The organism is uncultured Flavobacterium sp., assembly GCF_963925185.1.
Taxonomy (GTDB): Bacteria; Bacteroidota; Bacteroidia; order Flavobacteriales; family Flavobacteriaceae; genus Flavobacterium.
In genome coordinates, this window is the sequence record NZ_CAWURC010000009.1 from 1 (window position 1) to 57,465 (window position 57,465).

At 33.7% G+C, this 57,465-nt stretch carries 56 protein-coding genes, 1 tRNA gene, 1 other RNA gene and 1 pseudogene; 22 read left to right on the forward strand and 37 right to left on the reverse strand.

Annotated features, from left to right (window positions below; genetic code table 11):
- The first annotated feature begins 156 nt into the window (after nucleotides 1-156).
- Together AABM59_RS02970 and AABM59_RS02975 are read left to right on the forward strand one after the other, a co-directional pair.
- Nucleotides 157-597 carry a hypothetical protein gene (locus AABM59_RS02970; RefSeq protein WP_338407489.1) on the forward strand — a complete coding sequence of 147 codons (441 nt, stop codon included), beginning with the start codon at nucleotides 157-159 and terminating at the stop codon, nucleotides 595-597.
- Between the two features lie 49 nt (nucleotides 598-646).
- The gene (locus AABM59_RS02975) at nucleotides 647-1,105 is read left to right on the forward strand and encodes a hypothetical protein (protein ID WP_338407490.1); all 459 of its coding nucleotides are present in this window, start codon (nucleotides 647-649) and stop codon (nucleotides 1,103-1,105) included.
- 236 nt (nucleotides 1,106-1,341) lie between these two features.
- Here the strand turns inward: AABM59_RS02975 and AABM59_RS02980 are convergent, their stop codons facing one another.
- The 3 genes from AABM59_RS02980 to AABM59_RS02990 all read right to left on the reverse strand — a co-directional run bounded on the left by AABM59_RS02980 (nucleotide 1,342) and on the right by AABM59_RS02990 (nucleotide 4,361).
- On the reverse strand, nucleotides 1,342-1,584 hold the full coding sequence (locus tag AABM59_RS02980) for a hypothetical protein (RefSeq protein WP_338407491.1): 243 nt from the start codon (nucleotides 1,582-1,584) through the stop codon (nucleotides 1,342-1,344).
- Between the two features lie 1,050 nt (nucleotides 1,585-2,634).
- Nucleotides 2,635-3,031, reverse strand: a transfer-messenger RNA (tmRNA) gene (gene ssrA / locus AABM59_RS02985).
- Between the two features lie 118 nt (nucleotides 3,032-3,149).
- Nucleotides 3,150-4,361, reverse strand: a complete 1,212-nt coding sequence (locus AABM59_RS02990; RefSeq protein ID WP_338407544.1) for a serine hydrolase domain-containing protein — start codon at nucleotides 4,359-4,361, stop codon at nucleotides 3,150-3,152.
- Between the two features lie 227 nt (nucleotides 4,362-4,588).
- Between AABM59_RS02990 and AABM59_RS02995 the strand changes: the two genes are divergently transcribed.
- Genes AABM59_RS02995 through AABM59_RS03005 form a run of 3 tightly spaced genes read left to right on the forward strand, consistent with a single transcriptional unit; the run spans nucleotide 4,589 to nucleotide 7,510 of the window.
- Entirely contained in the window at nucleotides 4,589-5,791 is a 1,203-nt protein-coding gene (locus tag AABM59_RS02995) for an NAD(P)-dependent oxidoreductase (RefSeq protein WP_338407492.1), read from the forward strand.
- The gene (locus AABM59_RS03000) at nucleotides 5,781-6,116 is read left to right on the forward strand and encodes a fibronectin type III domain-containing protein (RefSeq protein ID WP_338407493.1); all 336 of its coding nucleotides are present in this window, start codon (nucleotides 5,781-5,783) and stop codon (nucleotides 6,114-6,116) included. The genes AABM59_RS02995 and AABM59_RS03000 overlap by 11 nt, the downstream gene beginning before the upstream one ends.
- Before the next feature lie 17 nt (nucleotides 6,117-6,133).
- On the forward strand, nucleotides 6,134-7,510 hold the full coding sequence (locus AABM59_RS03005) for a M28 family peptidase (RefSeq protein WP_338407494.1): 1,377 nt from the start codon (nucleotides 6,134-6,136) through the stop codon (nucleotides 7,508-7,510).
- Nucleotides 7,511-7,952: 442 nt separating this feature from the next.
- On the opposite strand, the gene tpiA is transcribed toward AABM59_RS03005, so the two are convergent.
- The 4 genes from tpiA to AABM59_RS03025 all read right to left on the reverse strand — a co-directional run bounded on the left by tpiA (nucleotide 7,953) and on the right by AABM59_RS03025 (nucleotide 11,126).
- Nucleotides 7,953-8,705, reverse strand: a complete 753-nt coding sequence (gene tpiA / locus AABM59_RS03010) for a triose-phosphate isomerase (protein ID WP_338407495.1) — start codon at nucleotides 8,703-8,705, stop codon at nucleotides 7,953-7,955.
- 84 nt (nucleotides 8,706-8,789) lie between these two features.
- The gene (locus AABM59_RS03015) at nucleotides 8,790-9,293 is read right to left on the reverse strand and encodes a TlpA disulfide reductase family protein (protein ID WP_338407496.1); all 504 of its coding nucleotides are present in this window, start codon (nucleotides 9,291-9,293) and stop codon (nucleotides 8,790-8,792) included.
- A 103-nt stretch (nucleotides 9,294-9,396) separates the two neighbouring features.
- Nucleotides 9,397-10,497: a BT_3928 family protein gene (locus AABM59_RS03020; RefSeq protein ID WP_338407497.1), complete on the reverse strand. Its 1,101-nt coding sequence runs from the start codon at nucleotides 10,495-10,497 to the stop codon at nucleotides 9,397-9,399.
- A gap of 89 nt (nucleotides 10,498-10,586) precedes the next feature.
- On the reverse strand, nucleotides 10,587-11,126 hold the full coding sequence (locus AABM59_RS03025; protein WP_338407498.1) for a DUF1599 domain-containing protein: 540 nt from the start codon (nucleotides 11,124-11,126) through the stop codon (nucleotides 10,587-10,589).
- 93 nt (nucleotides 11,127-11,219) lie between these two features.
- On the opposite strand from AABM59_RS03025, the gene folP reads away from it, so the two are divergent.
- On the forward strand, nucleotides 11,220-12,059 hold the full coding sequence (gene folP / locus AABM59_RS03030; RefSeq protein WP_338407499.1) for a dihydropteroate synthase: 840 nt from the start codon (nucleotides 11,220-11,222) through the stop codon (nucleotides 12,057-12,059).
- Nucleotides 12,060-12,667: 608 nt separating this feature from the next.
- Here folP and rlmH read toward each other — a convergent pair.
- From rlmH to truA, 6 genes are all read right to left on the reverse strand, one after another.
- Entirely contained in the window at nucleotides 12,668-13,141 is a 474-nt protein-coding gene (rlmH, locus tag AABM59_RS03035) for a 23S rRNA (pseudouridine(1915)-N(3))-methyltransferase RlmH (RefSeq protein WP_338407500.1), read from the reverse strand.
- On the reverse strand, nucleotides 13,142-13,354 hold the full coding sequence (locus AABM59_RS03040; protein ID WP_338407501.1) for a gliding motility protein GldL: 213 nt from the start codon (nucleotides 13,352-13,354) through the stop codon (nucleotides 13,142-13,144). It lies immediately after the preceding gene.
- A gap of 35 nt (nucleotides 13,355-13,389) precedes the next feature.
- The gene (locus AABM59_RS03045; RefSeq protein WP_338407502.1) at nucleotides 13,390-14,541 is read right to left on the reverse strand and encodes a saccharopine dehydrogenase C-terminal domain-containing protein; all 1,152 of its coding nucleotides are present in this window, start codon (nucleotides 14,539-14,541) and stop codon (nucleotides 13,390-13,392) included.
- Between the two features lie 280 nt (nucleotides 14,542-14,821).
- Complete coding sequence (lpdA, locus tag AABM59_RS03050) at nucleotides 14,822-16,210, reverse strand: dihydrolipoyl dehydrogenase (RefSeq protein WP_338407503.1); 1,389 nt, start codon at nucleotides 16,208-16,210, stop codon at nucleotides 14,822-14,824.
- A 251-nt stretch (nucleotides 16,211-16,461) separates the two neighbouring features.
- Nucleotides 16,462-18,216, reverse strand: a complete 1,755-nt coding sequence (locus AABM59_RS03055; protein ID WP_338407504.1) for an ABC transporter ATP-binding protein — start codon at nucleotides 18,214-18,216, stop codon at nucleotides 16,462-16,464.
- A gap of 36 nt (nucleotides 18,217-18,252) precedes the next feature.
- A complete protein-coding gene (gene truA / locus AABM59_RS03060; protein ID WP_338407505.1) occupies nucleotides 18,253-19,017 on the reverse strand; it encodes a tRNA pseudouridine(38-40) synthase TruA in 765 nt (254 codons plus the stop codon).
- Nucleotides 19,018-19,231: 214 nt separating this feature from the next.
- Between truA and AABM59_RS03065 the strand changes: the two genes are divergently transcribed.
- Entirely contained in the window at nucleotides 19,232-19,726 is a 495-nt protein-coding gene (locus tag AABM59_RS03065) for a metallophosphoesterase family protein (RefSeq protein WP_338407506.1), read from the forward strand.
- 58 nt (nucleotides 19,727-19,784) lie between these two features.
- Here the strand turns inward: AABM59_RS03065 and AABM59_RS03070 are convergent, their stop codons facing one another.
- Nucleotides 19,785-20,198: a DUF4293 domain-containing protein gene (locus AABM59_RS03070; RefSeq protein WP_338407507.1), complete on the reverse strand. Its 414-nt coding sequence runs from the start codon at nucleotides 20,196-20,198 to the stop codon at nucleotides 19,785-19,787.
- Nucleotides 20,199-20,380: 182 nt separating this feature from the next.
- On the opposite strand from AABM59_RS03070, the gene rho reads away from it, so the two are divergent.
- Complete coding sequence (gene rho, locus AABM59_RS03075) at nucleotides 20,381-22,135, forward strand: transcription termination factor Rho (protein WP_338407508.1); 1,755 nt, start codon at nucleotides 20,381-20,383, stop codon at nucleotides 22,133-22,135.
- A 64-nt stretch (nucleotides 22,136-22,199) separates the two neighbouring features.
- On the opposite strand, the gene AABM59_RS03080 is transcribed toward rho, so the two are convergent.
- The gene (locus AABM59_RS03080; protein ID WP_338407509.1) at nucleotides 22,200-24,464 is read right to left on the reverse strand and encodes a M1 family metallopeptidase; all 2,265 of its coding nucleotides are present in this window, start codon (nucleotides 24,462-24,464) and stop codon (nucleotides 22,200-22,202) included.
- A 122-nt stretch (nucleotides 24,465-24,586) separates the two neighbouring features.
- Here AABM59_RS03080 and AABM59_RS03085 point away from each other — a divergent pair, with 122 nt between their 5' ends.
- The 3 genes from AABM59_RS03085 (at nucleotide 24,587) to AABM59_RS03095 (ending at nucleotide 26,731) form a co-directional block, all read left to right on the forward strand.
- Nucleotides 24,587-25,489: an aldose 1-epimerase family protein gene (locus tag AABM59_RS03085; RefSeq protein WP_338407510.1), complete on the forward strand. Its 903-nt coding sequence runs from the start codon at nucleotides 24,587-24,589 to the stop codon at nucleotides 25,487-25,489.
- Nucleotides 25,490-25,500: 11 nt separating this feature from the next.
- On the forward strand, nucleotides 25,501-26,052 hold the full coding sequence (locus AABM59_RS03090; RefSeq protein WP_338407511.1) for a GNAT family N-acetyltransferase: 552 nt from the start codon (nucleotides 25,501-25,503) through the stop codon (nucleotides 26,050-26,052).
- Nucleotides 26,053-26,173: 121 nt separating this feature from the next.
- Complete coding sequence (locus AABM59_RS03095; protein ID WP_338407512.1) at nucleotides 26,174-26,731, forward strand: DUF3575 domain-containing protein; 558 nt, start codon at nucleotides 26,174-26,176, stop codon at nucleotides 26,729-26,731.
- Here AABM59_RS03095 and AABM59_RS03100 read toward each other — a convergent pair.
- Nucleotides 26,728-26,958: a VF530 family protein gene (locus AABM59_RS03100; RefSeq protein WP_338407513.1), complete on the reverse strand. Its 231-nt coding sequence runs from the start codon at nucleotides 26,956-26,958 to the stop codon at nucleotides 26,728-26,730. The genes AABM59_RS03095 and AABM59_RS03100 overlap by 4 nt on opposite strands.
- 69 nt (nucleotides 26,959-27,027) lie before the next feature.
- On the opposite strand from AABM59_RS03100, the gene smpB reads away from it, so the two are divergent.
- Complete coding sequence (gene smpB, locus AABM59_RS03105) at nucleotides 27,028-27,480, forward strand: SsrA-binding protein SmpB (protein WP_338407514.1); 453 nt, start codon at nucleotides 27,028-27,030, stop codon at nucleotides 27,478-27,480.
- 14 nt (nucleotides 27,481-27,494) lie between these two features.
- Here smpB and argH read toward each other — a convergent pair whose 3' ends face one another.
- From argH to AABM59_RS03170, 13 genes and pseudogenes are all read right to left on the reverse strand, one after another.
- Nucleotides 27,495-28,775 (reverse strand): argininosuccinate lyase, encoded by a 1,281-nt coding sequence (gene argH / locus AABM59_RS03110; RefSeq protein WP_338407515.1) that lies wholly within the window; start codon nucleotides 28,773-28,775, stop codon nucleotides 27,495-27,497.
- Nucleotides 28,776-28,814: 39 nt separating this feature from the next.
- Entirely contained in the window at nucleotides 28,815-29,888 is a 1,074-nt protein-coding gene (locus tag AABM59_RS03115; RefSeq protein ID WP_338407516.1) for a M20 family metallo-hydrolase, read from the reverse strand.
- 44 nt (nucleotides 29,889-29,932) lie between these two features.
- Nucleotides 29,933-30,718, reverse strand: coding sequence for an acetylglutamate kinase (gene argB, locus AABM59_RS03120; RefSeq protein ID WP_338407517.1), 786 nt, complete (start codon nucleotides 30,716-30,718; stop codon nucleotides 29,933-29,935).
- A complete protein-coding gene (locus tag AABM59_RS03125; RefSeq protein WP_338407518.1) occupies nucleotides 30,708-31,655 on the reverse strand; it encodes an N-acetylornithine carbamoyltransferase in 948 nt (315 codons plus the stop codon). Before AABM59_RS03125 ends, argB begins: the two co-directional genes overlap by 11 nt.
- Nucleotides 31,656-32,426 carry a glutamate 5-kinase gene (gene proB / locus AABM59_RS03130; protein WP_338407519.1) on the reverse strand — a complete coding sequence of 257 codons (771 nt, stop codon included), beginning with the start codon at nucleotides 32,424-32,426 and terminating at the stop codon, nucleotides 31,656-31,658. It abuts the gene before it with no gap.
- Nucleotides 32,410-33,606, reverse strand: coding sequence for a glutamate-5-semialdehyde dehydrogenase (locus tag AABM59_RS03135; RefSeq protein ID WP_338407520.1), 1,197 nt, complete (start codon nucleotides 33,604-33,606; stop codon nucleotides 32,410-32,412). The genes proB and AABM59_RS03135 overlap by 17 nt, the downstream gene beginning before the upstream one ends.
- Before the next feature lie 2 nt (nucleotides 33,607-33,608).
- Nucleotides 33,609-34,748, reverse strand: coding sequence for an aminotransferase class III-fold pyridoxal phosphate-dependent enzyme (locus AABM59_RS03140; RefSeq protein WP_338407521.1), 1,140 nt, complete (start codon nucleotides 34,746-34,748; stop codon nucleotides 33,609-33,611).
- Nucleotides 34,749-34,774: 26 nt separating this feature from the next.
- Entirely contained in the window at nucleotides 34,775-35,203 is a 429-nt protein-coding gene (locus AABM59_RS03145; protein ID WP_338407522.1) for a GNAT family N-acetyltransferase, read from the reverse strand.
- 18 nt (nucleotides 35,204-35,221) lie between these two features.
- Entirely contained in the window at nucleotides 35,222-36,199 is a 978-nt protein-coding gene (gene argC, locus AABM59_RS03150; RefSeq protein WP_338407523.1) for an N-acetyl-gamma-glutamyl-phosphate reductase, read from the reverse strand.
- Entirely contained in the window at nucleotides 36,192-37,385 is a 1,194-nt protein-coding gene (locus AABM59_RS03155) for an argininosuccinate synthase domain-containing protein (protein ID WP_338407524.1), read from the reverse strand. Before AABM59_RS03155 ends, argC begins: the two co-directional genes overlap by 8 nt.
- A gap of 1 nt (nucleotide 37,386) precedes the next feature.
- Nucleotides 37,387-38,007: a GNAT family N-acetyltransferase gene (locus tag AABM59_RS03160; RefSeq protein WP_338407525.1), complete on the reverse strand. Its 621-nt coding sequence runs from the start codon at nucleotides 38,005-38,007 to the stop codon at nucleotides 37,387-37,389.
- A gap of 522 nt (nucleotides 38,008-38,529) precedes the next feature.
- Nucleotides 38,530-38,724 carry a hypothetical protein gene (locus AABM59_RS03165; protein ID WP_338407526.1) on the reverse strand — a complete coding sequence of 65 codons (195 nt, stop codon included), beginning with the start codon at nucleotides 38,722-38,724 and terminating at the stop codon, nucleotides 38,530-38,532.
- Nucleotides 38,725-39,426: 702 nt separating this feature from the next.
- A pseudogene (locus AABM59_RS03170) lies at nucleotides 39,427-39,796 on the reverse strand (fumarylacetoacetase); the annotation flags it as partial.
- Between the two features lie 108 nt (nucleotides 39,797-39,904).
- Here AABM59_RS03170 and glyA point away from each other — a divergent pair.
- Together glyA and AABM59_RS03180 are read left to right on the forward strand one after the other, a co-directional pair.
- Complete coding sequence (glyA, locus tag AABM59_RS03175; protein ID WP_338407527.1) at nucleotides 39,905-41,179, forward strand: serine hydroxymethyltransferase; 1,275 nt, start codon at nucleotides 39,905-39,907, stop codon at nucleotides 41,177-41,179.
- An 87-nt stretch (nucleotides 41,180-41,266) separates the two neighbouring features.
- Nucleotides 41,267-41,764: a GNAT family N-acetyltransferase gene (locus AABM59_RS03180; RefSeq protein WP_338407528.1), complete on the forward strand. Its 498-nt coding sequence runs from the start codon at nucleotides 41,267-41,269 to the stop codon at nucleotides 41,762-41,764.
- 1 nt (nucleotide 41,765) lies between these two features.
- Here the strand turns inward: AABM59_RS03180 and AABM59_RS03185 are convergent, their stop codons facing one another.
- The 4 genes from AABM59_RS03185 to AABM59_RS03200 form a co-directional block, all read right to left on the reverse strand.
- Nucleotides 41,766-42,335 carry a pentapeptide repeat-containing protein gene (locus AABM59_RS03185; RefSeq protein WP_338407529.1) on the reverse strand — a complete coding sequence of 190 codons (570 nt, stop codon included), beginning with the start codon at nucleotides 42,333-42,335 and terminating at the stop codon, nucleotides 41,766-41,768.
- Between the two features lie 224 nt (nucleotides 42,336-42,559).
- A tRNA-Arg gene (locus AABM59_RS03190) sits at nucleotides 42,560-42,633 on the reverse strand.
- Between the two features lie 108 nt (nucleotides 42,634-42,741).
- Complete coding sequence (locus AABM59_RS03195) at nucleotides 42,742-42,882, reverse strand: SsrA-binding protein (RefSeq protein ID WP_338407530.1); 141 nt, start codon at nucleotides 42,880-42,882, stop codon at nucleotides 42,742-42,744.
- Between the two features lie 32 nt (nucleotides 42,883-42,914).
- Complete coding sequence (locus tag AABM59_RS03200) at nucleotides 42,915-44,138, reverse strand: MFS transporter (protein ID WP_338407531.1); 1,224 nt, start codon at nucleotides 44,136-44,138, stop codon at nucleotides 42,915-42,917.
- Nucleotides 44,139-44,269: 131 nt separating this feature from the next.
- On the opposite strand from AABM59_RS03200, the gene AABM59_RS03205 reads away from it, so the two are divergent.
- From AABM59_RS03205 to AABM59_RS03235, 7 genes are all read left to right on the forward strand, one after another.
- Nucleotides 44,270-44,872, forward strand: coding sequence for a DUF1684 domain-containing protein (locus AABM59_RS03205; protein WP_338407532.1), 603 nt, complete (start codon nucleotides 44,270-44,272; stop codon nucleotides 44,870-44,872).
- Nucleotides 44,872-45,519 (forward strand): TatD family hydrolase, encoded by a 648-nt coding sequence (locus AABM59_RS03210; protein ID WP_338407533.1) that lies wholly within the window; start codon nucleotides 44,872-44,874, stop codon nucleotides 45,517-45,519. The genes AABM59_RS03205 and AABM59_RS03210 overlap by 1 nt, the downstream gene beginning before the upstream one ends.
- A gap of 26 nt (nucleotides 45,520-45,545) precedes the next feature.
- On the forward strand, nucleotides 45,546-46,265 hold the full coding sequence (locus AABM59_RS03215) for a tRNA threonylcarbamoyladenosine dehydratase (RefSeq protein ID WP_338407534.1): 720 nt from the start codon (nucleotides 45,546-45,548) through the stop codon (nucleotides 46,263-46,265).
- A 41-nt stretch (nucleotides 46,266-46,306) separates the two neighbouring features.
- Complete coding sequence (locus AABM59_RS03220; RefSeq protein WP_338407535.1) at nucleotides 46,307-47,233, forward strand: geranylgeranylglycerol-phosphate geranylgeranyltransferase; 927 nt, start codon at nucleotides 46,307-46,309, stop codon at nucleotides 47,231-47,233.
- Complete coding sequence (locus AABM59_RS03225; RefSeq protein WP_338407536.1) at nucleotides 47,226-47,810, forward strand: Maf-like protein; 585 nt, start codon at nucleotides 47,226-47,228, stop codon at nucleotides 47,808-47,810. Before AABM59_RS03220 ends, AABM59_RS03225 begins: the two co-directional genes overlap by 8 nt.
- Nucleotides 47,811-47,984: 174 nt before the next feature.
- A complete protein-coding gene (locus AABM59_RS03230) occupies nucleotides 47,985-50,516 on the forward strand; it encodes a PIG-L family deacetylase (RefSeq protein ID WP_338407537.1) in 2,532 nt (843 codons plus the stop codon).
- 122 nt (nucleotides 50,517-50,638) lie between these two features.
- Nucleotides 50,639-52,360: a sodium:solute symporter gene (locus tag AABM59_RS03235; protein WP_338407538.1), complete on the forward strand. Its 1,722-nt coding sequence runs from the start codon at nucleotides 50,639-50,641 to the stop codon at nucleotides 52,358-52,360.
- A 284-nt stretch (nucleotides 52,361-52,644) separates the two neighbouring features.
- Here the strand turns inward: AABM59_RS03235 and AABM59_RS03240 are convergent, their stop codons facing one another.
- From AABM59_RS03240 to AABM59_RS03255, 4 genes are all read right to left on the reverse strand, one after another.
- The gene (locus AABM59_RS03240) at nucleotides 52,645-53,487 is read right to left on the reverse strand and encodes a DUF2911 domain-containing protein (protein WP_338407539.1); all 843 of its coding nucleotides are present in this window, start codon (nucleotides 53,485-53,487) and stop codon (nucleotides 52,645-52,647) included.
- Between the two features lie 74 nt (nucleotides 53,488-53,561).
- Nucleotides 53,562-54,215: an HAD family hydrolase gene (locus AABM59_RS03245; protein WP_338407540.1), complete on the reverse strand. Its 654-nt coding sequence runs from the start codon at nucleotides 54,213-54,215 to the stop codon at nucleotides 53,562-53,564.
- Between the two features lie 58 nt (nucleotides 54,216-54,273).
- Nucleotides 54,274-54,801, reverse strand: a complete 528-nt coding sequence (locus AABM59_RS03250) for an HAD-IIIA family hydrolase (protein ID WP_338407541.1) — start codon at nucleotides 54,799-54,801, stop codon at nucleotides 54,274-54,276.
- Nucleotides 54,785-55,546 (reverse strand): Rossmann-like and DUF2520 domain-containing protein, encoded by a 762-nt coding sequence (locus tag AABM59_RS03255; RefSeq protein ID WP_338407542.1) that lies wholly within the window; start codon nucleotides 55,544-55,546, stop codon nucleotides 54,785-54,787. Before AABM59_RS03255 ends, AABM59_RS03250 begins: the two co-directional genes overlap by 17 nt.
- Nucleotides 55,547-55,734: 188 nt before the next feature.
- Here AABM59_RS03255 and AABM59_RS03260 point away from each other — a divergent pair.
- Nucleotides 55,735-57,465 (forward strand): cytochrome c biogenesis protein ResB (locus tag AABM59_RS03260; protein WP_338407543.1); only part of this gene is annotated, 1,731 nt, incomplete at its 3' end.

Here is a 57,465-nt window from a genome sequence, read left to right on the forward strand (position 1 = left end):
CCTTTGTTCAGCAAGAAAATGCACCAAAGGAATAACGAGAAAAAATATATTGTTTAGTTTTTTTTTAAACCCTGTTCCACGAAATGGGCAGGGTTTTTTTGCCTTTATTTTTAATAAAAAACTAAAAATTAACAACCAAAAAACACAATAACTCAAATGCTAACCCTACAGAAAATAAACCAAAACACGCTGTTTAACAATTTGACTTTCTCTGAAAATGGACTGACTTTAACACATAAAAACAAATCCAAAAGAGAAATTTCATTTGACGATGTAGAACAGATTTATATTAAAAAACACAAACTCCATCCTGTATTAGAATGTATGGGTATTGCCTCCCCATTTGTTTTAGTCTATATGGCAATACAATACGTTCCCTTTGCCTTTGAAATTCTTATAGCCTTAATAACCATTCTTTCATTTTACAAGAGTATTTTTAATTTTAAATGGTATCGGTTATGTGTTCGCCTTAAAGACGGTACTACTTATAGAAAAAAAATACCCTTGCATTTAAAAACGGAGAGTATAACTATCTTAGATAAGATACGAACAAATTACTTATACTATAAATCCAGACCATTTGCAGCTGCATCATAGTATTACAGAGCGTTGAATAGAATATCATACAATCGTTAAATAAAAAATCATGATCAATAGCAATCACACAATCGTAAGAGCTAGAAAAAGAACTAGCCCTACTAAATATGACAGCTTGACAATGGTCGAAAAGGGGCTAATCCTAAAAGATGGAAAAAAACAACTCGCCGAAATTCCGTTTTCGGAAGTGAGCAAAATTTATATCAAAGTGTATAAATTAAAACCCATCTATAGTTCAATAGTTGTTGCTGTTTCAATGGTACTCGCTTTCCTGTGTATTGAATCCATAAAACTTAACATTGAAATGTTTATGGCTTTCTTACCCGTTATACCCGCTTATGTAAAAACAAATCGCTTCAAAACCTATGGCTTGGTCATAATGCTAGAAGACGGTAGCGTTTTTACTAAAAAAGTGCCTTTGAAATTGAAATATGACACTGTCGAACTCATAAATGAGGTCAAGAGAAAATGTTTATTCTGTAAAACCGAAGGATTGGCATCGGCATAAAGTCAATTATAACACTGTAAAATTATATTGAAATCACATCCTTTTAAAGGGCTTCCTTTTAAAATTACAACTACTTATGTATTGATTTGTAAATAAAACTATTGATTTAATTTGATATAAATCGAAACATCCATTTTATAAATAAAAAAGCATCCGAAGGAGTAAAATAGGTATTTGACTCTTTTATAAAATGAACATTTTATAACGTATACCTGGGGAATACCTTAGGAATACGTTTAATTTCTTTGAAATAAAATAGCACCTAAAAATGCAACTAGTCCAATTGTATTAAAATGGTTGGCTGTTGATTTCAAATAGTCAAGTTCTTTACTAACTATTTTATTGGAATTATTTTTTTCTGTTGTTGTTTGTCTTTTTACATTCTGTATTATCAAGTAATTTATATTTTCTTTACTTTGTTGTCGATCTACTTCTAATTTTTTTATGTATTCCTTGTAATTATGATTAGATAATTTCAATCTAATGTTTTCTGTTGTTAAGCTGTTGATTTTCCCTTCGCTTTCAATATATATATCTAATGTGCTTCCTAGCCATTCTGAGAGGCTTATATTTTTTTGTGAAGCCTTTTCGATATAAATTTTTTTTGATTTGCACTAACTTTTGCGCAAACTGAGTAAAAATTAGCAGAAGTAATTTGTCTAAATTGTTAAGGAATCCATTTTATATGGGTAAAATTATTGTTCCAAAATATGAAGATGAGCCAATGCTAATTATAGAAGGAATTCACGAAGGGTTAATAGATGAGCGATTATTTTTTAAGGTTCAAGAAATTCTTTCTGATAACAATAAAGTTAGAAAATTGCCAGTGTACAAATCATTGAGAAATGAATTACCATTACGAGGAATGTTATCTTGTTACTCTTGTGGTGAAAAATTAACAGGAAGCCGCTCTAAGAGCAGTAATGGGAATCATTATTTTTATTACCATTGTAATTATTGTGGTCAGGAAAGATATCCTGTTACTGATGTAAATGAAACATTTGAAAATATTTTAGATGATTTAACTTTTACTAAAGAGTCAAAAGAAATATATAATCTTATGGTCAAAGATTTACTCTCAGTGGATGCAAAAGACTCTGAAAGATTAAAAGTAAAATTCCAGACTTCTTTAAATGATGTTTTAGAACGTATTGAGAAATTGCAAGATTTGTATGTTGACGGCAAGATTGAACAAAATCAATATAACGAAACTATGTCAAGATATAATAATCAAAAAAGAGGCTTAAATGATAATTTGAATAACATCAAACTGCAAAATAGCGAGTATTTAGGGTGGTTGAAAAATGGAGTAGACGCATTGTCAAATCTAAGGACACACTACAATAAATCAATGATTAGGGAAAAACAGCAAATAATTAGTTCGATATTCCCCGAGAAATTTGAATTTGATGGAATAAAATGTCGAACTACCAGAATCAATGATGTTTTAAGGCTTATGTTGCAGATTGACAAGGGTTTGCAAAATAAAAAAAGTGGACAATTATCGAAAAAAATCGAGTTGTCCACTCTAGTGGAGTCGCCGGGAATCGAACCCGGGTCCAAACAAGCAACTAAAAAACTTTCTACACGCTTATTTTCTGATTGAATTTTCGTTGTTGTGTTTGACCAGAAACAGTCGCACAACACTTAGCTTCTTAATTTCGAAAACCAGCCGAAGCTTCTGGAATTCTAGGTTTAAATTTACGATTCACCTGTATCGACCGCTATAAACCAAAGCTTTCGAGGTAAATCCTGCTCTCCTATCTGATAGGAGCGAGGCTAATCTTACTATGATTCAGATTATGCAGCAAGAGCGTAGTTTCCTTCGCCGTGTATGTGTTTTGAAACCTTTTATTAACGAGAATTGTCCCAGTTCTCGACGTGCTTACTTCTCAATTCGACTTGCTGTCAAAACCAGTCGACCCCATTTTTGCTATTGAATTATCAAAAACTATTCCAAAATTGAATTTGCAAATATAATCCTTTTAATCCAAATTTGCTCTCGAAACTTCTATCCGAAAAGACTGAAAACTAAATCCTTATTTTATTCCTCATTTTCGTTTTTATCCAATTTAAAAGGATAATCTCCAAATAATGCCGATAGTTTTCGAACATTATAAGGATTTCTAGAAAACTTGTTAGACAATGAAATAATGGTAACATTCTCTTTTCTCAAAGTTACGTAGGATGATGTATTGCCATGCCACCAGCCATTGTGGTAATATATACTTTGTCCTGTTTTCCATTGTGTCATTCGAATGCCAAGGCCATAATTTTTCAAACCTTTGTGCTCGTTACTAAATCCTGTATATACTTGGTTTAGCAATTCTGGTTCCAAGAAGTTAGAAGAAGTTCGAGCCCTGTCTAATTTTAATAAATCGCGCGGTGTTGAATATACATTTTTGTCTCCATAAACGGCATCTAAAAAGTCCATTCCAATCTCAACTCGATTTCCTTTGTATGATGGCACAACTGTTTTTCTGTCTTTGTCATAATCCATAACAAAGGTATTTTTCATTCCAAGAGGATCGAAAATCATTTGCTTCATTGCTTCTTTGAATGTCAAGCCAGTTATTTTTTCGATTATTAAAGCCAAAATGACATAATTGGTATTGCAGTAAGCAAATCGGGTGTCCGTTTTAGATTCTAACCCAATGTCTTTTGTTGCCATTAGTGTTAAAATATCTCGGTTAGTTAGTATGTTGTGTCTGTCCCAAATATCTTTTTTATCCGTGAAATAGGAATAACTTCTCATTCCGCTCCTATGATTTAATAATGTTTTAATAGTAACTTCTGGATAGGGAAATTCTTTTAAAACCGTATTTACTTTTTGGTTTAAACTGATGTTTTTTGCGTTTATTAATTTCAAAACAGCAGTAGCAGTGATTACTTTACTAACGGATGCTAAATGTAATGGCGTATCGGAAGTAATTAAAGTTTTAGTTTTAAAATTGGTGTAGCCTTCATATCTTTCATAAATTATTTGGCCATTTTTTGCCACAAGAAAACTTCCATTTAAGCTATTGTTTCTCCAATTTTTATTGTAAAATACTTCAATTGCCCTTTTTTTTGAATTAACATATTCAGCAGTTAGTCTCGGTACTTCATTTGTCAAAGGTTTCATTTTGGGTAATGTATCCTCTAGAAGTTCTTCATGTTTAACTTCTATTTTTTTCTGTTTGTTGCAAGAACTCAGGACTAAGATTAGGAAGAGTAATTGTAGTATATTTGTCTTTTTTATAAATTTCATTTTCATATAAAAGCAAATATATAGAATCAAACCCTTTTGAGTCAACATTTTTTTGAAAACCTTAAATTTTATTTTGAATTCTACCTTTACATTTAGTTCATTCTATTTGAAATCAGGATTTAATGTTTTTATTCAAAAACATTTTTTGTAAAAGAAATTATGACTTATTAAATGTGTTATATTTGTAACAAAAAATACCTATAAAGTTAAATTAAAACAAATACTCACAAAATATGAAATTCGGAATCATAAAAGAAAGAAAAAATCCACCTGACAGAAGAGTAGTATTTTCACCTGATGAATTGGCTCGAATTCAACAACTTTATCAAGGAGTTACCGTACAAGTAGAAAGTTCTGATATTCGGATTTTTACTGATGATCAATATAGCAATATGGGAATTGTAGTTACAAATGACATCTCTGATTGTGATGTTTTTTTTGGTGTAAAAGAGATTCCTATAGAAAATTTAATTCCGAACAAATCCTATTTATTTTTTTCTCATACCATAAAAAAACAACCGTACAACAGAAAATTGCTGCAAGCCTTACTGGAAAAAAACATAGATTTTTATGATCATGAAACACTAGTTGACTCCCATAACTTTAGATTAATTGGTTTTGGAAAATATGCTGGCATTGTTGGCGCATATAATAGCATTCGCGCTTTTGGAATAAAATTCGGATTGTTCAAACTTCCAAAAGCAGAAACGCTTTCTGGAAAAGAGGCATTAATTGCCCATTTAAAACGCTTGGTTTTACCCCCTTTAAAATTCGTTATTACAGGAACAGGAAAAGTGGGAAGTGGTGTAAAGGAAGTTCTTGATGCTATAAAAATCACAGAAGTCTCTATTGAAAATTATTTGACTAAGAACTACACCCAACCCGTTTATACACAAATTGATGTGTTGGATTATAACAAACGGAAAGATGGAAAAATAGTCGATTGTAATGATTTTTTCCAAAATCCGAAAGAGTATGTATCCGATTTTGAACGATTTACCAAAGTTTCTGATATATACCTAACGGGACATTTTCATGCCAATGAAGCCCCAAAAATCCTCACATGCGAAATGCTTCAAGCTAAGGATTGTAAAATAAAAGTGGTTGCTGATATTTCTTGTGATGTTAATGGACCAATTGCTTGCACCTTGCGGTCATCGACAATTGCCGAACCCATTTATGGTTATTTGCCAAGTGAAAACAAAGAGGTCGATATCTTTCATCCTGCTGCAATCGTGGTTATGGCAGTTGATAATTTGCCTTGCGAATTACCAAAAGATGCCAGCGAAGGTTTTGGCGAAATGTTTATGGAACATGTGATTCCCGCCTTTTTTAATGGAGATAAAGACGGTATTTTACAAAGAGCCAAAATAACCGAAAAAGAACAACTTACTCCGAGGTTTAGATATTTACAAGATTATGTTGATGGAAAATAAATATATCAACCATTTTAAATATAAATTAAGGGCTTCCAATTCAGGAAGCTCTTTTTTATGTCTTAATTTGAAAAAAGTGATTATATTTGAAAATAAATGGGAACGCCGCAATGTTTGGTTCAAGTGGCAGCAAGAACCTTTAGCGGATGGATATGTCATTTATTTTGGCAAATCGCCTGAAAAAATGTACGGTTCGATTATGGTATACGGAAAAAACGAATATTACTTCAATGGATTGGATAAATCAGAAGCTTATTTTTTCCAAATTGAAGCCTTTAACAATAACGGAATTGGTCCACGAACCGAAATAAAAAAATCAGAATAAAACGAATTTAGACTACAATGAAAAAATCACATTTTTTAACAACCTTGTTTTTTACCGGATTTACACTTTTTGCTCAAACAAACGACGAGCAAACTATAAAGGAAATCTACAAATCCTCGTTGACTAATTCTAAATGCTATTCTTGGTTGGATTACCTTTCCAATTCCATTGGAGCGCGATTATCAGGTTCTGCCAACGCCGAAAAAGCGGTTCAATATACAAAAACACAACTAGAAACCTTGGGTTTTGACCGTGTGTATCTTCAGGAAATGATGGTGCCAAAATGGGTTCGTGGAGAAAAAGAGACAGCCTATATTTTAGACAATAAAACCAAAATAAACATTCCTGTTTGTGCATTAGGAAGTTCTATTGCCACACCAAAAGGCGGAATTACAGCCGAAGTAATAGAAGTAAACGGCATCAAAGAATTAGAGTCTTTGGGCGATAAAATAAAAGGTAAAATTGTGTTTTTTAATCGTCCGATGGAACAAGAAAATATCGAAACATTCAAATCCTACGGAAGTTGTGTCGATCAAAGATTTGCCGGAGCAAAAGAAGCTTCGAAGTATGGTGCCGTTGCTACAATTGTACGTTCGATGAATTTAAGATTAGACGATTTCCCACATACAGGCAATCAAAGTTATGGCGATATTCCAAAATCGCAATATATTCCAGCTGCTGCAATTAGTACAAATGCGGCAGAATTGTTAAGTAAATCCTTGAAAAAAAATTCCCATTTACAGTTTTACTTAAAACAATCTTGCCAGCAATTAGAAGACGTTTTGTCTTATAATGTAATTGGCGAAATATTGGGAAGTGAGCATCCCGAAAACATTATGATTGTGGGAGGACATTTAGATTCTTGGGATCTTGCCGATGGTTCTCACGATGACGGTGCCGGAATCGTGCAAAGTATGGAAGTGGTAAATATCTTCAAAAACATTGGTTACAAGCCAAAAAACACCCTTCGTGTTGTGCTTTTTATGAATGAAGAAAATGGTGGAAGAGGCGGTAAGAAATACGAAGAACTGGCTCAGGCCAAAAATGAAAATCACATTTTTGCTTTGGAAAGTGATTCAGGAGGGTTTTCACCAAGAGGTTTTTCTTTCGAAAGTGATGATGCTAATTTTAATAAAATATTGGATTGGAAAAACCTATTTGAACCCTACTTAATTCATAGTTTTACAAAGGGACACAGCGGATCTGATATTGAGCCTTTAACTTCAAAAATAATTGTGAAAGCAGGTTTACGTCCTGATTCGCAACGTTATTTCGACTATCATCACGCTGCAAATGACAAATTTGACGCTATTAACAAAAGAGAGTTGGAACTAGGAGCCGCTACTATGGCTGCAATGATGTATTTGATAGATCAAAACGGGATTATTCAATAATTTAAATTAAAAGGATGTGATGCTGTAAAACACTATTTATTTCATTAAATAATTTTGCCCTGTCTGTAGCTATTTTTGTTTTATTAACTTTGAGTTCGTCAATCTCATTTTATTAAATTTTTCCCCTATATTATCTTTATTAATATATAAAATAGACTATAGAAGAGAGTAGTAGTTTTTTCTGTTTGCCAAAGCCAATACAGTTAAATTAATGAAATATTACTTAAATTCGCGCTAAAAGTATTGTTGTTTAGGTATTTTATTTTTATAAGTAGCTATTTAACAATACTTTAATAATTTAATTTGTTAGTTATTATGATATTGTAAACGATTAGTTTTGAGCATAAAAAATCCCCAACTATTTTTATAATTGAGGATTAATAATATATTTTTAAAGCTAAAAGATTTTTAAATTTCTAGCTTTTAGTAAAAATCAGTATTTTTAAATGGCTTTCACTATAGCTACAAAATCTTCTGCTTTTAAAGCAGCTCCACCAATAAGACCACCGTCAACATCTGCTTTAGAGAAAATTTCTTTTGCATTGTCTGGTTTCACGCTTCCTCCGTAAAGAATTGAAACATCTTCTGCAATGTCGCTTCCGAAGGATTTACGAACCGTTTCTCTGATGAATTCATGCATTTCCTGAGCTTGTTCCGGACTAGCAGTTTCTCCTGTTCCTATTGCCCAAACTGGCTCATAAGCTAAAACTATGTTTTCCCATTCCTTTGCCTCGATATGAAATAAACCATCACGCAATTGATTTTCGACAATGTTAAAATGATTCTTAGATTGACGGTCTTTCAACTCTTCACCAAAACAAAAGATAACAGTCATGTCATGTTTCAAAGCGGTATCCACTTTGTTTGCAATTAATGCATCAGATTCATGAAAAATCGCTCTTCGTTCTGAATGTCCAAGTATCACGGTATTTACGCCAACACTTTTTAACATATCTGCCGAAATTTCGCCGGTATAAGCGCCACTTTCTGCCTGATGCATATTTTGTGCAGCAACATTAATATTGGTAAATTCTAAATGATCTACTGCCGAAGCTAAGTTAACAAAAGTTGGCGCCACAATAACTTGAGCGGCAATATCAGTTGGGATTAGTGCTATTAATTCGTTCAATAAATCTTCGGTTTGCTCCGCGTTTTTATGCATTTTCCAGTTTCCTGCTACAATCTTCTTTCTCATTTTAGTTGTGTTTGTAATTTGATTTTTCTATTTTTAATTTCTATTTTTTTTCAATGTATGAAACCGTTGGAAATGGAGTTTTTTCTAATTTTTAACTTCTAACTCTTTAATGATGGCATTAATCTTTTCAAAGTCGGTTTCAATGGCTCTGTAAAGCACTATTTTTCCAGCTTTGTTAATAATGATATATCTTGGGATCCAGTCTAAATCGATAGCTTTCCCAAAAATACCTTTCATTTGGTCATTTGCCATAAATTGCTCACCATTGAGTTGGTGTTTTTCAATTCCAATTTTCCAATTTTCAATTGTTTTATCCATCGAAATAAAGACATAAGCAACGTTTGGATTATTAGCTTGGAGTTCTTTTATTCTTGGCATTGCTTTGACGCAATCGCCACACCAAGAAGCCCAAACTTCGATAACGAGGGTTTTTCCTTTATATTTTTTTAGAATATCCTGAAAGGCAATTTGACTTCCATCTGAAGCCAATAATGTTTGAGATAAAGCTTCTTTCGAAAATGATTTTTTTTGTGCTTGGGAACAAGAAAAGCTCGCAAAAACAATAAGCAAGGCAAGTATTTTTTTCATTTATTTTAATTTTGGCAAAGTTACATTTTAAAACTAAAAACCCAAATTTAGAGCTCGATAATCACTGTTCAATACAGATTTTAAAGAAAACTAAATACTCTTTTTATAGCTTTAATTTATCAATATCGTTATAGTGTACTTTTTGTGTTATCGTTCCTTTTTGAAGAATTACGAAACTTGGATTGGCTCTTTCAATGGTTTTTAACGCTGTTCCGTCACAAAAATAAAAGTCAAAATGAAGTCTAAATTGTTTTTGAAATTTTGCAATTTCTTCTGGATTTGAAGCTGTCATTCCAATTACTTTGTATCCATTTACTAAGGCTTTCTGATTTAGTTTTTCCAATTGAGACATTCCTTTTTCATTGGCTTTCGCCAAATCATAAGCTACAATCATCAGTAATTTTGGCTCTTGAAGGAATTCTTCTTTATAATCTGAACCGTCTTTTTCCATTGCAAAGTCGTGAATTGGCGGTACATAACCTTCTGTAATTACCTTGTCTTTTCGATCTACAAACTGGGCTCCTTCAGGAATAGCCATTAAATCTTTTTCTGTGAATTCCTTGTCGACTCCATTTACTTTATAAATAAATACCATTTCAACAACACTTTTGGGTGCGTCTTCAGGAATTTCCATTCCTTTTAAAATGTTGTTTCCCACTTTATAAGGCCTAAAATCGATTATTGGCAAATGATTAATAACCCAATATCCCATAAAAGCACACAAAGCCATGCCGGAAAAAGCTAGGATATTTTGTATCGTATTTGAAAACAACGGTTTTATTAATTTTTGGTTAAAAAATAAAACAAGAATCAAGAACAATAAAATTATGTCTTTCGAAAAAGATTGCCAAGGAGTTAAATGCAAGGCGTCACCAAAGCATCCACAGTCTTTTACCACGTCAAAATAAGCCGAGTAAAAGGTTAAAAAAGTAAACATGACTATCAAAAGCAACAAACTCCAAATCGTATATTTTGACTTGTAACCAAGGAGCAACATTACGCCCAAAACCACTTCTAAAATCACTAAGAACAGGGCTGTTGCCAATGAATAGGGCACAAAAAACGGTATATTAAATACAGGTTCACTGAAATATTCTTCTAGTTTATAGGAGAAACCCAAAGGATCATTTAGTTTAATCAATCCAGAAATAATGAATAAAATCCCAACGAATAGTCTGGAAAATTGGGTGATGAAGTTTTTCATAGCTTTTTTTATGTTTTTTAGGAACTAAATTGGAACAATTTTATCAAAATTCAAAACTTTGATAAAGCTTCTGAAAGCTGAAAATTAAATTAAAATTTCTTCATTAATATCAATGCAAAAACAGCATAATTAATCATATCCTGATAATTAGCGTCGATGCCTTCAGAAACCAAAGTTTTACCTTTATTGTCTTCAATTTGTTTTACACGAAGCAACTTCTGAAGAATCAAATCTGTCAAAGAACTTACTCGCATTTCGCGCCAAGCTTCGCCATAGTCATGGTTTTTGTTTTCCATTAATTCTTTGGTTAGGTAGATTTTCGCATCGTAAAATTCAGTTGCTTCTTTCACATTCAAATCTGGCTGGTCAGCAACGCCAAGCTCTAACTGGATTAAGGCCATAACGGAATAGTTGATTATTCCTATAAACTCTCCAGTTTCATCTTCGTCTACTTTACGAACTTCGTTTTCTTGTAAACTTCTTATTCTTTGTGCTTTTATAAAGATTTGATCTGTCAATGATGGCAATCTCAAGATGCGCCAAGCACTGCCGTAATCTTTCATTTTATTGACGAATAGCGCGCGGCAAATTGCGACCACCTTATCATATTCTTGTGAAGTTATGTTCATTTAATGCTGTATATTTGTGACAAAAATAAGAATAATTATTTAATTTTTAGTTCCGATTTTTTTGAGAGACTATTAACGACATTTGATTTGAAAATGACAATACACTGCAAAGGGCAACTTATCGATTTATCTACTCCCAAAGTTATGGGAATTTTGAACTTTACTCCAAATTCTTTTTATGATGGAGGTAAGTTTATTGGAGAAAATGAAATTTTGCTTCAAGTTAAAAAAATGTTGGATGAAGGGGCGACTTTTATAGATATTGGTGCTTATTCTAGTAAACCAAACGCCGAATTTGTTTCGGAAGAGGAAGAGTTAAGTCGAATTGTTCCCATTGTAAATTTGATTTTACAACGTTTTCCAGAAACCATAATTTCTATCGACACTTTTCGAAGTGAAGTTGCCAAAGTTTGTATCGAAAGCGGGGTGGCAATTATAAACGATATTTCGGCAGGCAATCTTGACGATAAAATGCTGGAAACCATTGCCAAATATAATGTTCCCTATATAATGATGCACATGCGAGGAACTCCGCAAACAATGCAATCGATGACGGATTATGAAAATATAGTTAAAGAAATGCTTTTCTATTTTTCGGATAGAGTTGCCAAAGCCAGAAGTTGTGGTATCAATGATTTGATTGTTGATCCAGGTTTTGGCTTTGCCAAAACATTAGAACAAAATTATGAAGTTTTACAAAATATTGGATTGTTAGAAATGTTAAAATTGCCCATCCTGGTTGGGTTTTCTAGAAAATCTATGATTTATAAGACGTTAAATTTGAATTCAGAAGAAGCTTTAAACGGAACCACTGTTTTAAACACCATAGCTTTGACCAATGGAGCTAAAATACTTCGTGTTCACGATGTAAAAGAAGCGATGGAATGTGTCACCTTATTTAATAAAACAATCAATTCAAATGAAATTTTTTAGTTTAATTTTTCTTTCCTTCTATTTTAATGTGGAAATAAGAAAGCTATTTTATTACTAAAATCTAATTTGACAGTTGTTTCTAATGTATTAGATCATTCGCCTATTTATATTTTTTTTAGGATTAATGGAAGAGACACTTGGCTGAAGTTAATAAGAAAAATGAGATTAATTCGACTCATTGTATTTTAATATTTACAAGCGATTGCTATTACGCTTAGTGATTCCAGAATTGATGAAATTGCAAAAAAAAAACGAAATTAAGTTGCCCATAAAAGTGAATCATCCCAAAATTATTATTCGTATGCGGATAGTATTGGCAAGAATATGGCTTTTTTACCTTTCACTAAAGTGGTTTATAAAATGGAAAAACCAATGTCTAGTTTTGTTGTGTTTTTTTGTCGACAATAACCCTAGTAATCGCGCAGAGTTAAGATATTTTTTAAACAATTTTCCAAAAGAATACCTTAAAATGATAAGATTCTGTTTTGATGAAAACATGAGTTATGGGACATACATTCAATATGAAATTTTCATTCAAAGTTTAAAAATTGAACATAAAGAAGAATTTATTTATTAAAAAGCGGAAATCCCTAATCGTAATTCGTAAATTATTGATGATGATACGGTTCATTTTTCAAAATCGTAAATCCACGATACAATTGTTCGATAAAAAACAAACGCACCATTTGGTGAGAAAAAGTCATTAGAGAAAGAGAAATTTTGCCGTTTGCTTTGTTGTAAACATTTTCAGAAATACCATAAGGACCGCCAATTACAAAAACTAAAGTTTTAACACCCGAATTCATTTTCTTTTGCAATTCCTCTGAAAAAGCCACGCTCGAAAAGGTTTTTCCGTTTTCGTCCAATAAAATAAGTTGGTCTGTTGGCGATATTTTAGCCAAAATCAATTCGCCTTCTTTTTCTTTTTGCTGACTTTCGGACAAGTTTTTTACGTTCTTGATATCGGGAATTATCTCTAGATCGAACTTGATGTAAAATGACAAACGTTTTTGATATTCGTCAATTAAGGATTGAAGATTTTTATTGTCGGTTTTACCGATAGCGATGAGTTTTATGTTCATTTAAAGAGGATTAACTATCCAGAAAAGTATCTGATTTTTTTTCTGGAATAATTTTATAAGTAACAATATTCCTGCAACACCATTAAAAGTCATACCAATAATTAGGAATAAACTTGACCAATCCTCAGGTTCGTGGGTAATTTTGAAATACGCTCCAATAACTGTTAGCACAGCGCCAATCAGGAATAAAACCAGGATTTGTGTGTTTTTCATAAAATGTATATTTTACAATTTCAAATATAAAAAAATTAGTTTTTTGTTTTTTGTATGGATTGTGTTTTAACATAATTTACGTTTCTCTCCTTCAAATAGTTCAAAATATACTCGTAACAAGTCGTGTGTTTTCCGATTAATTCTGGAGGAAAAATTCCTTTTTCGGCGAACAAGCCTTCTAGAAACATCGAAGCAACAGCAGTTGCAGTATATCCTGTAGTTCTTGCCATCGAAGAAGTTTGTGTTTTTGAACAATATTCATCGTATAAATTATAGACTATTTCTTCCGTTTCTCCTTTTTTATTTTCTCCTTTTAGGGTGACGCGCATAATGGTTAGTTCTTCTTCGGTTTCGCCCAATTTCCATTCTCCAAAAAGGATTTTGCTAGTAAAATCAAGTGGTGAAACTTCTGACCCATTTATCATTATTTTGTTTTCACTGAAGAATCCGCTGTCTTTCAAAACCCTAACGTATTCAACATGGCCAGGGTATCGGAGTGTTTTTTCCTTCATATTTTTGATGTGTGGCATCGTGAAAAGTATGGATCGTAATCCATCGGAATTGAAAGATTCTAAAGTTCCTACTTTGTCAAAATTCACGAATTCACAGTCGGTCAACGCTTCGCGAATGATGATGTTTCCGTTTTCGACATATCGCGCAGGACGGGTATATTCTTCGATTACGTCAATTGGTGAAAAGGGAGCTTTATAATTGAAAGGCCATTTTTTAACCTTTGGTAAACCACCTACCAAGGTTTCGAAATCTGTCAGTTTTAGTATCTCATTGTAATGTCCCAAGATGATATTGTGCAGTCCGGGTGCAACACCACAATCTACTATGGCGGTTACTCCTTTTGCCTTTGCTAATGTGTCTAATTCGAGGGCGTTTTCAGGGAAGAAGGAAATATCTACTACGTTTTTTCCAGCTTCGATTACGGTTTTTATTGTTTGGAAACCAAGAAATCCAGGAACGGCACACACAACAAAATCAAAATTAGTAAGTGTGTCCAGAAGATTAGTTTTGTCACAAACATCGATCTGCAATATGTTGATGTTTGAATATTTTTCTTTGATGTGGTTCAATCGATCAATGCTTAAATCTGCGATGGTAACACAGTGTTTATTTGATAAATCTCCCGCCATCGCGCTACCCACCATTCCGGCTCCTAAAACAATTATATTGGTCATATTTTTTTTAATTTTATGGGTTTACGAATATCTCTCAACAGTTTTGTGATATTGTGATATTTAATGTGCCTAAAGTATTGATTTATTATAGAATTGCCAAAGGAAATGTAATTTTAGTTCTTGAATAGATTTTAATTTGTATATCCAATTTTTATAACATCAAAAGTAATTTTTTATAAATAAATTCAATAAAAAATCCATTCTGCTTTCACAAAACGGATTGTTTAATTGTTAAAATAACGGTAAATTTTGATCGTTTCTTTACGCGTTCGAAATTTCATTAAATATGAATCACCTCGCCATAAGCTTCGGCAACGGCTTCCATAACTGCCTCACTCATAGTTGGGTGAGGGTGAATTGATTTTAGGATTTCGTGTCCTGTGGTTTCTAGTTTTCTGGCTACAACAGCTTCGGCAATCATATCTGTAACTCCTGCACCAATCATATGGCAACCCAACCATTCACCATATTTAGCATCGAAAATTACTTTTACGAAACCATCTGGAGTTCCAGCAGCTTTTGCTTTTCCTGAGGCAGAGAATGGGAATTTTCCTATTTTTAATTCGTATCCTTTTTCTATGGCTTGTTTTTCTGTTAAACCTACAGAAGCAATTTCAGGAGTGGCATAGGTACAACCCGGAATATTACCATAATCTACTGGGTCCGCGTGCAATCCTGCGATTTTTTCAACACAAGTAATTCCTTCGGCAGAAGCTACGTGAGCTAATGCTGGTCCCGGAACTACATCGCCAATGGCATAATAACCAGGAATGTTAGTTTGGTAAAAATCGTTTACCAGAATTTTATCTCTGTCAGTGGCGATTCCCACTTCTTCTAATCCAATGTTTTCGATGTTGGTTTTAATTCCAACAGCCGAAAGTAAAATGTCGGCTTCCAGAATTATTTCTCCTTTTGCCGTTTTCACAAATGCTTTAACGCCCGAACCCGAAATATCAATTTTTTCTACTGAAGAGTTGGTCATAATTTTAACGCCCGATTTTTTCATAGAGCGTTCCATTTGTTTCGAAATATCTTCGTCTTCCAGTGGCACTATGTTTGGCAAGAATTCAACTATGGTTACTTCAGTTCCCATTGAATTATAAAAATGCGCAAATTCAACTCCTATGGCCCCGGAACCTACTACAATCATTGATTTTGGTTGGGTTGACATTGTCATCGCTTGTCGGTATCCAATTACTTTTACGCCATCTTGCGGCAAGTTTGGTAATTCGCGTGAACGTGCACCAGTTGCGATAATGATGTGGTCTGCAGTATATTCGGTTACTTTTCCATCAGCAGCGGTAACATCGATTTTCTTACCTGGTTTCAGTTTTCCAAAACCATCAATCACGTCTATTTTATTTTTTTTCATCAGGAATTGAACTCCTTTGCTCATATCTCCAGCCACGTTTCTGCTGCGGTTTACAACAGCCGAAAAGTCTTTGTCAAATTTTGAAATAGTCAACCCATAATCGGAAGCGTGTTTTAAGTAATCAAAAACCTGCGCCGATTTTAGTAATGCTTTTGTTGGGATACAACCCCAGTTCAAGCAAACTCCACCTAAGTTTTCTTTTTCGATTATGGCAACTTTAAAGCCTAATTGTGATGCTCTAATGGCAGTTACATAACCGCCTGGGCCACTTCCTAAAACTATAATATCGTATTTCATTTTTTTTGTATTTATTTTAATTTGGTAAAAATGCAGTCGCAAAAGCTCTTGTCATATTTGTATAATTTCTTAATTAATTTCTTCCTGAAATGTATTTAAATTTTGGTAGTCAGGAACCCACTTTTTCGTATTATCGGAAGAAAAATATTTTTTTATGTTGGTCTCAGCTGGTAAAATTAAGGGATTTATTTGATTAAAGAAAAAGTTTACCGTTTAAAGTTTTAAACTGGTATTGTTTGAAAACCGTACTGCTAATCTTCTGTAATAAACTGTGAGTCATACAGGTTTTTGTAATAACCTCCAGTTTTTCCCAATAATTCTTGATGGGTCCCTTGCTCGACAATCAAACCTTTGTCCATAACAACAATTTTGTCAGCATTTATTATGGTTGCCAGACGATGCGCAATCACAATTGAAGTTCTTCCTTTGGTGATTGTTTCAGTAGCTTTTTGAATTAGTTCTTCGGAATACGTATCGATAGATGAAGTCGCTTCATCAAGAATCAAAATACTTGGATTACTAACATAGGCACGAAGAAAAGCAATCAATTGGCGTTGTCCAGAAGAAAGCATTACACCACGCTCTTTAACATCGAAATCATAATTATCGGGTAAACTCATGATGAATTTATGAACACCAATCTTTTTGGCAGCAGCCAAAACCTGCTCGCGAGATATTTCGGGATTGTTTAGGGTAATATTGTTAAATATGGTATCTGCAAAAAGGAAAACGTCCTGTAAAACTACAGCAATTTGTTTGCGCAGAGTACTTAGGGTGTAGTTTTCTATGTTTTGATCATCAATAAAAATTGTGCCGCTATTGATTTCGTAAAAACGATTCAGTAAGTTAATAATCGTTGATTTTCCTGCCCCTGTCGAGCCTACAATGGCGATTGTTTTTCCGGCAGAAACTGATAAATCAATTCCTTTAATTACATATTCTTCGGCAATATATCCAAAATGAACGTCCTTGAATTCGATGTTTCCGCTGAAAACAGGAGCTTTGATTGTACCTTTATCTTGAATTTGATCTTTGGTATCCAGAATATCAAAAACCCTGTTAGCGGCAATCATTCCTAGTTGCATTTCGTTGAATTTATCTGCGATTTGGCGTAACGGATTAAAAAGCATTCCTATGAACATTGTATAAGCGGTCATTTGTCCTAAGGTCGTAAACGGATTTCCGTTTATAATTTGAAGTCCACCATACAACACGATAAATCCTAGGGTTAATGAAGAAATAATATCGGCAATAGGGAAGAAGATGGAGTTGTATAAAATTGTTTTTATCCAAGCCGTTTTATGCTTGTTATTGATGTTTTTAAATTTTTCGAATTCAACATCTTCGCGATTGAAGAGCTGAACAATTTTCATTCCAGTAACTCTTTCTTGAACAAAGGAATTCATATTAGCAATTTGAGCTCTTACTTCTTCAAAAGCTACTTGCATTTTTCTTTGAAAAATTCGGGTAATATAGAGCAGTATTGGCATAGCAAGTACTACAATTAAAGAGAGATGCCAGTTCATCCAGAACATAATAATTAGACAAATGGCCATTTTCATCAAATCACTGGCAATCATAAACAAACCTTGGCTAAAAATCCGTGCAATTTGTTCGATATCCGAAACGGAACGGGTCACTAATTGACCAACAGGAGCATTGTCAAAATATTTCATTCGGAAACTCAGCATATGTTCGAAGAGCTTGGTTCTAATGTCCTTCACGATGTCTTGTCCGAGCCAGTTTGCCCAATAAACAAAGAAAAACTGGAATATTACTTCTAATAATAAAGTGACTCCCATTAAGGTTATATACATCAACAAACCATAATCGTCTTTGGGTTTAATATAAGTATCGACGGTTCCTTGTAAAATTAGAGGACGAATCGCCGCAAAAACAGACAAACAAATCGCGAAAATAATCACGCCATTAAATCGCCATTGGTAGGGTTTAATGTATTTTAATAGTCGTTTAAAAACTTTGGTATCGAATGCTTTTGCTTTCATAATTTTGTCATTGCGAGCTTGTGGAGCAATTCGCCGTTATAAATAATTGTAATCAATTTTTGTCAAATATAATCCATGTGCTGGAACTGAAAAACCTGCATTATCACGATTTTTACTTAAAATTATTTCGTTGAAATCCTCTAAGGTGATTTTGTGTAATCCCACGTTTATTAGTGTTCCCACAATGGCACGAACCATATTTCGAAGAAAACGATTTGCCGAAATTGTAAAAATAAGTTTTTCTTTTTCTTGTTTGTCTGTGCCTAGTTTTGCCATACCTCGAGTCCACTGCGCTTCAAAAATAGTGCAATCGAAAGTGTTTACATCGGTATTTACTTTTGAAAAACATTGAAAATCGGTATGTTTGAATAATATTTTTGAGGCTTCATTCATCAAATCGAGGTCTAATTCTTGATTAAAACACCAACTTCCTTCTTGCAAAAAGGGATCTTTGAAGGTATTGATGTGATATTCATAGGTTCTTTTTGAGGCGTCAAAACGAGCGTGGGCTTCATCTGGAACAGGGATAATCTCATAAACCACAATATCTTTTGGTAAATAGGAGTTGAGTTTGTGGACTAAACTTTGTGTATCGAAAGCAGTTTCAAAATCGAAATGCGCAAACATTTCCTTTGCGTGAACTCCAGTATCAGTTCTACCTGCTCCCATAAGATTAATCTCTGAATTTAGCACAACCGAAAACGCCTTGTTCAGTGTTTCCTGCACAGAAGTGGCATTGGGTTGGTATTGCCATCCGTGATAATTAGTTCCGTTGTATGCCAGTTTTATAAAATACCTCAAGTGATTTCTTTTGAAGCTGCAAAGATACTTAATTAATGCAATTTTTTTTTGCTGCGAATTTCACTAATTTTCATTAATTTTTTATTTGGAAACGAAAAGGTTAATTTTGCTACAAAATCATAGCCCTGATAGTAGTAAAAATCCTTCTTCTCTATTTTTTAATAGAGAAGAAGATTGTAACGAATAGCAGGAAATGGCTCCAAATTAAACAATTTTGAAAAAAATTCTTCTTCTTTCCGATACGCACAGTCATATTGACGACACGATTCTAAAATATGTTTTGGAGGCTGATGAAGTATGGCATGCTGGCGATATTGGGGATTTAATTGTTACGGACAGGATTAAAAAAGTCAAGCCTTTGCGTGGTGTTTACGGAAACATTGATAACGACAAAGCTAGAATGGAATTTCCGTTGCACTATAGATTTATGTGTGAAGGAGTTGCTGTTTGGATTACCCACATAGGAGGTTATCCAGGCAAATACAACCCAAATATTAAGGCCGAGATGGCTTCAAATCCTCCAAAATTGTTTATTTGTGGACACTCTCACATTCTAAAAGTGATGTTTGACAAGAAGTACAATCTCCTGTATATGAATCCTGGTGCTGCTGGAAAAAGTGGTTTTCATCAAGTTAAGACAATGTTGCGTTTCGTGATTGATGGTGACAAGATTAAAGACTTGGAAATTATCGAAATCGGAAAGAAATAAAAAAAACCGAACTTTTACATTCGGTTTTCCTTCGCACTAATAAACTAAGATTATAGGATTACCTCAATCTATCCACAGATTTTACAAGATCTTCGTCCTTTTTGATGGCTTTATTAGCTAAGGCTAATAATACGATAGCAACAATAGGTAGAAACATCCCAATACCTTTCTCAGAAACGGCTAGTGTTTCTCCAGATACATTTAGTGAACGATATACAAACAAGCCTAATAAAATTAAATTTAAAATTATATTCAATCTGCCAATAACAAATTGTGTTTGTCTTTTTTTAAAGGAAATAACGCCCAACAAAGATAGTGTTGTACTTAAACCAAAAGCGACAACATAGATTTGGTTTTGCATAAATAGATAAGCTGTACCATCGGTCATTGTCCATAGCGGAACAAGAAACGGTAAAACTCCAGTTGTTACGAAGGCAAGAAGTAAATATATGGTTTGAATTCTTTGTAGCATTTTCTTAATTTCTTCTACAAAAATATATTTTCTTTTTAATAAAAACTATTGTAGATTAAAATTTATTCGTATTATTGCATAACAAATCCGTAAGTACTTCATTCTTCGGTCAATTCAAAAATAAAAATTCACTACACACTTTTTAAAGTATTCCCACAATAAATTAAACTCATAGAACATTTATGTTTGACCTTTCTGCATTAAAAGAAATGAAGCTTTCTGAGCTTCAAGAAATAGCTAAAGCAGCTAAAATAATAAAATTTAACGGTGTAAAAAAAGAGGCATTAATTAGCCAAATTTTAGACAGTCAGTCAGCAAGCACTGATTCTGCTCCTGAAAAAAACGCAGTTGAAAATAAAGCCGAAGATGATAAGCCAAAAAGAGCCAGAATTCTAGCTCCCAAAAAAGTTGCTATTCAAAAAAACGCAACTACTTCTCTTTTTGCCGATGAAGAAATTCCAGTTGAGACAAGTGCTCCAGAGGTAGAAAATCAGATTCCAACCGAAATAGCAGCTGAGAAGAAAGTCGGTAAAGTTATTAAATTCAACAAATCGGCTTACGAAAAAAAGGTTGCACTACAAAAAGAAAAAGTAGAAGTAAAAGAATCAGCTGGAGAAAACGAATCTGATTCTGATGCTGAAAATGCTGAAACTTCTGAGAGCGCTGAAGTTGGTGTTCCTTCCAAAAAAATAAATCCCAACCAACTAAACAAACAAAATCAAAACCAAAATCCGAATCAAAACGGAAATGGAAACAGCAACGGAAACGTAAATCCAAATTTCAAAAGCAAGAAAAACAATTTTAGGGATTCTGATTTTGAATTCGATGGAATCATAGAAAGTGAAGGTGTTCTTGAAATGATGCCTGACGGTTATGGTTTCCTTCGTTCTTCGGATTATAATTATTTAGCTTCGCCAGATGATATTTATTTATCGACTTCGCAAATTAGATTATTCGGACTTAAAACCGGAGATACAGTTAAAGGAGTAGTTCGTCCTCCAAAAGAAGGCGAGAAATTCTTCCCATTAGTTCGCGTTTTAAAAATCAATGGACACGATCCGCAAGTAGTTCGTGATAGAGTTTCATTCGAGCATTTGACACCAGTTTTTCCATCCGAAAAATTCAAATTAGCCGAAAGGCAAAGCACCATTTCAACCCGAATTATCGATTTGTTTTCACCAATAGGAAAAGGGCAACGTGGCATGATTGTGGCCCAACCAAAAACAGGAAAAACAATGTTGCTCAAAGACATTGCAAATGCCATTGCCGCCAATCATCCCGAAGTTTATTTAATCGTTTTATTAATAGATGAACGACCAGAAGAAGTTACCGATATGCAACGAAGTGTTCGTGGCGAAGTAATTGCTTCGACTTTTGATAGAGAACCACAAGAACATGTAAAAATTGCCAATATTGTTCTCGAAAAAGCAAAACGTTTGGTCGAATGTGGTCACGATGTTGTGATTTTATTAGATTCAATTACTCGTTTGGCAAGAGCTTATAACACAGTACAACCCGCATCTGGAAAAGTTTTAAGTGGTGGTGTTGATGCAAATGCATTACAAAAACCAAAAAGATTTTTTGGAGCCGCCCGAAATGTAGAAAATGGTGGCTCATTGAGTATCATTGCAACTGCATTGACAGAAACTGGTTCGAAAATGGATGAAGTTATCTTTGAAGAATTTAAAGGAACAGGAAATATGGAATTGCAATTGGATAGAAAAATTGCAAACAAACGAATTTTTCCTGCTATTGATTTGACCTCTTCCAGCACACGTCGTGACGACTTGTTATTAGACGCAAAAACATTGCAAAGAATGTGGATTATGCGAAAATACTTGTCAGACATGAATCCTGTGGAAGCAATGGATTTTATCAATGATCGTTTCAAGAAAACTAAAAATAACGAAGAATTTTTGATCTCTATGAATGATTAAATTTCCTTTTTAAACATAAAAAAAGTCCCTAATGGGACTTTTTTTATGTTTGATCAGAATTGATTTACTTTCTTCTAAACGGTATTTTTTGACCATCACTCAAAAACATGTTTAAGCCACTTTTGTCTACATTAAATTCGAATTTGAGTCCAGCTAATTCAGACTCAAAAGTATCATCAGCAATAAGTTTTACCGTAAATATTGGGTAATCTGTTATTTCAACATTAATAATTCCTCGTTTTTTTGAAAAAACAATTTCTATTGGAGCATTTCTATTGAAAAAAGTACCAAGATACGCATCCAAATTTGCGTCTTTCTCAATGATTCCTGTTGCTGAAGTCCAGCTATTGTTAACATCGTTGCTATCTGGAAGTACGTGGTCTGGGTCAAGGATGATACTTTCAATTTCTTCTGTAGAATCATGTTTAAAAGCCCATTCCTTATTTCGTTGCCAAATTTCCACTGGTAATTTAACACGAGAAATTTTTCCGCTTTTTGTTTTTATGTCTAGAATTACTGGCATCGCCATTTTTTCGAAGTTTTCGATTGTAATATAAACACCTAATTTAGGGTTATTATCTACATATTTTATTGAATTTACACCTTGATCTAACTGCCAATTATTTACAAACCAAGCTCTCCAAAACCAACTTAAATCCTCGCCTGAAACATTTTCGATTGTTCTGAAAAAATCATCTGGCGCAGGATGTTTGTATGCCCAACGTTCGACATAAGTTCTAAAAGCTAAATCGAAACGCTCTGGCCCTAAAATCTGTTCACGTAACATTACTAATCCAGCACTAGGTTTTGAGTAACATAAAGTACCAATATTAACTTCTTTCATATTATCAGGAGAACTCATCATGGTTTCCAGAGTTGGATCGGTATATTTTTTTGTGTCCTCATGCAGGTCTGCGGGCTTATCTTTGTATTCTCCATTGTTAAAATCAACGGAACTCAGCGTATTAATAAAAGTATTGAATCCTTCATCCATCCATCCATATAAACGCTCGTTAGAGCCCACAACCATTGGAAACCAATTGTGTCCAAACTCGTGATCAGTTACTCCCCACAAACCTTCTGATTTTGATTCCCATCCACAAAAAACAATTCCTGGATATTCCATTCCTCCTTCATTTCCAGCAACATTTGTTGCGGCTGGATAAGAATACTCGAACCATCTTTTTGAATAATTTTCAATTGATGTTTTGGTGTATTCCGTTGAACGAGACCAAGCATCAATTCCGTCACTTTCTACTGGATAAGCAGAAAATGCCATCGCTTTTTTCCCACTTGGCAAATTAATTCTCGCAGCATCCCAAATAAATGCAGCAGAAGAAGCCCAAGACACATCACGAGCATTTTTTATTTTATAGCGCCATGTTTTTGTTGATTTTGCAGCTATATTAGCCGTAGCAGTGACTTCTTCAGCAGAACGAATTATAATAGTTTTATCACTTTGCGAAGCTTTTACGAAACGTTTTTGCTGTTCAACGTTAAGCACTTCTGATGAATTTACTAATTCTCCAGAACAAACTACGATTTGATTTGAAGGTACAGTGATGTTTACATCAAAATCACCATATTCCAAGTAAAATTCAGAAGCACCTAAATATGGATTTGTATTCCAACCTTTTATGTCGTCATACACGCACATTCTTGGATACCACTGCGCAATGGTAAAAATTTTACCATTTTTTGTTTCCAAAATCCCCATTCGATCTGAACCTTCGTATGGGGATATAAAAGAATATTCAATTTTAATTTTGACGATTCCTCCTTTAGATTTTAAAATTTGAGGAATTAAAACTTGCATTCGTGTATCACTGATACTATATTTGGCATCGGTTTCCGTCGATTTCCCTTTACTGCTTGTAACTATTTTAACCGATTTGATTTTATTTCCACCGTCAAAAGTTTGCCCTTGCGCACCATTGCGACTTCCTTCTATTGGAATTAAGGCATTTCCACGGGAATCAGATTTGAATAAATTTTGATCTAAACTCATCCAAACAAAAGACATATTATCCGGGCTATTGTTCGTATAAGTGATAACTCCTGTTCCAGAAATTTCATTCTTTGCGTCATCTAATTTTGCCGTAAGGTGATAATCAGCTCTATTCTGCCAATATTCTGCTCCAGGCTGACCACTTGCAGAACGTGTATTTGTCCCATCTTTCGTATAAAAAAATGGGGCAAAAGCATCGTGATAATTATAATTTGAAATTTGTTTTTTTGCTGTAGAAGCTGGAATTTGTTGTGACCACGAGGTCGAAATTCCAAATATTAAAGTCAGTTGAAGTATAACTTTGAAACGGTTATTTCTCATTTTTTTAAATTTTATACAGCAAATAAATGAAAAATATACATAAGACTGAATATAAATTTAAAATTTTGACAAAAAAACATCAATTTTATAATTAGTCCCATTTTTGGTTGAAAATTAAATTTATGAAATATATTTACATCATCAAGTTTATTAAAAAGCAACAAGTAACCATTTTGACGACAACAATTTCGAATTCATATCTTACGGCTCAAATAAAGCACTTTGGCGCAGAATTGTTTTCATTAAAAGACAATAATAACACAGAATATATTTGGGAAGGAAATCCAGTTTTTTGGGGGAAAAATGCTCCTGTATTGTTTCCAATTGTGGGTACATTAAAAGACAATTTTTATCATTATAATGGGGTCGAATATCATTTGTTAAGACACGGTTTTGCTAGAGATATGCAATTTGAAAGGATAGAAAAATATGGAAATAGCGTCACTTTTTCTTTAATTGCTTCAGAAGAAACAAGGAAAGTGTATCCTTTTGATTTTGAATTTCAAATTATTTATACATTGGATGAAAGCAGTTTAAATATTGATTATAAAGTCATTAATAATAGCGAATCACAAATGCCATTTTCTATTGGTGCTCATCCAGCATTTGCCCTGCCAGGAAATTTTCGGAATTATTCACTTGAATTTGAAAAAGAAGAATCTTTGGAATATCATCTTTTGGAAAAAGATTTGATTTCGAATAAAAAAAAGAAACTCGCCGCCAATAATAAAATAGTTTCTTTGAATTATGAACTTTTTGAAAACGACGCTTTAATTTTTAAATCATTGCAATCTAATTCTTTGATTATTTTAGAAAATTTCAAACCAATAGTGAAAGTGAACTTTGAAGATTTTCCTAGTTTAGGAATTTGGACAAAAAATAATGCACCATTTCTTTGCATTGAGCCTTGGTTTGGATATTCGGACACGCAGGAAAGTTTGGGAAATATTTTTGAGAAAGAGGGTATTCAAATTTTAAATAAAAACGAAACCTTCGATTCTAAATTTAGTATTGAAATCCTTTAATTTATATCAAAATGTTAAACTTAAATTTCGCGCCATTTCCCAATCTTGAAACAGTGCGGTTGATATTAAGACGTATTGTAAAGGAGGATGTGAACGAAATTTTCGAACTTCGATCTAACGAGCAAACAATGAAATACATTCCGAGACCATTGTTGAAAACCACGGAAGATGCTCTTGAACATATTGCAATGATTGACAAAATAATAGAAAATAGCGAAGGAATAAATTGGGCAATTACTTTAAAAAACAGTCCAAAACTTATTGGAATGATTGGGCATTACAGGATAAAACCGGAGCATTTCCGAGCTGAAATTGGTTATATGTTGCTTCCAGAACATCACGGGAAAGGTATTATTACCGAAGCTATAAACGAAGTTGTGAGTTTTGGTTTCAAAGTGATGAAACTGCACTCTATCGAAGCTGTTGTTGATCCCGAAAATTTTGCTTCGGCTAAAGTTTTGCAAAAAAATGGTTTTGTCAAAGAGGCTCATCTAAAAGAAAATTCGTTTTTTGAGGGAAGATTTTTAGACACTGTAATTTATTCGATTTTGATTAATCGCTAATTTTTATTATTGTTTAATAATAGTAATTTAATGAAGCAACCCCAAATTCCTACATTCATTATCTCTATATTTGCCGCCGATACTAATTCTGTTTTTCAGAAAGTACTAAAAAATTTATTAAATGAAAAAAATATTTATTATAACTATTATTTTATTTTCAATTTTTTCTCAAGCCCAAACTTATATAAAAGGTAATGCGGTAACAGCTTTGCTACTTGTTCCAAATATTGGAATAGAAACTAGTATCGGAAAAAAAATCACTTTTCAAGCTGACGTTATGGCCTCTTTTTGGAAATCATTTAATGGACATCATCCAATGGAGTTTTATTCTTTAATTGCAGAAGTTCGCTATCATTTTAATGAAAAATACAATGGCTTTTATTTTGGAGGACATGCGGGAGCTGATCGATTTGTTCTTCAAAAATGGAACTATTGGGGTTCTAATAACTACGAAGATGGTTTTGGATACAAATTTGGAGGAACAATTGGATACGAGAAAAAACTAAATGATAGATTAATGCTAGATTTCTTTGTTGGAGGTGGTTGGCATCAAGGATATTATCATGGTTACTATAATGACGGAACTCCAGGCAGGTATGAAAAAGCCAAACATTGGAATATGAGTGGTGATTGGTTGCCATACAGAGGAGGAATTATGATTTCTTATCGAGTAAATTAAACTTTGAATTTAGGAATTGTTCTAACGTACAATTCTTCGACTTTTCTTCTTGCCCAATCTGTTTTTCTTAAAAAAGTTAAACTTGATTTTACACTTGGTTTGTCAGTAAAACATTTAATTTTTATCAATTCACCAAGAGTATCAAAACCGTAATAATCGACGAGTTGCTCAATTATTTTTTGGAGAGTGATTCCGTGTAATGGGTTTTTTGATTGCAATTTTTCCATTTAGCAAATTTAAAGCAATTTTAAATAACTATTGGCATTTCGTTGTTTTGTTCCTACATTTGCAATCCTATGCTAAAAACAATCAACATACTTAACAAAAGAGCTCGTTTCGATTATGAGATAATCGAAAAATTTACGGCTGGAATTGTTTTGGCAGGAACCGAGATAAAATCAATTCGGTTGGGAAAAGCTAACATCACCGAAAGTTTTTGTGAATTTAGTGGCAACGAGCTGTTTGCAATTAATACTTACATCGAAGAATATACTTTTGGCAACCAGTTCAACCACAAAGCCAGAAGCGAGCGTAAACTTTTGTTGAATAAAAGAGAATTAAAAGGTCTGTTAAGAAGTGTTCAAGCTAAAGGATTGACCATTGTTCCTCTAAAATTGTTTACCAATGAAAAAGGAATGGCTAAATTGGAAATAGGACTTTGCAAAGGAAAAAAAACCTATGACAAACGGGAATCTCTTAAAGAACAAGATACAAAACGCGATCTTGACAGAATAAAAAAAGCCTTTTAGAATTAATTTCCAGACTAGAAAACGCTCTTCATTTTTTGTTTTATTTCCTCCAAACACAAATTATTAATACTTCCTTCGTGGGTGTGTTTCGTTTCTTTTGGAGATTTGAAAGTTCCGTTTTCCAATTGTTCAGCAACCGCTTTATAAGCATCTCTAAACGGAATTCCCGCAACTACCATTTCGTTTAAAGTGTCAACAGTAAATAGATAATTATATTTCGGATCCGCAAGAATATTGTCTTTTACTTTGATGTCTTTGATGGAAAAAATGGAAATGTCTAAACACGCTTTCAGGTTTTGAATGGCAGGAAATAAGCCTTCTTTCAATAATTGTAAATCCCTGTGATAACCGCTTGGCAAGTTGTTTGTGATCAAAGTAATTTCATAAGGCAAGGCTTGGATTTTGTTGCATTTTCCACGAATTAATTCAAAAACGTCAGGGTTTTTCTTGTGTGGCATAATACTGGAGCCCGTCGTTAAATGTGCAGGAAGACTGATAAAATCAAAATTCTGGCTCATATACAAACACACGTCCATTGAAAATTTTGCCAAGGTTGCGGCCACGCTACTCATTGCAAAAGCAACTGTTTTTTCTGATTTTCCACGGCTCATTTGTGCCGCAACCGAATTGAATTTTAGGGTTTCAAAACCTAATTCTTTAGTTGTGAATGATCTGTCGATAGGGAAGGAGCTTCCATAACCTGCTGCAGAACCTAATGGGTTTTGGTCTACAATTTTCAAAGCTGCGTTGAGCATTGTTATATCGTCAATCAATGTTTCGGCATAAGCAGAAAACCACATTCCGAAAGAAGATGGCATTGCAATTTGCAAATGTGTATACCCCGGCAACAACACATTCTGGTGTTTTTCTGCCGATTTCATTAGCAAATCAAAAAGGGTTTTGACTTGGGATTTGAATTCGATTACTACGTCTTTGAGATACAAATTAACATTTACTAAAACTTGGTCATTTCGGGAACGAGCGGTATGGATTTTCTTTCCGGCATCGCCTAATTTTTCTGTTAGTAAATATTCAATTTTAGAATGTACGTCTTCAAAAGTATCTTCGATTTCGAAATTTCCTTTTTCGATGTCAATGATAATGTATTCCAAAGCGAGAACCAAAAAATCTGTTTCTGCATCGGTCAGTAGTCCAATTTGCCCTAGCATTTTAGCGTGAGCAATAGAACCGAGTGCATCATATTTGGCCAAAACCAAATCCAATTCTCTGTCGTTACCAACGGTGAATTGTTCTATTTGTTTATCTGTAGGTATTCCTTTTTCCCAAAGTTTCATATCTGTGTTTTTTAATTCTAACCCTAGGGTTGTTTTTACCTAATTATTTTTAAAAAAATCAGTCAATATTTTTATATATAAATCGATTCCTTCTTTTATTTCGTTGATGTAAATAAATTCGTTTGCCGAGTGCGATCGCAAAGTGTCTCCAGGGCCTAATTTCAGTGATTTACAACTCAAAACCGACTGATCCGAAAGGGTAGGAGAGCCATAAGTTGTCCTGCCTAAGGCAATTCCTGCTTGTACTAATCCGTGTGATTCTGGAATTGAAGAAGCGCTTAAGTTCATGGATCTTGGCGTTACTTCTGCGGCTACATTTTCTTTTATGATTTGTAAAATTTCCTGATTTGTATAACAATCATTTACTCGGATATCAACTACTAAATTGCATTCTGAAGGCACAACATTGTGTTGTTTTCCTGCATTTATTTGGGTTACGGTCATTTTTACTGGTCCTAATTGCTCTGATATTTTATCGTAACTATAGTTTTTTAACCATTCTATTACCGGAATTGTTTTGTAAATGCAATTGTCCTCATTTTGATGGGCAGCGTGGCTTGGCGTTCCTTTTATTTTAACATCAAGCACTAAAAGTCCTTTTTCTGCAATGGCTAATTGCATTAAAGTAGGTTCTCCTATAATGGCACATTCGAGTTCAGGTAAATTTTGTAGCACACTGTTTAAGCCTTTTTTGCCACTACTTTCTTCTTCTGCCGAAGCGACAACAACTAAATTATAAGGTAAATTTTCGTTTGTATAGAAATGAGCGAAAGTAGCTAATAAAGAAACTAAACATCCTCCGGCATCGTTGCTTCCGAGTCCAAATAATTTATCGTCTTCTACATTTGCTTTAAATGGGTCTTTTGTGTAGGCTTGGTTTGGTCTGACTGTATCGTGGTGCGAATTTAGTAAAAGGGTGGGTTTGGTTTTATCAAAATACTTGTTGAAAGCCCATACATTATTATTATCTCTCTTGAAAGGAATCACGTTTTGAATAAACCATTTTTCGATTAAAAGTGCAGTTTGATCTTCTTCGCTAGAAAAGGAAGGAGTTTCAATTAGGTTTTTTAATAGTGTTACTGCTTCTTGTGCAAGTGTTTCTTGGTTTTTCATTTTGTTTTTTATTTGCATTTTAATATTACACAACTGATTTGGTTTTACAGTTCAATTGTGGTACAAATTGATTTTGCATCTTGTAACATTTTGTGGTGACCAATTCTTATTTTTTGAACGCCTTTCGACAAACTATTGAAACAGTTGTCTAATTTAGGAATCATTCCGGAATGTATTGCTTTCTCGGTTTTTAATTTGGAGTATAATTCTTGATTGATAGTAAAAATAACCGAAGAATCATCTTCGGCATTATATAAAACACCTGGTTTTTCGAAGCAATAATTCAAAGTTACTTCAAAAATATCCGATAAAGCAATTGCTAATTCGCTGGCAATTGTATCAGCATTTGTATTTAACAATTGTCCTTTTTTATCGTGTGTAATGGCACAAAAAACGGGTGTAATTTCATTGAAAATCAATGTTTCCAATAGACTAGTGTTTACTTTTTGCACATCGCCCACAAAACCATAATCAATTGTTGGATGGTTTCTTTTGGTTGATTGAATCAAATTTCCATCGGCACCCGAAAACCCCATAGCATTACTATTATTTGCTTGTAATTGAGCTACGATATTTTTGTTGATTTCGCCTGCATAAATCATCACGACAACATCAAGCATTGCAGTATCGGTAATCCGTCTTCCGTCAATCATTTGAGGATTTAGACCAATGTTTTGGGCCATTTTTGTAGCTGATTTTCCACCACCGTGCACGAGAATTTTATTGCCTTCAACCTTTGAAAAATCGTATAAAAACTGTGATAATTCCGTTGGATTATCAATGATGTTTCCACCAATTTTTATGATTGAAAGGTTTTTTTTATTTTCCATTTTCTAATATTTTTTTTAGAACCAATTGTGCCGAATAAGTTCTATTGTTTGCTTGTTCGATAACTATTGAATTTTCGCTATCAATCACTTCATCTGTTACAATCATATTTCTACGTACGGGTAAACAGTGCATAAATTTGGCATTATTTGTCAAATTCATTTTATCTGCAGTTATCGTCCAATTAGAATCGGCATTTGTGATTTGTCCATATTCGTTATAGTTACTCCAGTTTTTGGCGTAAATAAAATCGGCATTTTCAAACGCTTTATCTTGATCGTATTCAATTTTTGAATCTTTGGTTATTTCCGGATTGAGTTCGTAACCTTCGGGGTGTGTAATCACGAAATCGGCATTCTGTAGCTGCATCATTTCGACAAATGAATTGGCAACAGCCTGCGGTAAAGCTCTAGGATGTGGTGCCCACGACAGCACTACTTTTGGCCTGTGAGTAGTTTTATGCTCTTCCATAGTAATTGCATCAGCAAGGGATTGCAGCGGATGTCCGGTAGCGCCTTCCATATTGACGATTGGTACCGTAGCGTGTTTTAAAAATCCAGCCATTACAGTTTCGGCATTGTCTTTTTCTTTGTCAATTAAGCCCGCAAATGCTCTAATAGCAATGATATCGCAATATTGAGAGATAACTTCTGCGGCTTCTTTAATATGTTCTGATGCCGCTTGATTCATAATCACGCCATCTTCAAATTCTAGAGTCCAACCTTCACTGGTAAAATTCATTGCCATCACGTTCATTCCCAAATTCAGAGCTGCTTTTTGCGTACTCAACCGGGTTCTTAAACTTGGATTGAAAAACAACATTCCTAAGGTTTTGTTTTTTCCTAATTTCTTGTTCTTAAGTGGATTTCTCTTGATTTCAAGAGCGTCTTGAACCCATTGCGAAAGGTTGTCGATATTTTTTATGGAGGTATAATTCATTTAAAGAATTTTAGTAAAAGGAATTTTGTTATTTAAGGCATTCAAAATAAAATTGTCATTCAGACCATTCACAATCCAGGTTTCGATATTCGCCGCTTTGGCTATTGCAGCAGCTTCTATTTTAGATTGCATTCCACCTGTACCGTGGGAAGATGTAAAATCTCCAATTTCTTTTTTTAATAATTCTAAATCATTAACTAAAGAAATGGTTTCAGGAATTTCGTTATTGATAGATTCTTTGGTGTAAATTCCATTCGTATTTGTTGCAATAATCAGAATGTCAACATTCAACAAAACTGCCGTTAAGGCCGCTAATTTATCATTATCACCAAACTGGATTTCATCCGTAGCAACGGTATCATTTTCGTTGATGATAGGGATGTAACTGTTTTTGACTAACACATTTATCGTGTTGACGATATTATTTTTTGTTTTTTCCTTTTCGAAATCGGAATACGAAAGCAGACATTGTGAGGTATGCAAACCTAAATCTTTAAAATTTTCTTGGTAAATGCGCATCAAATGAGGCTGTCCAATAGAAGCCAAAGCTTGTTTTACAAAAACATCTTTGTCGTGATTGTCTAATTTTACAAACTGTTTTGCCGCTGCTATGGCACCAGAACTAACGATTATAAACTCGTAATCGTCTTGTAAAGCAGCAATTTGCATTCCAATATCTTCAATCTTTCCTCTCGAAATGTGATTGGTTTCCTTGGTGAGCGTGTTGCTTCCGAGTTTTAATAATATTCTTTTTTTATCTGATTTGTCCATTTCCGTATATATACCATTTATTAGTAACTAAATGCTGCAATCCTATTGGTCCGCGTTGGTGCAATTTATCAGTGCTTATCGCCAATTCTCCTCCTAAACCAAATTGCCCTCCATCGGTAAATCGAGTGGAAGCATTTTGGTAAACTGCTGCACAATCTAATTGTTCCATAAATTCTTGCGCTATGGACTTGTTTTCGGTAATAATTGAAGCCGAATGTCCTCCGCAATAATTGTTGATTTTAGCAATCGCTTCTTCGTTAGAATTCACGATTCCGATGACAATTTTATAATTTAAAAACTCTTCATACCAAATCAAATCCGATTCGATTTGAGGAACATTTGTTGCTTTTGAAAAGATTTTATCTCCCAAAATTTCAACATGATAGTTGCGTAATTCTGTAACTAATTTTGTTGCGAATTCTTGCCAGTTTTTTAAATTTGAATCTATTAATACTTTATCCAAAGCATTACAAACACCAATATTTGTAGTTTTTCCGTTGATGATAATGTCCAATGCTTTTTGCAAATCAGCTTCCTTGTTAACATAAACGAAATTATTTCCACGACCGCTGACAATCACCGGACAAGTTGCGTGTTTCTTAGTAAAAGCAATCAATTGTTCGCCACCACGAGGAATGATTAAATCGACTTTTTGTGTTGGTTTCTCTAAAAACGCTTGGGTTTCTTCCCTATTATAATTCAAAAACTCCACCCAATATTTAGAAATGTTGTTTTCCTCTAAAGCTTGATGCCAAAGAGAAACTATTTTCAAATTCGACAACAAAGATTCTTTTCCGCCTTTCAGCAAAATCTTATTTCCAGATTTGAAAGCGATTCCACCCGCTTCAACGGTTACGTCAGGTCTAGATTCGTAAATAATCATTATCGTTCCAAAAGCCGCTGTTTTGTTGATGATTTTCAGTCCGTTTTCGTGATCGAAATTAAATCTTTCGACTCCAACGGGATCTTCTTGACTTGCCAATTGTTGCATTGATAAAATCATTCCGTCAATTTTGGAATCATCAACCAGCAAGCGTTTTTCCATAGCCAAATCTTCCCCAGAATAATTGTTTAAATCCTGTTTATTAACCGTTTTAATGCTGGCTCTTTCTTGTTCCAAAAGTTCTGCCATTAGATTTAAAACAGCATTTCGTTTTTCTATGGATAATAATGTGTTCATTTTTATGATTTTAGTTCTAATAAAGCTTCTTTCAAGGCTTTAATAAAAATATCAATTGCTTCTTTTTTGATTGTCAGAGGAGGCAAGATTCTCAATAAATTTTTATTATTGGCACTTCCAGTGAAAATGTGTTTTTCGATAATTAGTTTTTTGCGTAATTCCGAAACATCAAAAGCAAATTCAGCACCCAGCATCAAGCCTTTCCCTTTTACTTTTACTACTTCTGGAACTTGTTTTATGGCTTCTAAGAAATAGGCGTAAACGTCGTTCACGTTGTCCATTAATTTTTGGCTTTCCATTACTTCTAAAACGGAAATTCCTGCGGCACAAGCAAGATGGCTTCCGCCAAAAGTGGTACCAAGCAATCCGTAACTCGCTGTAAATTTTGGAGAAATAAGAATCCCACCAATAGGAAATCCATTGCCCATTCCTTTGGCAAGACAAATAATATCCGCTTTAATGTTATGATGTTGATGCGCAAAAAACTTTCCGCTTCTTCCATATCCTGATTGTACTTCGTCTAAAATTAGAACGACATCATTAGCCTTACAAACTTTTTCTAATGCTTGAAAAAATGCTGTAGTTCCTTCGTCTAATCCTCCAACACCTTGAATTCCTTCGATAATTACGGTACAAACATCTCCTTTTTTCAATTCGGCTTCCACGAGATCAATATTATTTAATGGCAAGAATGTAACAACTTGTTGTGCGTTGATAGGTGCAACAATTTTTTTGTTATCAGTAACCGCAACAGCCGCCGAAGTTCTTCCGTGAAAAGCATTATCAAAAGAAATTACACGTGATTTTCCGTTATGAAAAGAGGCTAATTTTAATGCATTTTCATTGGCTTCAGCACCAGAACTACATAAGAATAAAGTATAATCTTCATAACGGGAAAGTTTTCCCAGTTTTTTGGCTAGTTCCACTTGCAATGGATTTTGAATCGCATTGGAATAAAATCCAATATGATCCAATTGTTTTTTTAATTTGGCCACATAATCCGGTTGGGTATGACCAATAGAAATTACTCCGTGACCGCCGTATAAATCTAAATATTCTACGCCGTTTTCGTCTGTAATCGTGTAATCAAGTGCTTTTACAGGCGTGATATTGTATAATGGATAAACGTCAAATAAGTTCATTAAAAAATTATTTTAAATGTTGAATTTTAAATTTTAAATATGTCTACTTTGCCCGCAAAATGTAAGGAGTCTATGAATAAACCTTCGTTTAGATATAGTCGATGGGCGTCTTTTCGGAGAATTCCCGAATCAAGCGATAATGTTTCACAATTAGTATCTTTTGCAAATTTTTTTGCAAAGTCTAATAATAATTTTCCGTAGCCTTTTTTTCTATGGTTTTCGAGAGTTACTAAATCATCAATATACAATGTTTTTCCGCTGTATAAAAAGGTCTGAATCCGAAATCCAATAGCAGAAAAAGCAATTTCACCATCGCCAATGAAAGCCATTTTATAGCCTTCTTTAAATAAAATTTTCAATAATTTTGCTAATTCTTCCTCGGTTCTTGTTGGTCGTAAAACCTTCAAAATTGGAATTAATTTTGGAATATCGTTTGGAGTTGCTAATTGTATCATATTTTATAATATCATTTTTTAAAATCCGCTTGGTTTTAGATGTAATCCTGTGCTTTCGTCTAATCCAAACATTAAATTCATATTCTGAATGGCTTGTCCCGAAGCTCCTTTTGTTAAATTATCAATAACCGAAGTAATCAATAATCGGTTTTCTTTTTTCATTAAACTGATAATACATTTGTTTGTTTGAAGTACTTGTTTCATATTGATAGCAGTTGTAGTAATGGTCACAAAAGGTTGGTCTTTATAAAAAGTTTCGTATTTTGATACAATATCTTCTATACTTTCTTCGATAGTTGTGTATAAAGTGGCGAAAATTCCTCTGGCAAAATCACCTCTGTTGGGAACAAAAATCAATTCGTTTTTATATGCAGCTTGCAACTGATTCACACTTTGGTTTATTTCGCCCAAATGTTGATGGTCGAACGCTTTATAATGAGACATATTATTCGATCTCCAACTAAAATGTGTCGTTTCCGAAGGAGTAACTCCGGCTCCGGTGCTTCCAGTCGTGGCATTGATATGCACGTCGGTTGTTAGTAAATTATGACTTGCCATGGGTAATAATGCGAGTTGAATTGCAGTTGCAAAACATCCCGGATTGGCTATGAATTGAGCGTTTTTGATTTCCGATTTATTCAATTCCGGCAAACCATAAACGAATGATTTTCCGTTGAAATTTTTGTCTTTTGTCAATCTGAAATCATTTCCTAAATCGATGATTCGAGTTGTATTGGAAAAATAATTTTTTTCTAGAAATGAAATAGATTTTCCATGTCCTAAGCATAAGAAAACTAAATCTACGTTAGGATTCACGGTGTCGGTAAAATCCATTTTGATATCGCCAAGCAAATCGTGATGCGCTATCGAAAGTGGTTTTCCAGCATTGGTAGTGCTGTAAACAAAATCGATTTTGGCATTGGGGTGAAACATCAATATTCTGATGAGTTCCCCAGCCGTGTAACCTGAACCGCCAATTATTCCAATATTAATCATAACTCAAATCATTTACTGATGAAAATATGTTTTGTGCATTTCCTAAAATCTTGATAAATCCTTTGGCATCGTCTGATGTCCAAGCGTTGTTCATTTCGCCATATTGACCAAAACCGGTGTTCATCAAATCATTATCCGATTCGATTCCGTCCAATGAAAAATGGTAAGGTTTCAAAGATACCGTTACGGCGCCGTTTACGGTTTCTTGAGTAGACTCAAGAAAAGTTTCAATATTTCTCATAACAGGATCAAGAAATTGACCTTCATGAAACAACATTCCGTACCAGTTTCCTAGTTGTTCTTTCCAATGTTGTTGCCATTTTCCAAGCGTATGTTTCTCTAATAAATGGTGTGCTTTGATGATAATAATTGGAGCCGCAGCTTCAAAACCAACTCTTCCTTTGATTCCGATTATAGTGTCACCCACGTGAATGTCTCTGCCAATGGCGTAAGCACTTGCCAGTTTTTCAAGAGTAACAATATTATTAGATGGTTTGTCTTTTTTACCATTCACAGCAATTAATTCCCCTTTTTTAAATTCTAAAGTCACTTTTTCTTCTCCTTCTTTTGACAATTGCGAAGGATAAGCTTCGCTAGGGAGTGGAAGGTTTGAAGTTAAGGTTTCTTTTCCGCCAACGCTTGTTCCCCACAATCCTTTATTGATGGAATATTGTGCTTTTTCCCAAGAATATTCAACTCCATTAGCTTGTAAATAAGCTACTTCTTCCTGACGAGATAATTTCATGTCACGAATAGGAGTGATGATTTCAATTTCGGGAGCGATGGTTTGGAATATTAAATCAAAACGAATTTGGTCATTTCCAGCACCGGTACTTCCGTGAGCGATGGCTTCTGCACCAACAGATTTCGCATATTTAATTGCTTCCATAGCCTGAAAAACACGCTCGGCGCTTACAGATAATGGATAGGTGTTATTTTTTAAAACATTACCATAAATCAAATACTTGATGGCTTTGTCATAATATTTGTCTATTATAGTCAGGTTAGTGTGTTGTGCACTTCCTAAGTCATAAGCTCTTTCTTCAATGGCCATTAATTCCTCTTCATCAAATCCACCAGTGTTTATTAATACGGTATGAACTTCGTATCCTTTTTCGTTTTTCAAATATTTTAGACAATACGAGGTGTCTAATCCTCCGCTGTAGGCTAATACTACTTTTTTCATTTCAGTTGTTTTTTAAGAACAAAGCTTCTTTTATTGATATTAATCTATTTAAAACCCTAATATTAAAGGGATGTTTTGGTGGGTCTTTTAGTTGTTCTTTTGGGTCATAAAGCATTCCGGTGCACAGACACAATTTGTTGTCTTTACTTTTTAAAATTTCAAAATTAGTGCAGGTTTTGCAACCCGCCCAAAAGCTTGGGTCTGTTGTTAATTCAGAGAAAGGGACTGGCTTGTATCCTAGATCTGAATTGATTTTCATTACTGCTAAACCAGTTGTGATTCCGAATACTTTGGCATCTGGATATTTTTGCAAAGAGTAATCAAAAACAAATGATTTTATTTTCTTGGCCAAACCATGATTTCTGTAATTAGGATGCACTATTAATCCAGAATGAGCGACAAACTTGCCATGTTGCCAACTTTCGATATAGCAAAATCCCGCAAATTCACCATCAATTAAGGCGATAACTGCATTTTTTTGTTCCATCTTTTTCTTAATATATTTAGGAGTCCTTTTAGCGATTCCTGTCCCTCTCAATTGGGCTGATGTTTCGATGGTTTCACATATTTCTTGCGAAAATTTATAATGTTCTTCCTGAGTTACTACTATAGAGATATTCATTTCAAGAGTTGAATTTTAGGTTAAAAATAATGCTATTTGTTGATGCTGAAAAAACATTAATAATTTCTAATGTGTTAAAAATTAAGACATAAGTTGCTGTTTTGAAAATAATATTATTTTCAGGATGTATTAATCCGAGGGATAATTGTGATGGTTTCAAAATAATAAAAATGAGAAATGAATAAATATAAAAAAACTTTGTAGAGACTATAGTTATAGCATCCGTACTTCGAGAGAAGTCACAGGTCTGTTTATCCGGGAGAAAGAAGTTATATGTAAACTTGATTTATTCATTAGTGCAAATTTACAATTATAAATTAAAGAAATGAATATTTTTTGTAACAAAACAAAAAAAAATGTTAGTTTTATTCATAATAACGCTACTTTTAAAAGGATAATTCAAAGCAAAATTCAGTCAATATCATTTAGTTTCTAAATGTATTTCCGCTAATAAGGTATATAATCAAAAGAATTCCTCGAAGCTGAACTATTTAATTTTTACAAAAGTAAATTGCATGAAAATTACATCTCTGCTTCGGGGTTATTCATTCCATAGGTGCTAAAATCCAACAAATCGTATTGAAGATGACTAGGAATAATCATATTGGTTTCGTTTTTAGTAGAAACAATTATATAATCAATGCCTTTAAAATGAACTTCATCCATTAGATCCAGAACATTTTTATAATCTTGATTAATCTGATTTAAGTAATTCAAATCGTCGTAACTTTTCGAAAATTCTTTTTATCAAAAGTTTTTATCAATTCTTTCGCATTTATATATATAGATAATTTGACAAGTTATTTTTGCTGGAAATAATTTTGTCATCATGATTATCAAAAGGGAAAATAGTATTTAGGCCTTCGTTTAATAACTTCAGTGTAATTTTTTTTTCTGACTATTGTTTAAATGCAAAGTAGGTATTGTATATTTTTTCAAAGTTTGCGGAATTGGAATCGCTTTCTAAAAGATAGATTGAATTCAAGTCATGGTCTTTGGCTTTGGCGAAAGCTTCTTCAAGTAAATAAAAGTGATCTTGGTTGCTTTTTTATCTTTATTGGGACGCAAATTGGAACGCGCATTATCAATAGCTTCGTCATAATTTCTCGAGGTTAGCAAGGTTCGAGTGTGTTTTACTCCACAAGATGCAAGGAGTTTAAATACTAATATAAAAGATGTTTTTTTATGCTAAAAGTGTTTTTATAAACTTAATATTAAATTTTTGAACCCAATAAATAGTTTTGAGGATTGTTTTTACTTTTTTGGTTAAGATACTTTCAAAAAAAAATCCGACTAAATAAAGTCGGATTCAAAACACTATATTTATTTTCTTGCAAATGGAGGCGGCAATTTACTTGAAACTTCACCGAAGCCTATACGAACGCCATTATTTCTACAAAAACCTTTTATGATTACGGTGTCGACATCATTCATGTTAAAAATGATAATATCACGATGTTTTATATTATCACGTAAATTTGAATTTTTTTCGTCGAAGATTTCAGCGATGCGATTTCGAACTAATCGCCATGTTTTTTTTTCCGTCAGAAATAAAATCGTTCAGTGTGTCCTGCAGGAACATATCGTCTGTAAGTTCGATTCCGTCAAAGTAATTTAACTGTTGCAAAGCCCCAAAATCAATAGCAAAATCACCGATTCGTGTTCCCACAGTCACTACATTTTCTTTAGTGAGAAAAACCCCAAAAGGAATGTTTTGAATAGGAAAATCAGTGTCTATAGCTACTTCTAACCACGATTTTATATTAATATTATTGGCTGTTATTAGCATAATGATGTGAATTATTTTTGTTGAGATTACATATCAAATATATTATAATCTAATTGTTTACCAACCGTTTTTTTGTATTTTTGCCTCAAATTAACTAAAATCAATGTAATGCAACGCGACGAACAAATATTTGACCTTATTTTAGAGGAACAAGACAGACAAATTCACGGATTAGAACTTATCGCTTCTGAGAATTTTGTAAGTGACGAAGTAATGGAAGCTGCTGGTTCCTGCTTGACCAATAAATATGCCGAAGGTTATCCGGGTAAAAGATACTATGGAGGTTGCGAAGTAGTCGATGTTATTGAACAAATTGCCATAGATCGTGCTAAAGAATTGTTTGGTGCAGAATATGCAAACGTTCAGCCACATTCTGGTTCTCAGGCAAATACAGCGGTTTATCACGCTTGTTTGAAACCTGGAGACAAAATTTTAGGTTTCGATTTATCACATGGAGGACATTTAACTCACGGTTCACCTGTAAACTTTTCGGGTAAAATATACACGCCAGTTTTTTATGGTGTTGACAAAGAAACGGGGCGTTTAGATTACGACCAAATTCAAGAAATTGCTAAACGAGAGCAACCAAAATTAATCATTGCTGGTGCTTCAGCATATTCTCGTGATATGGATTTTGAGCGTTTTAGAGTTATTGCTGATAGCGTTGGTGCTATCCTTTTCGCTGATATTTCGCATCCTGCCGGTTTAATTGCCAAAGGATTGATGAACGATCCAATTCCGCATTGCCATATTGTTTCTACAACTACTCATAAAACTTTGCGTGGCCCTAGAGGTGGTTTAATTTTGATGGGAAAAGATTTTCCAAACCCATTTGGCTTGACTACTCCAAAAGGAGAAATCAGAATGATGTCTAATTTATTGGATTTAGCTGTTTTTCCGGGAAATCAAGGTGGACCTTTGATGCATGTTATTGCTGCAAAAGCAGTTGCATTTGGTGAAGCGTTGACCGATGAGTTTTTTAGATATGCATTGCAATTGCAAAAAAATGCAAATGCAATGGCCGATGCTTTTGTAAAAAGAGGCTACAACATTATTTCTGGAGGAACTGATAATCATATGATGTTGATTGACTTGAGAAACAAAAACATTTCAGGAAAAGAAGCTGAAAATGCTTTAGTAAAAGCAGAAATCACCGTGAATAAAAACATGGTTCCATTTGATGATAAATCGCCATTTGTTACTTCTGGAATTCGTGTTGGAACTCCTGCAATTACCACTCGTGGACTTGTTGAAGAAGATATGGAAACGATAGTTGCCTTAATTGATAAAGTTTTGATGAATCACACCAATGAAGAAATAATCGAAGAAGTGGCCAATGAGGTGAACGAAATGATGAGCGAAAGAGCCATGTTTGTTTTTTAAAAAAAGGCATACTTTATAGTTAAAAGGTTATAAGTTTGGTGTTTTTGCTAAACTTATAGCCTTTTTTTCAAACCAACCAATTGTAAAATGATAACAATTTCAGAAGCTAGTATTGAAGATTTCGGAACAATCCGAAAAATTGTTTATGCAACTTGGCCAATTGCTTATGGAGATATTCTATCGAAAGCGCAAATAGATTATATGCTTGAAAAATTCTATTCTGATGCTACTTTAACGGATAATTTATTAAATAAAAAGCATCATTTTATACTGGTAAATGAAAACACAACTCCGCTTGGTTTTGCCTCTTTCGAACATCATTATTTGAATAAAAATGGCACCAGATTGCATAAATTATACCTTTTGCCAGAATCTCAAGGCAAAGGAATGGGCAAATTATTATTGGAAAGAATTGAGATTTTAGCCAAAGAAAATCATTCAAACATAATATCATTAAATGTGAACAGATTCAACAAAGCCTATTCTTTTTATAAAAAAATGGGTTTTAAAAGCATTGACGAAGAAGACTTGCAAATTGGAAACGGTTATCTAATGGAAGATTACAAAATGGAGAAAAAGTTGTAATTTATTTCACGATGATTTCGTGTTTATATAGCAATCCTTTTAAGCCGTCAAACGAAAAAACGGCTTTTTTAATTTTGGTTTTCGTCGGGTCTATCGTATAGTTGTAGCTTGTTTTAAAATCTGCTTTGTTGGCATTGGCTTTGCCAAATTCAGAACGATACAAATCACAATTATCGAAAACTACTTCGGTTAAATCAGCGCTCATAAAATCAACAGCCACAATACTACAATCGACAAATGTTGTTCCTTTAATTTTCAAGGTGTAGAATTTGGAGAAATCCAAAACACATTCCTTAAAATGAATCTCAAAAATCAGTTTGTCGCACATTGCAAAATTTACATCTTCAATTTTGCAACGATTAAAAAACACCGTTCTGAAAGCCACATAATTTATTTTTGTACCGCTAAAAAGGCAATCATTAAAGGTACAATCAATAAAAGTAACCGCTACAAATACACATTGCGAGAAATCACAATTGTTGAAAGTGCAACATTCAAATTCCTTTAAATTGATTTCTTGCTCCCCATAAGTAAGGTTTTTGTATTCGACGTCAAGGAAATAGTCTGTCATTTTTCTTTAAAATTTAAATTACTTCACTTTAATAAATTATTTTGAGTGTTTAATTTAGGATTTTGCTTCGCAACATCCAAACAAAGCTCCGTAATGGAAATGGAAAGCTTTTTCAATCAGGGATTGAAAAACTTTTTTTGTAAACATTTGGCTTCCTGAGCGAGCTCAAAACCAAATATTTACAAAAAAAGCCCAAACTTTCGTTTGAGCTTTCCATTCTTAAGTGACCTTGACTGGATTCAAACCAGTAACCTCTTGAGCCGTAATCAAGTGCGCTATTCAGTTGCGCCACAAGGCCTATTTTGTGGGTGCAAATATAGTTATAATTATGTGATTTGCAAATGGGAAATCAAAATTAAATCTATTTTTTTTAAATCCAAAATCTTAATTTCCTAACAAATATTCATCAGTCTAATGCTCTTGTAGTTACATAATACCGATATCCTATGATTGCCATTTGCCATTTCTTGGCCTTGGTAATATCCATGCCATTTTTAGTAAAACTGGGAAGGATAAGTTTGTTTATTTGCGCTAGAATTTTAAACATATTTTAGATTTTAGTGTAAATGTAAAAAAAAATTAATTCAGACGGTTTTCTTCTTTCAACAATCGCTGTAACCAAACACAAAAAAGCATTGCCACAATTCCGAAACTTCCCATCACAAACCAGTTAACTCCGTAACCAAAATACCCTATAATTTCGAGACCTAGTTTTGAACTCACAATATGGGCAAGACTAAAACTCATTGTATACAAAGCCATATACTTTCCTTCTTGACCTTTTGGAGCTCTTCCCATCGCAAATGCATTCGAAAACGGGAATGAAAATATTTCGCCAAAGGTTATGATTATGATGCCAATGATCAAAATACCACCCCAAGAATCCAGCAATAAAACATAAAAACTGATTGCCATTAAAAAAGCTCCCCAAAAAACGATTTTTATTCGGTTAATCTGTTTTCTTTCCAAGAAACTAACTAAGGGCATTTCGAACAGAAAGATTAAAATTCCATTCAACGAAATTAATAATCCTGTTTCAAATTCGCTTAAGCCGAAATGTTCGTGATGAAATAGGGGTAAGGTGGTGAATATTTGGAAAAATAACATTGCTGTCGAGAAACTGATAAACAAGAAAACCCAAAACGGTTTGTCTTTGAAAATCGATTTTATAACTACAGCTTTGCTTGATGTTTGTTGAATTTCTGGTATCTTTTTCTTTTCTTTTACTAAAACGGCAAATATCAAAATGGCCAAAATACAGGTACTACCATCAATCCAAAATAATCCTTTGTATCCAATTCCTAGTATTATAAGTCCGCCAAGCATTGGTCCAGCGGCAAAACCAAAATTAATTGCTAATCGGATTAATGACAAAGCGCGAACTCTGTTTTCAGGTTTTGCATACACGCCAAGCGAAACAAACATTGCTGGTCGAAACATATCTGAAACTGACATAATGCCAAAAATACCGAAGCATAATCCCCAGAAAGTGGTGATGTATTGCAGTACAAAAAATAAAATTCCACTCGTGAAAAGGCTAAAAACCATCACTTTATAAAACCCAATTTTATCGGATAATTTGCCTCCTAGCCACGAACCAAGCATTGAGCCAATTCCAAAGGAAACCATAATCCACCCTACCTGACCGTAAGTAAAATGTAAATTTTCTTTCAAATATTTCGATAAAAACGGCAAAACCATCGTGCCTGCTCTGTTGATAAAAGTGATCAGTGCAAGAATCCAAACTTCACGTCTAAAGCCTTTGAAATTATTGATATATTGTTTGAGAGCGGTTTTGAGCATTGGGTAAATTTCTAGTTGGCAAATTTACAACGTTTTTATTATACACCCTTGTGTTGAGCGAAGCAATGTTTATCAAAATATTAACTTTGTAGCTTTACAACTTTTAAACTATTTTTGTTAAAATTTAAAAGATGAGAACAATTCTAATTTTGTTTTTTTTAGGAATAGTAAATTTTGGCTATGCCCAAGAAAAATTTGATGTTGCTGCTGTCGAAAAATTTCAAAAAGACTTAAATATTGAATTTGCTGACGCCAAAAAAAGTCCTTTGGATGCCGAAGATCTAAAGAAATTCAAGACTTTGGATTTTTATCCAATTAATGAAAAATTCTTTGTTACGGCTAAATTCGTAATAACGGAAAATGAAAAACCTTTCGAGATGAAAACATCAACTGATAGGAGACCAATGTATATAAAATATGGAGAGGTACTTTTTACTATCGACGGAAAATCATTTCAATTGAATGTATACAAGAATATTGAATTGTCAAAAAAGGAGGAATATATTGATTATTTATTTTTGCCATTTTCCGACTTGACTTCAGGTTCCGAAAGCTATATTGGGGGTAAATATATTGATTTGAAAATTCCGAAAAGCGACACAATCGCCATAGATTTTAACACTTCTTATAATCCGTATTGTACTTACAGTCATCGCTATTCTTGCCCAATTGTTCCTTTAGAAAATGACTTGGATATCGAGATAAAAGCCGGTGTCAAAAAATTTCACGACTAATGAAATACTTCAATTTACATACACACCAGTTCACGAATCAACCCGAAGTGTTGGAATTAGTCAATCAATATCCGCAAGAATTTGATGATTCGATTCCGTTTTATTCGATTGGGATACATCCATTATTTATTGACGAAAACCGATTGGAAAAAGAGTTTCAAGTGGTAGACGAAAAATTGGCCTTGCCGGAATGTTTGGCTCTTGGAGAATGCGGATTGGACAAACGTGCCGAAACTCCGTTTGAGGTGCAACAATTGGTTTTCGAAAAGCAATTGGCAATGGCTGATAAACATCAAAAACCAGTCGTTATTCATTGTGTTGCGGCTTTTCAGGAAGTGATTGAAATTAAGAAAAAGTTGAATATTACAGTTCCAATGGTAATTCACGGATTTTCGAAAAACGAACAAGTAGCCAAGCAATTGATTGATAATGGATTTTATGTTTCGTTTGGAAAAAATTTGTTACGAAATCCAGAATTAGAATCGGTTTTTAAAAGCATTCCCAACGATAAATTTTTCTTAGAAACCGATACTATTGAGGAAGGAATTAGAGAGGTTTATGTATTGGCGGCTAAATATAAAAATTTAACATTAAGCGAATTACAAGAAATCATAAATAATAATTGCAATACGGTTTTTAGCAAATAAACTAATTACCGATTAAATAGGAAAAAATGGCAGAATGGACAGAAAGAGCGGAACTTTTATTTAAAGCCGAAGGATTAGAAAAATTAAAAAATGCCAATGTTTTGGTTGTGGGACTTGGAGGCGTAGGATCTTTTGCTGCCGAATTTTTGGCGAGAGCCGGAGTGGGAACTATGACCATTGTTGATGGCGATGTGGTCGATATTACAAACATAAACCGACAACTGCCTGCTTTGCATTCGACAGTGGGACAATTAAAAGTAAACATTGTTGGCGACCGATTAAGGGATATAAATCCCCAATTGAAACTGACAAGAATTCAGGAATTTCTATCTCCGGAACGCGCTTTTGAAGTAGTTTCGGATGAATTTGATTATGTTTTGGATTGCATTGATAGCATTACGCCAAAACTGAATTTGATTATCGCCGCCAAACGTAAAAGAGTTAAAATTATTTCTTCGATGGGAGCAGGCGGAAAGATGGAGGCTTCTAAGGTAAAGGTTGCCGATATTACCAATACGGTTAATTGTTTCCTTGCAAAAACCATTCGTCGCCGATTGAAAGAAGTGAAAATTGACAAATTGAAAGTTGTTTTTTCATCGGAAATTCAAGATGATGCTAGTTTAAAAATGACCGATGGATCCAATTTTAAAAAATCATTTTATGGGACAAATAGTTATATGCCTGGATTATTTGGTTTGTATGCTGCCGAAACAGTGATTCGATATTTGCTTAAAAAAAAGGAATAGTGAATAGTAAAAAGGGAGAAGAATAGATTTTAAATTAAAACATGAAATACCTAAAACTCATTCGTTACCAAAACTTACTTATGCTTGCATTGATGCAGCTTATTTTCAGGTATGGCTTTCTAGAATTACAAAATGTTCCTTTGGCTTTGGCCGATTGGCACTATTTTTTATTGGTTTTAGCAACAACTAGTATTGCGGCTGGAGGTTATATTATCAATAATATTTTTGACGTAGAAACTGATATGGAGAACAAGCCTGAAAATGTGATTATTGGCAAAACTATTTCCGAAGCAAAAGCTTATAATCTCTACATTGGTTTTACCATCATAGGAGTTATAACAGGTTTTTATTTATCGAATGTGATCGATAAACCGGGTTTCGCCTCCCTATTTATAATTATTGCGGCAACGCTTTATTTTTATGCAACGAGCTTGAAACAAAGCTTGCTAATAGGAAACTTCATCGTGGCTTTTTTACTTTCGTTTAGTGTTTTAATTATTGGGTTTTTCGATTTATATCCCGTGACTTTCGAAGAAAATAGACCTGTTATGGGATTGCTTTTTGGGATACTTCTCGATTATGCTATATTTGCATTCAGTATCAATTTTATTCGGGAAATCGTCAAGGATTTAGAAGGCGTAGAAGGTGATTTGAACCAAGGAATCAACACTTTACCAATAGCTTTTGGCGTAAAGCGAACCACAAAACTTGTTTTTGTGTTGAGTTTTGCCCCCTTAGTTTGTATCGTGAATTATGTCTATACTAATTTGTTTGTGTCAAGTTTATTCTTTGGAACATTATATGGAATAATTTTTATAATGGCTCCCTTACTTTATTTTACCGCAAAAATTTGGACAGCAAAGAATACAATAGATTTTCAACACTTGAGTTCCGTTTTAAAATGGATTTTATTTTTTGGAATACTTTCGATTGTTGTCATCAGCCTAAACATAAAATACAATGCTTAAAAATAAATTACAAAAATACAGACTAATTTTAGCTTCAGGCTCACCAAGACGCCAGCAATTTTTCAAAGATTTAGATTTAGATTTTGAAATTAGATTGAAAGAAATCGAAGAAATATTCCCGCCAGAACTGGAAGCAGAGGAAATCACCAACTTTTTAGCCCAATTGAAAGCCAATGCTTTTGAAGGGGAATTAAGCGACAATGAGATTCTTATAACCAGCGACACCATCGTTTGGCACAACAATAAAGCATTAGGAAAACCAAAAGACACCCAAGATGCTTTTGATATTCTGAAATCATTATCGAATGCTACACACGAAGTAATCACCTCGGTTTGTTTTAAAACCAATGCCGAAACCAAACTAATTTATGAAATCACCAAAGTAACTTTCAATGAATTAAGTGATGTAGCCATTCGCTATTATATAGAAAATTATAAACCTTTCGACAAAGCTGGAGCTTATGGTATTCAAGAATGGATTGGTTTTGTTGGAGTTTCAAAAATTGAAGGTTCTTATGCTAATGTTATGGGAATGCCCACGGATAAAGTCTACGAATATTTGAACGATTTATCATAAAAAATGATTCCTCGAAGAGATGCGATCCGAAGAAGAATACCAATTATAGACGAGATACCAAAAGCTGAGAAAAGAATTTGATGAAACAAAATTTCTTTAAAGAAAATATAAAATAGTATTTAAAATTTATTTAATTAGTACATTTGGACTAATTGCAAATTAAATTCTAAAAAAATGCAAAAAACTTTTATTCTTTCTCTTGTTTTATTCCTTCTTTCTTTTCAAATATTAACTGCACAAAAACCTCAGAAACCTAATTCGGTAGAAATTTATAACCAAGTCCAGAAGCTTAATTTTTTAGGTTCTGTACTTTATATTGCAGCACATCCCGATGACGAAAACACCCGATTAATTTCCTATTTATCCAATGAAAAAAAGGCAAGAACCGGATATTTATCTTTAACACGTGGCGATGGCGGGCAAAATTTGATAGGTTCTCAATTGAGGGAATTATTAGGAGTAATAAGAACCCAAGAATTAATTGAAGCGCGAAAAATAGATGGTGGTGAACAGTTTTTTTCACGTGCTAATGATTTTGGTTTTTCTAAAAATCCTGAAGAAACTTTAGAAATTTGGGATAAAGAAAAAGTCCTTTCAGATATTATCTGGACTATTCGTAAATTTCAACCGGATGTAATTATCAATCGTTTTGACCATCGATCTTCAGGAACAACTCACGGTCATCATACTGCATCGGCGATGTTGAGTGTCGAAAGTTTCGACATGGCTAACAACTCAACTATTTTTCCTGAGCAATTAAAATTAGTAGAGCCGTGGCAAGCCAAACGCCAGTTTTTTAATACTTCGTGGTGGTTTTATGGAAGCAAGGAGAAATTTGATGCTGCAGACAAAACCAATTTATTTTCAATACAAACCGGAGTTTATTATCCCACAATTGGAAAATCAAACCAAGAAATTGCTGCATTAAGTAGAAGTTCTCACCAGTCACAAGGTTTTGGGAGTACTGGGACACGTGGAGAAGAAACGGAATATTTAGAATTTATAAATGGGGAGATTCCAAAGGATAAATCTTCTATTTTTGATGGAATTGATACTTCTTGGAATCGAATAAAAGGAGGGAAACCTATTGGCGATTTGATTTTATATATACTGTCAAAATTCGATTTTAAAAATCCATCAGCGAGTATTCCTGATTTGGTTAAAACCTATACTATGATTCAATCATTGGACGAAAACCACTGGAAGGAAATAAAAACTACTGAAATAAAAAAAATTATTGCCGCTTGTTCCGGCTTGTACCTTGAAGCAGTTGTTGAAAACCAAGAAGCTACACCTGGAAGTTTAGTGAAATTAAAAATCGAAGCCATAAACAGAAGTTTAGTACCTATGCAATTACTAAGCGTTATTAGCTTGCCCAACGCAGATAAAACACCAAAAAATTTGGAGTTAAAAAATAATATTAATCAAAAAATCACTCTCGATTTACAATTACCTGAAACCATCAATTATACGCAGCCATATTGGTTAAAAGAAAATTCAACCGTTGGAATGTACACGGTTTCTGATCAAAAAAAAATTGGCCTTCCGGAAAGTGACCGTGAAGTAAAAGTCGTTTTCAATATCGAAATCAGCGGAATTGAAATTCAGTTTGAACGTGCCGTGGTATATAAATATAATGACGGCGTAAAAGGCGAAATGTATAATCATCTTGATATTGTTCCCGAAGTTACAACGTGTATTCTTGACAAAGTGTTGCTTTTTAAAGACAATGAAAGTAAATCGGTCGCAGTTAAAGTAAAAGCAGGAAAAGACAATATTAAAGGTGATTTACATCTAGAATTACCAAAAAACTGGATTGTTTCTCCAAAAGCAATTGCTTTTAATTTGGATAAAAAAGGAACGGAACAAACTATGTATTTTGAAGTAACTCCTCCAAAATATTCCGATGAAGTGATTGCCAAAAGCATTGCCATTGTTGATAATAAACGATATGAAAAAGACCAAATTATCATCGATTACAGTCACATTTCAAAACAACAAGTATTGAGCCCTGCCGAGGCCAAATGCATTCGAATTGACTTGAAAACAAATGGAGAAAAAATTGGTTACATTATGGGTGCTGGCGACGAAGTTCCTAATAGTTTAACCCAAATGGGCTACAAAGTTGTTATTCTCAATCCCGAAGAAATAACTCCCGAAAAAATAGAAGGCCTTGATGTCGTAATGACTGGAATTAGGGCTTACAATACAGTACAAGCATTGGCAAACTCACAAAATATTCTTTTTGATTTTGTGAAAAGTGGGAAAACAATGCTGGTACAATACAATACAACTGGAGATTTAGTTACACCAAACATTGCTCCATATCCTTTAAAAATTTCTCATGACAGAGTAACGGAGGAAAATGCCGAAGTTCGGTTTCTAGCACCCAATCATCCGGTTTTGAATTATCCAAATAAAATCACCACGAAAGATTTCGAAGGTTGGAAGCAAGAGCAAGGTTTGTATTATCCTAGTGAATTTGATAAAGCCTTCACTTCTATTTTATCATCGAATGACAAAGGGGAAACCCCAAAAAATGGCGCCTTGTTAATTGCTCCTTATGGCAAAGGATATTACATTTATACCGGACTAAGTTTTTTCAGGGAATTGCCCGAAGGCGTTTCTGGAGCTTTTAAATTATTGGCTAACACGATTTCATTGAAGTCTACAGTAACAATTCCTGCGGGGAAAATTAAACCTTAAGAAATTTAATTATGGAAACAAAAAAAGAGAAAATCTGGAAAAAAAGCTATAGTTGGGTTCTTATCGCGAACGCCCTTTATATTTTGATATTTTATCTAATAATGAAATTATATTCCTAGACTATGCAACTAATCGATTGGATCGTACTTACAGTAACCTTATTGTTTATCGTCGTTTACGGTGTTTGGAAAACCCGTGGAAGCAAGAATGTACAAGAATATATTCTTGGTGGCAACGAAACTCCATGGTACACCGTGGGACTTTCGGTTATGGCAACACAAGCCAGTGCGATCACCTTTCTTTCGACTCCAGGACAAGCGTATCATGACGGAATGGGTTTTTTGCAATTCTATTTTGGTTTGCCTCTCGCCATGGTTGTTATTTGCCTCACTTTTATTCCAATTTACCACAAATACAAAGTTTTCACGGCTTATGAATACCTCGAAAAAAGATTTGACTTAAAAACGCGTTCCCTAGCCGCTATTCTATTCTTGTTTCAAAGAGGATTGGGAACGGGACTTACCATTTATGCTCCAGCCATAATTTTGTCGGCATTGTTGGGTTGGAATCTTACCTTAATGAACATTATCATCGGTGTACTTGTAATTATTTACACGGTTTCTGGCGGAACAAAAGCGGTAAACGTTACCCAAAAACAGCAAATGTTCGTGATTATGTCTGGTATGATTATCACATTCTTTCTTATTTTGCATTTTTTGCCCAATGATATGACTTTTACAAGTGCTTTACATATTGCGGGAGCCAATGACAAAATGAATATCGTTAATTTTTCGTTCGATCCAGAAGAAAAATATACCATTTGGAGTGGAATCACGGGTGGTTTTTTCCTGGCTTTGGCTTATTTCGGAACCGATCAATCCCAAGTGGGGCGCTATTTATCTGGAAAATCAGTACGGGAGAGCCAAATGGGTTTGATCATGAACGGGCTACTTAAAGTGCCAATGCAATTTTTCATATTGCTGACCGGTGTTATGGTTTTTGTGTTTTTCCAATTCAATCCAGTTCCATTAAATTTTAATCCCAACAACAAAATAATCATAGAGAAATCGGCTTATAAAAATGAATACCATCTATTAGAAAAAAAGTTAGAAGCCCTTTCTGAAGACAAAAAAGTGATTAATCTTTTATACATCGACCAACTGAATCAGGATTATGACAATCCCATTCTCCGAAAAGAACTCGTTGGATTATCCAGTAAAGAAAAAGACCTGAGGGATCGTGCCAAGGAAATTATCCTGAAAGCCGACAGCAACAGTGAGACCAATGATAAGGATTACGTTTTTTTTCACTTTATCCTGAATTATTTACCCAAAGGACTCATCGGTTTGTTGCTAGCAGTGATTATTTCGGCTGCAATGTCCTCGACAGCTTCTGGACTTAACGCATTAGCATCGACAACTGCTATTGATATTTATAAGCGTAATATTAAGGAAGAAAAATCGGAAAAACATTACTTGAATGCTACTAAATTTTTTACTTTTTTTTGGGGGATTATCGCCATTCTTTTTGCTAGTATTGGCACTTTATTCGAAAACCTAATTCAATTGGTTAATATCGTGGGTTCCATTTTCTACGGAACGGTTTTGGGAATTTTCTTAGTTGGTTTTTATTTAAAATATGTGCAAGCAAAAGCAGTTTTTTACAGCGCTGTTATTAGCCAAATCACCATTTTTATTATTTATTATTATGCGATTTTTATTTTTCCGAGTGGTGAAGAAAAACTGGGTTATTTGTGGCTCAACTTTATTGGGGCCATACTAACCATTATTTTGTCGTTGCTAATGCAAGCAATTGTTTTTAGAAATAAAACTATTATTAAATAAGATTCCTGTTTTTAGAGTATAAAATTTACCCATTGGATGTAATTAATTTTTTTAAGCATAGAATATACTTTAGATGCATTTAATTTAATTCGTTTCATAAAATAAATTTTGTTTTGTTATAATAAAATTTATTAATTATTTGAAAACCTTAAAAAAATAAGATTTTAAGGTTTTAGCATTCAATAAAAATATTTAGCATAGGCTAGTAATTATTTAAACAAAAAAATCCAGTAAGCTTTGTTTAGTCTTACTGGATTTTTTTATTTTTTTTTAGGAGTGTTTTATTACTTGCTCCACTCCGCAATACTCTCTTTATTCATTTTTACATAATCCTGATTTTTGGCGATTTCCGCAGCAGCAAGTGAAATTTTTGCAGTTTCCACGGCTCCTTTTTTATCACCTTGTTTAGCCTGTATTAATGATTTCAAACGAAAATAATAATAGGGTTTGTTTGTATTCATTTCTAGAGCTTTATCAACATAAGTTCGTGCTTTGACAATATCTCCATTAGATTGAAATAAATACTGTGCCGATGAAAAATAATCTCCAGCACCTGGTCCTGCTAATGTTTTATCGATACTTGCCATCGTGTTTTTATGTGTAGGAACTTCAAACTTGATGGCAACCAATGTGTTTTCCCAAGACAATTCTAAGTAAGCGAAATTAGTGTCTATGCTAGCAATTCCAATAGTAAAATTTTCAATTTTTCGATCGATCATTTCAGGTATAGCATTAGTTCGTAATGCCACATTTGCTTCATCCCAATTTGGAGGATTTCCCCAATTATCAGTTTTTGAATAGAAAACTATTTCCCAATTATCAGCTTTTGGAGTTGTAAAAATGGCATATTTCCCTTTTGCCAAAGTTTTTCCGTCTATAATCACATCATCACTGAATGAAATCGTAGAGTTTTCATTAGCCCCAGTCCTCCATAATTTTCCATAAGGAACTAAGTTTCCAATAACAGCTCTACCTCTAGCGCCTGGTCTTGAATAATTAATTTCTACATCAGTCAACCCAACAACTTGAGTTAATGTTTCCTTCGGACTTAATTGAGGTGTTTTTATTTGTGCCTCGATAGCATAATTAGCGATAATCATCGCCAAAATAAAAATTAATTTTTTCATAGTATAAAATTTAAATGTTTTTTCAAATTTACAAATTCAAGTGATTATATATGTTAATTATTACATAATTGTCCCTAAAACTGAACTATTTTTTCAAAACTCAACGCATCAAAATGATTAATTATTAAATTTGCCTTTGATAAATCTTGCCTTTTTGAATGTTCACTGTCGTATGCAACGCAAAAAATCCCCGCAGCTTTTGCAGCAACAATTCCATTAGTACTGTCCTCAATAACAATGCAGTTTTCTTTTGAAGCAATTGATAAAGCTGCGGCAAATTCGAATATGGCAGGGTGTGGTTTCGAATTAGGGAAATCTTCTCCACTAACAATATGGGTAAAGTATTGATGCAAATTAAATCGATTAAAAACGCGTTCAATCGTTACTTTCGAAGCGGATGATGCCACGATCAATTGCATCCCGTTAGCATATAAATCCTTGATTAATTTTTCGACACCTTCAAGCAATTCTAAATCTTCTTTAGTGTCGAAAGCATTATTAAAAATAGTTCGTTTCCGTTGAATTAATTCTTCCACTTCATATTCGATATCAAATAAATTTTTTAATTTTTGAAATGTATTTCGAGTCGAATTTCCTGTGAATGAAGTGTATGTTTCTTCTGAAACTTCAATATTTAATTCAGAAAATTGTTGAAAATAAGCATAACGGTGAACGGGTTCCGTATCAACAATTACGCCGTCCATATCGAAAATTACGGTTTGTATCATTTTGGGTATTGGGTATTGGAAATTGAGTTTTGTATTGGTTTTTCCGACCTAGAACTATTTAATCAAGCTTTCCATCAAAATGCATTGTCCATTTCCCCTGTACTTTCATTACTTGTTCGATTACTTCACGAGCAGCACCTTTTCCTCCGTTTTTATGTGAAATATATTTAGAAACAGCTTTTATTTCAGGGCTAGCATCTTGCGGACAAGTTGGTAACCCTACCAATTGCATTACGTGATAATCAGGAATGTCATCCCCCATATACAAAACTTGTTCGGGTTTTATGTTATACAATTCTATGTATTCTTTATAAGTTTCAACTTTGTCTGGCGTTCCAAGATGGATATCGGTTATTCCAAGATTTCTCAGTCGTACCCGAACACCTTCGTTGCTTCCACCAGAAATAATACAAACATTATAACCAGATTCTACAGCTGCTTTCATCGCATAACCATCGCGAATATTCATTGTTCTCAAGATTTCACCTTCATTGGTAACAAAAACCGAACTATCAGTAAGTACACCATCAACATCGAAGATAAATGTGGTAATATCGTTCATTATTTCTTTATAACTCTTTGCCATTATTCTGTATTGATTGGGTTAGTATTTTATAAATTGTTGCCTGATTTTCATTTGATAAAAAATCTAAATGTGCTTCAATTGTTTGTGTGTCGTTTCGTTTTGCGGGACCGGTTTGTGCTTCATTTGGCGAAAGCACCATAACCTTGTTCACGGTTTCCAAAATTAATGGTTTTAAAACTTCAAAAGAAACTTTATTTTCTTCACAAATTTCATTGCCAATTCGATACATTTCGTTTACGAAATTATTGACAAAAACTGCCGAAACATGAAGTGCCTTTCGTTGTTTTTCATCGCTATTGAAAGCATTATTCGAAATGGACTGCGCCACTTTTTCTAATAAATCAAAGTCGGATTCGTTTTCGCTTTCTAAACAAATAGGAATTGGTTTAAAATCGATTGCTACATTTTTTGTAAATGTTTGAAGTGGATAAAAAATGCCACGCCTGTTTTTTTTGTCTAATAAATCTATAGATACGCTTCCCGAGGTATGAACCACGAGGCGATTTTCGAAAGGTAATTTTGATGAAACTGATGCGATTGCATTATCAGAAACGGCAATGATATACAAATGGGCTTCGGTTAGATCCTTATAATCATTGGTTATTTTAGTAGGATCGAGTAGGGGAACGGTACTTTTCTTTTGTCTTGAAAACACTTGTACAATGTCGACTTCATTACTTTTGGCAAAAGCTGTAATCAAATGCTGGGCAACATTTCCGGAACCGATAATTACTATTTTAATCATTTGACAAAATTAGCAAAAAAAGACAAAACTAATACATAGTAATTTAATTGGAATTTGAAAGGATATATATCATTGTTAAATAAAATATTTAATTGTTAATTTTGGTTTTAATTAACAATTTACCAATTATAGAACTCAACAATTTTAAGTACTTTTGGCGTAAATTTTTAAAATATAAATTCGTAGATATGATTAAGAAATTGACATCCATTTTATTTTCTACACGATTAATGGCCATCCTTTTCCTGACTTTTGCAATTGCAATGATTGCAGGAACTTTTATAGAAAGTAAATACAATACAGATACCGCCCGAATTTGGGTTTATAATGCCTGGTGGTTCGAAGGAATTATGTTGCTTTTTATGATGAACTTTATCGGAAACATAAAGCGTTACAACTTATTGAAAAAGGAAAAATGGGCAACTCTTATGCTGCATTTGTCTTTTGTTTTTATCATTTCCGGAGCTTTTGTTACACGTTACATCAGTTTTGAAGGAATGATGCCCATTCGTGAAGGCGCAACTGAAAACGTATTTTATTCAGATAAAATGTACCTCACGCTTTTTGTAGATGGAGAATACCAAGGCGCAATGAAGCGAAGAACTTTCGAAAAAGCATTGCGAATTTCGCCTGTGACCAACAATAACTTTTCTATTTCAGACCAGTTTGCAGATACCAAATTTAATGTAAACTACGAAAACTTTATTATGGGTGCTAAAGAAGTTATTAAGCCCGATGCAAAAGGAAGTTTCTATTTTAAACTTGTCGAGGCTGGCGATGGAGGACGTGAAGAGCATTTCTTGAAAGAAGGCGAAGTTCAAAACATTCATAACACCCTTTTTGCTTTTAATAAATTTACGCCTGGAGCAATAAATATCTCCATTACAGGAATTGGAACTGTCGACCTTAAGGCTACTATTCAAACCCCATTTGAAGGGGAGTTTATGCGAATGGCAGACAAGTTACAGGGCAAAGTGGCTAAAGATATTGTGCAACCTTTAATGATGCGCTCTTTGTACAGCATTGGTGATATGAGAGTTGTATTTCCTGACCATCCAACAAAAGGAACTATTGGTTACGATTCGAAAAACGACTATCGAGCCAAGGGAAATAGCGATGCTTTGATTTTAAAACTAACTGCCGATGGTCAAGAAAAAACAGTCACTTTAATAGGAACAAAAGGCAGCGTTGGAGAAGCAAAAACAGTGAAAATCGAAAATATAGATTACACCTTTTTCTACGGTAATAAAGCATATACTCTGCCTTTCAGCATCAAATTGAATGATTTCATCGCACAAAAATATCCAGGAACAGAACGAAGTTTCTCTTCTTTTGAAAGTCAGGTTACGGTTTTAGACAAATCGTCTGTTTTTGATTATAGAATTTTTATGAATAATATTTTAGATTATAAAGGGTATCGTTTTTTTCAATCTTCCTTTGATCAAGATGAAAAAGGAACTGTACTATCTGTAAATCATGATTATTGGGGAACCTTAATTACTTATTTGGGTTATATCTTAATGATAATAGGCTTTGTTTGGACCTTGTTTAACAAAAATTCACGGTATTGGGATTTAATGGGTAAAATAAAACAACTTCGGGAGCAAAGAAAAGCCTTAACGGTATTGGTTCTAATGCTTGTAAGCACTACGGGGCTTTTTGCACAGCTGCAATTGCCACAAAGTCATGAACACCAAGAGACTCAAAGGACTGTGAGTGCTGAACATGCAGATAAATTTGGGGAAGTGATCGTTCAAACTTATGAAGGCAGATTTGCGCCAGTGCACACATTGGCTGTTGACGTGATGCATAAAATTTCAAGAAAGGATAAATTTGAAATTCCCGGGAGAGGCAAAATGACAGCTATTCAGGTATTTTTAGATATGCCAATAAATACAGAGTTCTGGAAAAATCAGAAG

What these genes read in the sequence shown, in the direction of transcription:
- AABM59_RS02970 (WP_338407489.1), top strand. Translation starts at nt 157, where the DNA reads ATGCTAACCCTACAGAAAATAAACCAAAACACGCTGTTTAACAATTTG.
- AABM59_RS02975 (WP_338407490.1), top strand. Translation starts at nt 647, where the DNA reads ATGATCAATAGCAATCACACAATCGTAAGAGCTAGAAAAAGAACTAGC.
- AABM59_RS02990 (WP_338407544.1), bottom strand. Translation starts at nt 4,361, where the DNA reads ATGAAAATGAAATTTATAAAAAAGACAAATATACTACAATTACTCTTC.
- AABM59_RS02995 (WP_338407492.1), top strand. Translation starts at nt 4,589, where the DNA reads ATGAAATTCGGAATCATAAAAGAAAGAAAAAATCCACCTGACAGAAGA.
- AABM59_RS03000 (WP_338407493.1), top strand. Translation starts at nt 5,781, where the DNA reads ATGGAAAATAAATATATCAACCATTTTAAATATAAATTAAGGGCTTCC.
- AABM59_RS03005 (WP_338407494.1), top strand. Translation starts at nt 6,134, where the DNA reads ATGAAAAAATCACATTTTTTAACAACCTTGTTTTTTACCGGATTTACA.
- tpiA (WP_338407495.1), bottom strand. Translation starts at nt 8,705, where the DNA reads ATGAGAAAGAAGATTGTAGCAGGAAACTGGAAAATGCATAAAAACGCG.
- AABM59_RS03015 (WP_338407496.1), bottom strand. Translation starts at nt 9,293, where the DNA reads ATGAAAAAAATACTTGCCTTGCTTATTGTTTTTGCGAGCTTTTCTTGT.
- AABM59_RS03020 (WP_338407497.1), bottom strand. Translation starts at nt 10,497, where the DNA reads ATGAAAAACTTCATCACCCAATTTTCCAGACTATTCGTTGGGATTTTA.
- AABM59_RS03025 (WP_338407498.1), bottom strand. Translation starts at nt 11,126, where the DNA reads ATGAACATAACTTCACAAGAATATGATAAGGTGGTCGCAATTTGCCGC.
- folP (WP_338407499.1), top strand. Translation starts at nt 11,220, where the DNA reads ATGACAATACACTGCAAAGGGCAACTTATCGATTTATCTACTCCCAAA.
- rlmH (WP_338407500.1), bottom strand. Translation starts at nt 13,141, where the DNA reads ATGAACATAAAACTCATCGCTATCGGTAAAACCGACAATAAAAATCTT.
- AABM59_RS03040 (WP_338407501.1), bottom strand. Translation starts at nt 13,354, where the DNA reads ATGAAAAACACACAAATCCTGGTTTTATTCCTGATTGGCGCTGTGCTA.
- AABM59_RS03045 (WP_338407502.1), bottom strand. Translation starts at nt 14,541, where the DNA reads ATGACCAATATAATTGTTTTAGGAGCCGGAATGGTGGGTAGCGCGATG.
- lpdA (WP_338407503.1), bottom strand. Translation starts at nt 16,210, where the DNA reads ATGAAATACGATATTATAGTTTTAGGAAGTGGCCCAGGCGGTTATGTA.
- AABM59_RS03055 (WP_338407504.1), bottom strand. Translation starts at nt 18,216, where the DNA reads ATGAAAGCAAAAGCATTCGATACCAAAGTTTTTAAACGACTATTAAAA.
- AABM59_RS03070 (WP_338407507.1), bottom strand. Translation starts at nt 20,198, where the DNA reads ATGCTACAAAGAATTCAAACCATATATTTACTTCTTGCCTTCGTAACA.
- rho (WP_338407508.1), top strand. Translation starts at nt 20,381, where the DNA reads ATGTTTGACCTTTCTGCATTAAAAGAAATGAAGCTTTCTGAGCTTCAA.
- AABM59_RS03080 (WP_338407509.1), bottom strand. Translation starts at nt 24,464, where the DNA reads ATGAGAAATAACCGTTTCAAAGTTATACTTCAACTGACTTTAATATTT.
- AABM59_RS03085 (WP_338407510.1), top strand. Translation starts at nt 24,587, where the DNA reads ATGAAATATATTTACATCATCAAGTTTATTAAAAAGCAACAAGTAACC.
- AABM59_RS03090 (WP_338407511.1), top strand. Translation starts at nt 25,501, where the DNA reads ATGTTAAACTTAAATTTCGCGCCATTTCCCAATCTTGAAACAGTGCGG.
- AABM59_RS03095 (WP_338407512.1), top strand. Translation starts at nt 26,174, where the DNA reads ATGAAAAAAATATTTATTATAACTATTATTTTATTTTCAATTTTTTCT.
- AABM59_RS03100 (WP_338407513.1), bottom strand. Translation starts at nt 26,958, where the DNA reads ATGGAAAAATTGCAATCAAAAAACCCATTACACGGAATCACTCTCCAA.
- smpB (WP_338407514.1), top strand. Translation starts at nt 27,028, where the DNA reads ATGCTAAAAACAATCAACATACTTAACAAAAGAGCTCGTTTCGATTAT.
- argH (WP_338407515.1), bottom strand. Translation starts at nt 28,775, where the DNA reads ATGAAACTTTGGGAAAAAGGAATACCTACAGATAAACAAATAGAACAA.
- AABM59_RS03115 (WP_338407516.1), bottom strand. Translation starts at nt 29,888, where the DNA reads ATGAAAAACCAAGAAACACTTGCACAAGAAGCAGTAACACTATTAAAA.
- argB (WP_338407517.1), bottom strand. Translation starts at nt 30,718, where the DNA reads ATGGAAAATAAAAAAAACCTTTCAATCATAAAAATTGGTGGAAACATC.
- AABM59_RS03125 (WP_338407518.1), bottom strand. Translation starts at nt 31,655, where the DNA reads ATGAATTATACCTCCATAAAAAATATCGACAACCTTTCGCAATGGGTT.
- proB (WP_338407519.1), bottom strand. Translation starts at nt 32,426, where the DNA reads ATGGACAAATCAGATAAAAAAAGAATATTATTAAAACTCGGAAGCAAC.
- AABM59_RS03135 (WP_338407520.1), bottom strand. Translation starts at nt 33,606, where the DNA reads ATGAACACATTATTATCCATAGAAAAACGAAATGCTGTTTTAAATCTA.
- AABM59_RS03140 (WP_338407521.1), bottom strand. Translation starts at nt 34,748, where the DNA reads ATGAACTTATTTGACGTTTATCCATTATACAATATCACGCCTGTAAAA.
- AABM59_RS03145 (WP_338407522.1), bottom strand. Translation starts at nt 35,203, where the DNA reads ATGATACAATTAGCAACTCCAAACGATATTCCAAAATTAATTCCAATT.
- argC (WP_338407523.1), bottom strand. Translation starts at nt 36,199, where the DNA reads ATGATTAATATTGGAATAATTGGCGGTTCAGGTTACACGGCTGGGGAA.
- AABM59_RS03155 (WP_338407524.1), bottom strand. Translation starts at nt 37,385, where the DNA reads ATGAAAAAAGTAGTATTAGCCTACAGCGGAGGATTAGACACCTCGTAT.
- AABM59_RS03160 (WP_338407525.1), bottom strand. Translation starts at nt 38,007, where the DNA reads ATGAATATCTCTATAGTAGTAACTCAGGAAGAACATTATAAATTTTCG.
- glyA (WP_338407527.1), top strand. Translation starts at nt 39,905, where the DNA reads ATGCAACGCGACGAACAAATATTTGACCTTATTTTAGAGGAACAAGAC.
- AABM59_RS03180 (WP_338407528.1), top strand. Translation starts at nt 41,267, where the DNA reads ATGATAACAATTTCAGAAGCTAGTATTGAAGATTTCGGAACAATCCGA.
- AABM59_RS03185 (WP_338407529.1), bottom strand. Translation starts at nt 42,335, where the DNA reads ATGACAGACTATTTCCTTGACGTCGAATACAAAAACCTTACTTATGGG.
- AABM59_RS03195 (WP_338407530.1), bottom strand. Translation starts at nt 42,882, where the DNA reads ATGTTTAAAATTCTAGCGCAAATAAACAAACTTATCCTTCCCAGTTTT.
- AABM59_RS03200 (WP_338407531.1), bottom strand. Translation starts at nt 44,138, where the DNA reads ATGCTCAAAACCGCTCTCAAACAATATATCAATAATTTCAAAGGCTTT.
- AABM59_RS03205 (WP_338407532.1), top strand. Translation starts at nt 44,270, where the DNA reads ATGAGAACAATTCTAATTTTGTTTTTTTTAGGAATAGTAAATTTTGGC.
- AABM59_RS03210 (WP_338407533.1), top strand. Translation starts at nt 44,872, where the DNA reads ATGAAATACTTCAATTTACATACACACCAGTTCACGAATCAACCCGAA.
- AABM59_RS03215 (WP_338407534.1), top strand. Translation starts at nt 45,546, where the DNA reads ATGGCAGAATGGACAGAAAGAGCGGAACTTTTATTTAAAGCCGAAGGA.
- AABM59_RS03220 (WP_338407535.1), top strand. Translation starts at nt 46,307, where the DNA reads ATGAAATACCTAAAACTCATTCGTTACCAAAACTTACTTATGCTTGCA.
- AABM59_RS03225 (WP_338407536.1), top strand. Translation starts at nt 47,226, where the DNA reads ATGCTTAAAAATAAATTACAAAAATACAGACTAATTTTAGCTTCAGGC.
- AABM59_RS03230 (WP_338407537.1), top strand. Translation starts at nt 47,985, where the DNA reads ATGCAAAAAACTTTTATTCTTTCTCTTGTTTTATTCCTTCTTTCTTTT.
- AABM59_RS03235 (WP_338407538.1), top strand. Translation starts at nt 50,639, where the DNA reads ATGCAACTAATCGATTGGATCGTACTTACAGTAACCTTATTGTTTATC.
- AABM59_RS03240 (WP_338407539.1), bottom strand. Translation starts at nt 53,487, where the DNA reads ATGAAAAAATTAATTTTTATTTTGGCGATGATTATCGCTAATTATGCT.
- AABM59_RS03245 (WP_338407540.1), bottom strand. Translation starts at nt 54,215, where the DNA reads ATGATACAAACCGTAATTTTCGATATGGACGGCGTAATTGTTGATACG.
- AABM59_RS03250 (WP_338407541.1), bottom strand. Translation starts at nt 54,801, where the DNA reads ATGGCAAAGAGTTATAAAGAAATAATGAACGATATTACCACATTTATC.
- AABM59_RS03255 (WP_338407542.1), bottom strand. Translation starts at nt 55,546, where the DNA reads ATGATTAAAATAGTAATTATCGGTTCCGGAAATGTTGCCCAGCATTTG.